Source organism: Nitratiruptor tergarcus DSM 16512 (assembly GCF_027946175.1).
Taxonomy (GTDB): Bacteria; Campylobacterota; Campylobacteria; order Campylobacterales; family Nitratiruptoraceae; genus Nitratiruptor; species Nitratiruptor tergarcus.
In genome coordinates, this window is the sequence record NZ_AP026671.1 from 1,727,117 (window position 1) to 1,784,787 (window position 57,671).

The window sequence follows — 57,671 nt, forward strand, 5'->3', positions numbered from 1 at the left end:
GTGGGGCTGGAGCTACACCGCAAGCTCATGGGGCAAGTGGTGTGCATACACATATGACAAATACTAAGATTACAGATGTGGAAGTGATGGAGAGCCGCTTTCCTGTAATGATAGAAAAGTTTGCTTTAAGAAATGGTAGTGGGGGAGAGGGAAAATATAGGGGAGGAGATGGTGTAGAGCGTATATATCGCTTTTTGGAGCCAGTGGAAGTGAGTCTGCTTACAGAGCGAAGATCCTTTGCACCCTATGGTTTGTATGGGGGCAAAGAGGGAAAAAGGGGAGAGAACTATCTTGTGCGTGATGGAAAAACCTATAATCTTGGCGGTAAAGTCCACTTCTTTGCAAAAGAGGGAGACAAGCTCATAGTAAAAACGCCTGGAGGGGGTGGCTGGGGTACCACACAATAGCCACAAAATCGCCTAAAAATTGCCACTTTCCTTTGTTAGAATTTTTCAAAAGGAGTGGCAATGGATCTACAGTTTCCAAAAGCAATTATCAAACGAGATGGGAGTGTCGAGGAGTTTCGTGCCTATAAGATTGAAGATGCGATAAAAGCTGCTTTTGATAGTGTGCTTACTCCCTATGATCGCAAAGTATTTGAGAGTGTTTTGATTCGCATTAGCTTTGATGAGGTCAAAGCTGTCGAAGAGATACAAGATATCATTGAGTATGAGCTCTTTCGTGCTGGCTATTTTGATGTGATGAAATCTTTCATCACCTATCGCTTCTTGCACAAGATGCAGCGAGAGCAGATCTTGGGACTCACTCCTGATACCACCTATATAAATACTTCTAGTGCCGTTGAGGAGTATATCAATAAAAGCGATTGGCGTATCAATGCCAATGCCAATACGGGCTACTCCAATGCTGGACTTGTGAATAATTTGGCTGGAAAAGTTATAGCAAATTATTGGTTAGATAAAGTCTATAGCCCAGAAGAGGGGGCTGCACATAGAAATGGAGATATTCATATACACGATCTCGATTGCCTCACAGGATATTGTGCTGGATGGAGTCTGAGAGTTTTACTCAATGAGGGCTTCAATGGCGTAAGAGGAAGGGTTGAGAGCAAACCGCCCAACCACTTTCGCACAGCCCTTGGGCAGATGGCAAACTTTTTAGGGATTTTACAGAGTGAGTGGGCTGGTGCGCAAGCCTTTAGCTCCTTTGATACTTACCTAGCTCCCTATGTATTTAAAGATAATTTGAGTTATGAAGAGGTAAAGGAGGCAATTCGTAGTTTTGTTTACAACCTCAATGTGCCTGCACGCTGGGGACAGAGCCCATTTACCAATATCACAATAGACTGGACTGTGCCACAAGATTTGGCTGATCAGATTCCAACCAAAAATGATAGACATCTCTTTGAAGAGGTAGCAAATGATCCAAAAATTGTAAAAAAAGCGATGGAGCGCGGAGTAGCCTCTCCTTTGCAGCTTACTTATAAGCATTTTCAAAAAGAGATGCATCTCATTAATAGAGCCTTTTATGAGGTAATGACTGAAGGGGATAAAACAGGTCAGCCTTTTACTTTTCCAATCCCTACGGTGAATATCACAGAAGACTTTGACTGGTATGGAGAAAATACAGATATTTTGTTTGAAAATACCGCAAAAATTGGGAGCAGTTACTTTCAAAACTTTATTGGTAGCCAATATATCATAGATCCAGAAACTGGAGAAAAGAGAGAAAACCCTGATAGCTATAAACCAAATGCCGTAAGAAGTATGTGTTGCAGGCTGCAGCTTGATCTGCGTGAGCTCCTTCGACGTGGAAACGGACTTTTTGGTAGCGCTGAGATGACAGGAAGTATAGGGGTAGTAACTATCAATATGGCGCGTCTTGGCTATCGCTTTAAAGGAGATAGAGTAGGACTCTTTAAAGAGCTGAAGCGCCTTATGGATATAGCAAAAAGTACACTAGAAAAGAAGAGAGCTTTTATTAATGAGATGTTTGCTAGGGGGCTTTATCCCTACACCAAGCGGTATCTCAAAGATTTTAATAACCATTTCTCTACAATTGGTGTGAATGGTATAAATGAGATGATTCGCAATTTTACAGATGATAAAGAGGATATTACTACTGCTTATGGCATAGAATTTGCCAAAGATGTGCTCGATTTCATGCGCCAAAAATTAAAGAGCTATCAAGAAGAGACTGGCAATCTTTACAATCTCGAAGCAACACCAGCAGAAGGGACAACTTACAGATTTGCCAAAGAGGATAAGAAGCGTTATCCAGATATTTTGCAAGCTGGCTTTGGAGAAAATATCTATTATACAAACTCTTCGCAACTGCCAGTGGGTTTTACCGATGATCCCTTTGAAGCTCTAGAACTGCAAGATGATCTGCAGTGTAAATATACAGGCGGAACGGTGTTGCATCTGTATATGAGTGAAAAGATCAGCAGTGCTGAAGCTGCAAGAAAACTTGTCAAGTCTGTCATAGAAAATTTTCGGTTACCTTATATAACAGTTACACCACTTTTTAGTGTATGTCCAAAACATGGATATTTACAGGGGGAACATGAGTTTTGTCCGCTCTGTGATGAAGAACTTATCCAAGAATATTTAAAGGAGGCAGAAGATGTATAGAGAAGAAATTCTTAAAAAATTAGCACATAAACGCACAAAATGTATGGTCTATACAAGAGTAATGGGATATCATAGACCAGTAGAGAGTTTTAACATAGGCAAAAAGGGAGAGCATAAAGAGCGTACCTATTTTAAAGAGGAGCAATGCAAGGCGATGGTATAAAAATTTATGATCTTACCTCTTTTACACTGCTAGATTTTCCAGATACTCCAGCGGCTATTCTTTGGCTTGCTGGATGTAATATGCGTTGCCCCTACTGTCATAATCCAGACATTGTATATGGAAAGAATGAAAAAGATTTTAATGCAGTAGTCCAGTTTTTAAAAAAAAGAAGAGGTTTGCTTGAAGGAGTGGTTATTAGTGGAGGAGAACCAACAATTCATAAAGATATAGAAACTATTTGCGCTACGATTAAAGATCTTGGATACAAGATCAAACTTGATACCAACGGAAGCCTTCCACAGGTGTTAGAGCAGCTTTTAGCAAAAGATCTGCTAGATTTTATAGCTATCGATTTTAAAGCTCCCAAGAGTAAATTTCTTGCAATTACCAAATCAAAATCTTATGAAAATCTCATTGAGAGTCTCCATCTTCTCAATCGCTATCGTATTCCTTATCAGGTGCGCACTACCGTGCATACAGATCTTTTAGATGAGAGGGATATTGAAGAGATTATAGCGCTTCTTGAACAGATTGGATACACTAAAACCTACTATATACAAAACTTTATAAATTTGGGAAAAACTTTGTTACCACTACCAGAGCAAAAGAGAAAGCTCTTGCAAAACTTTAAAGCAAGCTTTCCTATTGCTTATCGCAATTTTTAGGTGTGAAATGCTCTATCCCCTGCATCACCAAGACCTGGAATAATATATTTTTGCTCATTGAGATATGCATCTATTTGTGCGATATGGATATGGGCATTGGGATGGTTAGCATTTGTATACTCTAGACCCTCTTTGACACCAACTATATGCAAAGTTGTGATAGAAGCTGGTTTTTTTGCTGCGAGGATATCAAGAGCACTTTTGAGTGATCCTCCCGTGGCTACCATAGGATCGACGATGATGATATTTTTGCCCTCAATATCAGGTAAGCGGGTATAGTAGAGTTTTGCTTCAAATGTGGTCTCATCACGTTTCATAGCTAAAAATCCACCCCTTGCATAGGGAAAAAGCTCCAGTAACCCCTCTTGCATAGGAAGAGCTGCGCGTAAAATTGCTACGACAACAATATTTTCTTGCTCTATAAAACTAAACTCTTTTTGCCCAATCCATGTAGGGATGCTCTTTTTGGTAAGAGAGAAACTACACGCTTCCATACAGAGAAGTTGAGCTAAGAGTTTGAGGTTGTGCCGAAACTCTTTTGGAGTGATGCGAATATCTCGAAGTCTATTGACAAGGTCTTTAATGAGAGGGTTTTTTGATTGGGAGATCATGCATAATCCTTTAATCCTAAAATAAGTGTAATTTGATATTCTAGAGCAAAAAGCTCTTTTTGGGTGAGATGAGTAAGAGGTTGTGGTATGATTCTTTTTTTATCAATGGCGCGGATTTGATCGCATAATATGTCAGAATCTTGTTCCAATCTATCTCTTTTTTGTATGCGAAATCGTAATGGATAGGCATTATTGATAAGTTTTGTACTCAGTGGCAGTATAATGATTGTGGGGTGCTCAATCTCATTGAGAAAATCTGTTTGAAAAATGAGTACAGGTCTTAATTTGTCTACTTCATTGCCTCTTTTTGGATTGAGATTGGCAAGATAGATCTCTCCTCGTTTATACATTTTCTAAACCATCATCGATAGTATTTTCTAAATCTTCTATCATATTCGCACTCTCTTTTCTTATATTGAGTGAGGCTTGCTGTATCTGTCTCTTTATGTTTTGTAAAGCAATCTTTTTTTCATACTCTTTTATGGCTCTTCGGATAAGTTCGCTTTTGCTCAGTTTGAGTTTTCGTGAGAGGTTTGTGATCTCTTCAAAAAGCTTTTCATCTGTTTTGAGTGTAATTGTTTTCATAATTACTCCTTTTGGTATTACTATTATAAGTAATACAATATTTTTTTGCAAGTTATGTTGCACTGCTTTGAAAAAAGCTGTGTTATAATTTTTAAAAACCGAAGGAGTCTCTATGGCCCAAGAGTCCCAAAACCAGCAAGATTATAGCTATCAAGAGCCAGAAGTAATTAAAGAGGCTATCTATGTTGGCTCAAAAGCTTTAGAAAAGGCGCCCGAACTTATTGGTGTACCAACAGGAATTGAGGGACTAGATGATCTCTTTTTTACCGTCAAGGAAGTAAAGGGAAAGCTTCAGAAGGTCTCTCTTGGAGGCATTCCCAGATACAGCGTCTTTAACATTACAGGAGTGAGCGATACAGGTAAAAGTCTTATGGTGGAGCAGTTTGCTATTGAGCAGGCGAGGAAAGGGGAGAAAGTTGCCTTCATCACTGTCGAGACACCGGCAAATTTTGTGGCTTCCTCTTTGAAATATCGAGCTTTAGCTATGGGATACAATTTTGATGAATTCCAAGACAATATCATTCTCATTGATGCAGCTTCCAACTACAAACTTCGTGAGTATGTGCCAGATCTCTTGGCAACGCTTGCATATGCCATCAAGGAGTATAAGATAAACTTTACTGTTATTGACTCTGTAACAGGGCTTTTTGAAAACAAGGAGATGATGGCGAGAGCCATTGTACGAAGGGTCTTTAATTTTATGAAAAAGTGGTATCAGACGGCTCTTTTTGTCAGCCAAAAGCGAAGCGGCCATGAGGAGCTCAGTGCTGAGGCTGCGGGGGGATATGCAGTGGGGCATATTGTTGACGGTACGATGGTGTTGGCAAAAGAGCTGATTTCTAGTCAGTATCAAGCAAGAATGTATAAAGCAAAGCTGGGAGATGTGGTGCGACTCTTTCGGATTGATGGATGTCGTATGAGTGGTCACGATACAAAGACCCATTACATGGAGATTAGTGAAACAGGGCTTGTGAAAATTTTAGCTCCAATTGGTGAATAAAAAAAGGAGGCAAAAATGATTATTTTAACCGGAGATACGCTAAATATTGATGAAAAGGGTGTGGAGAGACTTGTTGAGAGAGTTTTTTTCAAAAGCATCGATCTCTTAGGAGGATTGAAAAAATTAGCTGAATTTCGTACACTTACTTGGCTTCCAAGCCTTGCGCGCGCTGCATTTGCAATAGTATTACGCGAAGAATACCTCAAGCCAGAAGATGAGATAGCTGAATATGTGGGGCTGACGAGAAATACTGTAAGAAATATCCTCAGAGCAGATCCTGACCAAGCGATGTATAAGATCCAGCATCTTGATGAATTGAGCGCCCAAGAGAAAAAGGAACTCAAAGTCCATACTGCAGGAGGTGTGGCAAAGCTTGCTTACAGACTTGTCAAAGAGGGGCAAGATTCTCAAACCATTCTTGATTTTTGCCATACGATGGCTGGTGAAGCGCTTCAAGCAGCATCATGTGAATCACCATGGGCATATCTTGTGCTCAAACACACAAAAGGTATTGGTTATCCTATTGTAAGTGATGAGGTATTGGGTGAGCGTCTTAGGGAAATTTCCATTAAAGGTGTAGATGGATCTACAGTAGCAAAAGGACTTGTCTATCCTATCAAAACTCCAGCCCAGCTTCTCAAAGAGATCAAAGAGTATTTGCAAGCCCAAGGCAAATAAGTGATTCCTCTTATCTATAAAAAGATGTGCCCCAACTGCGGGGGCGACATCTGCAGTGAGAGACTTTTCAAAGGGCTAGTTTGTAAAAAGTGCCTGCCCAAGGAGGCGAATCCTTGTGAGGCATTAGAAGAGGGGGACTTTTTACAGATATGCAACCTTCAAAAAGAAGTAAGTGAGTTTGAAAGTTTTTTTGAGCAAAGAAGTGGTTTTTCTCCTAGAGAGCTGCAGCTCATGTGGGCAAAACGGCTCTTTTTGGATATATCCTTTGCGCTTCTAGCCCCCACAGGGGTAGGCAAGACTACATTTGGACTTATAAGTGCCTCTTTTTTGAAAACGCACGGCAAAAAGAGCTACTTAATTTTTCCCACTGCATTGTTGGCCAAGCAGGCTTATGAACGCCTTGCACAAATGGGTGAAGATGCACTACTGTATGACTCTCACGCATCCCAAAAACAAAAGGAGGCTGTAAAGGAGAAGATTCAAGAGGGCGATTTTTCTATTCTCATCACTACCACCTCCTTTTTGTATAAAAACTACTCTATCATCCCTCAGGTTTTTGATTTTGTTTTTGTAGATGATGTGGACTCTATCTTGAAGTCTGCCAAAAATATCGACAAGGTTTTATATCTTTTGGGATTTGATGAAAGTGATATTCAAAAGACTCTCGAATTTATTGACTATAAACGCCGCCTTGTTAGACAAAAAAATATCGATTGGGAGGAGTTTGAGAGTAAAAGAAAAGAGATAGAATCGATTGCAAGAAAACGTAAAGCCACACTCATCGTCTCAAGTGCCACGGCAAATCCAAGGAGCCGACGAGTTTTGCTCTTTCGCGAGCTGTTGGGGTTTGAGGTGAGCAGGCCAAGTATTACGCTACGAAACATCGAAGATATCTATGAAGAGTCAGATGAGCTTTGGAAAAGAAGCATCGAGAGGATCCGAGAATTTGGAAAAGGGGGACTTCTTTTTTTGCCTTCAAACGCCACAAAAGAGGAGCTGCGTAAATTTTTAGCCTTTTTGGAAAAAGAGGGAGTAAAAGCGCAAAGTTATGAAGAGTTTGACGAAGAGGCCTTTCGAGAGGGAGAGATAGATGTAGTGGTAGGGTTTGCGAGCTATCGCAATCCTCTAGCCCGTGGGTTGGATCTGCCAGATGTGGTGCGATACGCCCTTTTTGTAGGGGTTCCAAAGCTAGAATTTAAACTCGATTTGCAAAAGACAAGCTCGCTTTACTTCTTTTTACTTGCACTTGTGCCAGCACTCAAATCTGAGCCTTTTTTCCCACAAGTCTTGAAATATATAGACTATCTTAAACGCACGGCTTTTATTCCAGCACAAAGGCTTACCCCTCAAGCCCAAGAGAAGATTCAACATATCTACGACTGGCTCCAAGAGCTTTTAAATGAGGAGTTTATACAAAAAATCAATAAAAGTCCTGATGTATCATTGGTAAAAGATGATACATTCAAAGTCATCACCGCCGATGTGACGGGCTATATCCAAGCGAGCGGGCGTACAAGTCGCCTTTTTGTAGGAGGGCTTACCAAGGGGCTTAGTTTCGTACTGGTAGATAGCCAAAAAGCGTTTGTAAGTTTGCAAAAGAAGGTGAGATGGTTTAGTGAAGAGATTGTTTTTAAAAGAGCCGGTGAAGTTGATATCAAAGAGATTCTATATCAAATCGATGAGGATCGCAAGAAGGTAAGAGCAGCTTTGGCGGGTGGACTCAAAGAGCAAAAAGATTTTTTCAAAACAGCCCTTGTTATTGTCGAATCTCCGAACAAAGCAAGAACTATCGCAAACTTCTACGGTAAACCACTAGTGAGAGAATCTAAAGGGATCAAGATTTATGAAATCGCCAAAGAGGACAAGATCTTAAATATCACTGCCTCGAAAGGGCACGTTTTTGATCTTAATAAAGAGGAGGGTTTTCATGGCGTTCTTACCAAGCCTGAGTTTGTAGAGATTTTTGAGCCAATAGACACCACAAAAGAGAGCATTATGCAGGCTATAAGGGAGCTTGACATCGAAGTATCGGAGGTTTTTATTGCGACCGACCCCGATACTGAAGGGGAAAAGATAGCATACGATCTTTTTTTAAATAGCCGCCCTTTCAATAGCACTATCAAGCGTACGGAGTTTCATGAGGTGACTAAATGGGCTTTTGATGAAGCTTTACAAGAGGCAAGAGAGGTCAATGAGGATAGAGTAAGAGCCCAGTTAGTCAGACGTGTTGCCGATAGATGGATAGGTTTTGAGATCTCACAATTCTTACAAAAAAAATTTGGCAAAAGAAGCCTCAGTGCCGGGCGGGTGCAAACGGCGGTGTTGGAGTGGATCGTTTTAAGAGAGTATGAGGCAAAAGAGAAGGTCTATGTGGTTACAACCTCTTTTGGAGGGCTTGAAGCAGGATTTGTCTTTGAAAAAGAAGAAGATGCAAAGAGCTTTTATGAAAATCTCCAAAAGATAAAACTGGAGTTTATCCAACAAAATGAAAAAGAGCTTTTTCGCTTGCCTTACTCTACCGATGCAATGCTTTTCGATGCCGCTTCCAGACTTCACTTTTCGCCACAGCGTACCATGCAGCTAGCGCAAGATCTCTTTGAAGCAGGATTTATCACCTATCACCGCACCGATTCTATTCGTGTCAGTCCCGCTGGACTTGCTATTGCCAAAGAGTATATAACAAGTCACTTTGGAGAGGAGTTTTACAAACCAAGTCCTCACAGTAGCCAAGGGGGTGCTCACGAGGCTATTCGGCCCACTAGAGCGATGGATGCCCAAGAACTCGAAGAGTTTATGCGACTGCAAAATCAAAATATCACACAAGTACACTTGAGACTTTATGATCTCATTTTCCGCAACTTCATTGCTTCACAGATGAAAGAGGCAAAAGTATTACAGATCGATGCAATTGCCACTGTTCTTGGGCAGGTGGCAGAGCTTAGCTTTTACAAAAAAATCATAGAGGATGGGAACAATCTCATTTGGCCAGTGGATATTGTAGATATTGAAGAGGGAGAAGTAGAGGCACAAAAGAGTTTGAGCACCAGAAGTAAAGTGCCACGCTACAGCTACGCACAAATCATCAGGATGATGAAAGAGCGAGGTGTGGGTAGACCTTCAACGTATGCTATAACGATCGATAAACTGCAGCAAAGACGCTATATTTTTCAAAAAGGAGGTATACTCTTTGCTACGAAAAAAGGGATAGCAGTCTATGAGGAGATCAAAAAGCATCCAGAACTCTACTACTTCGTCAACGAAAACTACACTAAAGAGCTGGAATCTTTGATGGATGGAGTAGAAGAAGGAAAAATAGAGTTCGTAGAAATTTTACAAGAGCTTTATAAAACCTTGCAAGAGAGTATAGACAAAAAAGAGGAGACAGATAAGAGGAATAAGTAGCTAAGATAGAGTCAAACAACCTCAGTATGGTATAAAGAGAGGGTTATAGAATATAGGCTCTTATAAATAATTACAACTTTGCTTAAGATAATGTATTTTTTTACTCCTGTGCCTGTTAGTTATTACCTTCTCAACTAGCCATTGTAAAAAACTTATATATTATGAAAAATTTAGTTTTAAAGATTTATAATCAAAAAAAAGGAGTAATATGAAGAGTATTTTTGAAGATATCTACTATCTCAAAGAGCGGATCCAAGAACCAGATCTCAAAGAAAAGCTCGAAAATTTAGAGCAGCAGTTTCATCTATTGCGCACCAAAAATGGTCTCAAGCAACTTGTGAAGAAAAAGAAGCTCAAAAAAGCGATAGAGTATATCAAGTATGAAGATGAACTTACAAGACTGCAGATTGAGCTTATTAAGATGCAAAACTGGATATATGAAAATAAAAAGAGGCTTATGATTATATTTGAAGGGCGTGACGCAGCGGGAAAAGGTGGTTCAATCAAACGCTTTACTATGCATCTCAATCCCAGAAAGTATCGTGTTGTTGCACTGCCTGCTCCAACTGAAGTAGAAAAAGGGCAGTTCTATTTTCAGAGATATTTTCAGCATTTGCCAAATCCTGGTGAAATTGCATTTTTTGATCGCAGCTGGTATAACCGTGCTATTGTGGAGCCAGTATATGGGTTTTGTACAAAGGAGCAGTATGAGAAGTTTATGATGGAAGTGCCGGAGATTGAGCATGCGCTGATTGATGATGGGATAATGCTTATAAAATTTTGGTTTTCTATCTCCAAAGAGACGCAAAAAAGACGATTTGAAGAGCGTATGCACAATCCTTTAAAACAGTGGAAACTCAGTCCAGTTGATATGAAAGCGCAAGAGTTATGGGATGAGATAACGCATTATAAAGAGGAGATGTTTAGCCGTACGCACACATCATATAGTCCTTGGATTATAGTCAACTCTAATAACAAAAAACTCGCACGTCTCGAGTCAATTCGCTATGTGCTCTCTCAAATTCCTTATAAAGGAAAAGAAGAAGCAAAAGTCTCTCTCCATCCCGATCCTGATATAGTACAGCGCTACCATAGAAAAAATATTCAGATAGATTGAGATTTTTCTCAATCTATCCTATTGAATATTTTTCAACTTATTTATGGAAAGTTTTATTTACACTATATTCTCTTCCTTGAGACAGTAACTATTTTATTAAAATTTATAATGATATAAGATGTATTGCAATTATATGTTCAATTGTGTAAAGAGACATATTTTCTCAAAAGTCAACAAGATTTTGTTAAGAAAATATTGAAAAATAACTATTAATGAACTAATAAAATTTTAATATAGACTGAGTTAATATAGATCAATAAATATTGAAGGAGGATATTATGCAAAAGCTCCTTAAATCCATAATGTTGGTTGGATTGCTCTTTGTGTCATATCTTTTGGCAGCAGGTAATACAGATCCTATCAGCCAAATAGAGCATGATGTGCTTGCAAACAATGGTGGCAAATATGATATTACAGGCTATTTTGCTTCATATCACTTTAGCAGTGATACAAAATCTAACTGGACATTTACATTTGCAAGCAGATATGGTGGTAAAACCTATCAGCTTTTAGGTGATACAAGTGAAGAGAATATGCAAAGAATGGGAATATTTGGTTGGAAACCGATAAATGTTACTCCAAATCCTCCTCAATATTATATGGTGCAGTATAAGCGTACACCTTTTGGATGGATTTTATTTGATATAGATGAAGAGGGAAATTGCAAAAATGTATATAAGCTTGCGGGTCAAGATCCAGTAACAAAAGGCTTTAGCTATGATGTAGATGGTGATGGACATACTGATAGATTAGATGGCTTGGGTTGTAAAGTTACAGGTGAGAGTGTGCAGTTTTTCTCTGCTCAGCAAAGCTCAAGTTCGCAAAGTTCAAGTTCACAAAGCTCAAGCTCACAAGGTAATATAACTGTAGGGACTGCACAATTGGGAAATTTGGCGGAAGCTGCTGTGACTATCTATAAAATAGAAGATAATGGAAGCTTTACTCCTTTATGGAATGAGACAACAAGTAGTGGAGATACACTCGATGAGATAGGAAAGTTCAATATCCATGCAGATGAGCTTCATGATGAGGAGTACTATCTCTTTAAAGTTGTAGGGGGTAAAGATTGGGATGCAGATGATAATGGTATAAAAGATGCACATTTTACTCTCAATAGAGGAACTATTAGGCTTGTTGCAAAAGGAAAGGATATCAAGGTTGCAGGAAATAATCTCAGAGTCACGCAAGTTTCAGAATTAATCTATGAGAGCGTTGTCAAGCAGATAAAATATAACTTCAATAAAGCAAACTTTCAAACAGTTTTACAAAATTCGATAGTAAAGATTGTACAAGATATAAATCAAGATGGAACTGTAGATATACAAGATATGCTCCAATTCGATCCAGTCAATGACAAAAATAGGCTTACACATATTTATAAATTAAAAGCACAAGATATTATAGATCTTATTCATTTAGGAAGAATACCAGCTCTATTCTTTTCGGCTCAAATCGGCCACTATAATACAGGTGGAGAGTCTCATAATATAGCCCTCTCAAATGATGGAACAAAGGCGTATATAGCAGATGGGAGAGACGGTTTGGTTATCATAGATATCAGCAATCCTCAAACCCCCACTCAAATTGGTTTCTTTGATACAACTGGAATTGCGTGGGATGTTGCTCTCTCAAATGATGGAACAAAAGCGTATGTGGCAAATGGGGCCGGTTTAGCTATTATAGATATCAGAGATCCTCAAAATCCAACTCTTCTTGGCTCCTATTATACAGCAGCAGGTGTTTGGGATGTAGCCGTCTCACAAGATGGAACAAAGGTATATGTGACAGATGGAGATAGAGTTGGTTTGCTTATCATAGATATCAGAGATCCTCAAAATCCAACTCTTCTTGGCTCATGTAATATAGCAAGAATTGCTTTTCAAGTTGTTCTCTCAAAGGATGGAACAAAAGCGTATGTGGCAAATGGGGCTGGTTTAGCTATTATAGATATCAGAGATCCTCAAAATCCAACTCTTCTTGGCTCCTATTATACAGCAGCAGGTGTTTGGAATGTAGCCGTCTCACAAGATGGAACAAAGGCGTATGTGGTAAATGAGGCCGGTTTAGCTATTATAGATATTAACAATCCTCAAAATCCAACTCTTCTTGGCTCTTTTAATACAGCCGGAATTTCCAGGAACGTTGCCCTTTCAAGTGATGGAACAAAAGCATATATGACAGATTCTTCTAATGGTTTAGTTATTATAGATATTGGTAATCCTCAAAATCCTACTTTGATTAGTTCATGTGATACTGCTGGAACAGCTTATGGTGTAGCTCTCTCACAAGATGGAACAAAAGCATATATAGCAGATGGAGAAAATGGGTTAGTTATCGTAGATGTTAGCGAACCGGAAAATTTCATTTCATTTAAAAGCAATGCTTTAATTGGCTCCTATAATTTAGCTGGATATGCTTTGGATATTGTTCTCTCACAAGATGGAACAAAAGCGTATGTAGCAGATGGCTGGCAAGGTTTGGCTATCATAGATGTCAGTAATCCTCAAAATCCAACTCAAATTAGCTCGTCTGGTACAGGGGGATATGCTCATGGTGTTGCTCTCTCAAGCATTAGAAAATATGCATATGTAGCAAATTACACTAAAGGTTTAGCTATTTTAGATATCAGAGATCCTCAAAATCCGACTCTTCTTGGCTTCTACGATACAGCAGGAACTGCATGGGATATTATTCTCTCAAATGATGGAAAAAAAGCATATGTGGCAGATTATTCCAATGGTTTAGTTATCATTGACGTCAATAACCCTCAAAATCCAACTCAAATAGGTCACTATGATACGGATGGATATGCCTATGGCATTACTCTCTCACGAGATGGAACAAAGGCATATGTGGCAGATGGCTGGCATGGTTTAGCTATCATAGATGTTAGCAATCCTCAAACCCCTACTCAGATTAGTTCATGTGATATAGGAAGATCTGCTTATGGTGTTGTTCTCTCACAAGATGAGAAAAAAGCATATGTGGCAGATGGGGATTCGGGTTTAACTATCATAGATATCCAAGTTCCTCAAAATCCAACTATTCTTGGCTCCTACAATTTAGCTGGTACAGGGGGAATTTCCTGGAACGTTGCCCTCTCAAATGATGGAACAAAGGCGTATGTAGCAGATGATAGCAATGGGGTAGTAATTATAGATGTAAGTGATCCTCAAAATCCAACTCTTCTTGGATCTTATGCTACGAATGGAAGAGCTCATAGGATTGTCCTTTCAAAGAATGGAACATATGCTTATGTTGCAGATGAAATTGGTGGTTTGAAAGTAATTGATTTGACTCTTTTTGAATAATATTTTTACGGTGCCATGTAGCACCGTAAAAAGAAATAAAGTTTTAGTAATGTAATCATCTATTTTATGCTACAAATTTTACTCATGTATGTATAGGTAATGTTACAATTATAAAAATATAATCTAAAGGATATCAATGAAAATATTTATAACAGGTATTGGCAGTGGTTTAGGTGAAGCATTGGCAAAACTCTATGTTGAAGCTGGGGAAGAGGTGTATGCCCTGAGCCGCTTTTTGCCCCGCAGTTTGCAAGGATATGAAAATCTCCATTTTGTACAGCTGAACTTACATGCTTTGGAAAAGATAGAGGGAGCAGTTGAAGAATTGCTAGCACAAACAGAGCTTGATTTAGCAATTTTAAATGCCGGAATTTTAGGGGAGCTCAAAGATATGAGTGACACAAGTATCCATGAGATCGAAGAGATTATGAATCTCAATGTATGGGCAAATAAAGTACTGCTTGACTCTTTTAAAAAGCGTACCGTGAAGCAGGTTGTGGCTATCAGTAGTGGTGCAAGTGTAAGTGGAGCAAGGGGATGGAATGCCTATGCACTGAGCAAAGCGGCTCTCAATATGCTTATTCGCCTCTACGCTGCTGAGATGCCAAATACACACCTTACAGCACTTGCTCCTGGTCTTATAGAGACTCCTATGATGGAGCATATTTTACAGCATGCTGATAGGGAGAAATTCCCTGTAGTAAAACGCCTAGCAGAGTCTCAAAGACTTGCACCAGCAGATGCTGCTTTATTGCTAAGTGATAGTTTTGGAAAACTTTTGGAGTTTCCAAGCGGAGAGTTTATTGATATTAGAAACCTTTAATTATATACGTATCTCTTTGATGATTTCAAACTGCCTATGCAGGATATATTCGGCAAGAAAGTTTTCAAATTCTACATCTAAACTGTATTGTATACCCAATCTTTTCGCTTCCTCGTCGAGGTAGCGAATCTCCCCTTCTATTACAATTTTTTTATTCTCTAATGCAAACTGGAGAGTAACGCTGTCCCGTTTATTACATGAAGAAATATTACTACAGATAATACCTGCTCCTCCTATGGAGATATCTTGAATGACCCCACTGCATTGGCATTGAGAAGATGTAATAGTTATAGGAATAGACTCTTTTGGCTGAACACGTACAAATTTTCTTTTTTCCTGTGGGAGCTCTTCAAAGCAAAAAGAGTCTAAGATAACATAGTCAAAATCTTTGATCTCTTTTATTTTAGTTTTTATTGGCTTGTCTATAAGATCTGTTTTTATAAAAAGCTCTTTGTCATGATGAAAAATTTTAAAATTGCATTCTGCTATATCGACAACAATTGTATCTTCTTTTAATAGTCTGATTTTGGCTTTGCAAGATATAGGTACCTGTTTGTAAAAATCGAGTAGAATTATTTGGCTGTTTTGTCTTTTTATTTTTTCTAAAATCGACAAGATTATCTCTTGCTCTTTTTTATCATTTTCATGTTTTAATGAGCGTAACTCTTGCTGTTGCTCTTCAAAAAATTTTGTATATCCTCTTTGAAAAGCAACAATATAATTATCTATGAGTTGAATCATTATAGAGACATCAAGGTGATTATGGTGTTCTTTTTGGAGAATAATGCCAATAAAATCTTGCAAAAGTTTAAGAAGAGATTTTGTAAGAGGTGGAAGGATATTAAATCTATTTTGTGCCAGCATATATGCAAAATTGATAATTTTTTGCTCTCTATCGGATGTACCAGGTGTGAAAAGTATAAGGTAGAGTTTTTCTGCTATGGTGTTGATTGCTCCAGATGAGAGGGGTTTACTATTTTTTGGTGGCTTTTCTAAAATGGAAGAACGGAAAAATTCAAGAAAGTGCTCTTTATATTGTGAAAAAAATGCTTTGTGTTTACTCAAAAAGGAATTCATCGTTTCCATGTTTATTCCTAAATTGTAATTATTAATCAAACTATAGTAATATTACCACAAAAAAGGAGAGGGGGGGATAATGAAAAGCTTTTTGATGTATCTTGGTGCAGTAGCGGTTATTATTGGACTTTTGCAATTTATTCCAACCTATGAAAAATCAAACCCACCAACCGATCCTCAAAAAGAGATACAAGCTCCAAAGGAGGTGATGGCAATTTTTAAACGGAGCTGCTATGATTGTCACTCTAATGAGACAAAATGGCCATGGTATGCCAATGTAGCTCCTATGAGTTGGGCAGTAAGACGCGATGTGATAGAAGGGAGAAAAGCGCTCAATTTTAGCACATGGAATGATTATAGTGATGAAAAAAAACAAGAGCTCAAAAAGCAGATCTTTAGAAGTGTCATCTTAGCTATGCCACTTCCACAATATCTTTGGCTTCATCCTGAAGCAAAACTCTCATCAAAAGATAAAGAGACTATACGCAACTGGGCGAGTGATGGTAAAGGATATATCGACTATGATGTTCGCTAACCGGCTTTTTTGCTGGTTGCGCCATTTTTGTGTAAAAATATCTGCATGAAAGTTATTTGTGTCAGTGTGTTGCGCAAAGACTTGGTAAAGCTCTTACTTAAATGGTAGTTGTTGATGGCGATGGTAAGCTTCTGTGAAGCAATATGGGGATTTTTGGCGATATCGTTGAGAGCGTGGGAAATGCCTTCTCAGTCAAGATAAAATAAGAAAAAAAGACTGACATGAAAAGATTTGATTTTGATAAGGTAGTAAAAGAGCTACTTGAGGTAAAAAAATAAGTGGTAAAGATGGGGGTGTTGGCGTTATTGGTAAAATAGTTGGTTGAGGCTGCTTTGGACGCAGAGGTTGAATCATATAGCCGATTGAAATGAAGGGAAATGGGGTAAAAGTATCCTATCATTATCAATTCCTAGCAAAACAAATGGAAGAATCTCTCCTATTATTTTAAATATCCAGAAACTATCAGAAAAATTATTTACATTACAAATAATATCAAATCAGTACATCGGCAATTTCGTAAACTGACTAAAATGAAAGGAGCTTTTCCAAATGAAAATTTACTTCTAAAACTACTTTCTATGAGAATATTTTGCTTGCAGTGATGTTAAAGGGAGTGAAAGGAAAAATGCACAGAAAAAATGGAAGATGATGATTGGAAACAGGAATCTTACTCTATTAGTTAGCTATATTTGAAGTAAGGATTGAAAAACCCTTGAAATTTAATTATGGTACAATGCTCTACTGACACGGAATTTTGAACAATCTCAGAGAAATAGTTCATTTATTTGTTCAATCTTTGCTCTTAGAACGACGTTACACAGAAGGAATAGCATATGCAACTACGCTATTTTGGAAAAATCACATGGGCCCTACTATTTTCACTTCTCTGTGGTATCTTCTACTATCTTTCAACACCTCATATACAAAAAAGTTTGCTCAATCAACAAAAGGCTATCTTGTTGCCTTATGTTACAAATGCAAAATCGAAACAAAAGTTTATCTTCGATATCTCTTTTTTCTCTCTCAACCCATTACAAAAAATTGATATCATACCAGATGACTGCGTTGAAAATTTCACAATTAATAAAAAATCAATTTTTATCAAAAATATCGAAGGAAAATGTGACTGGAAAAGGGGTTTTTCTCTCGATATAACCAAATACATCCATCCAGGAATAAATCATATACAATTAGTAATAAAAAATAGAAATGGAAAAAGTGGCCTCTATCTCCATTTTCATTCTCCTATCTCCACTGTTTTTCATTTGCTGTTTTCTCTTTCACTCCTTCTACTACTCTTTTTAGTATCGAATAGATTTTTTTCGAAAAAGCTCTCTTTTTTCATTGTTGCAGGCATTGCTTTGTGCATGATATATCTTTCTTATACTCCTTATTATGTGAGAACCTACGATGTCATCACTCATACTGGGCATTTGGACTATATCAAGATGATAGCAGATCATTTCACATTTCCAAATCCGACGAAAGGCTGGGAGTATCATCAGCCACCTCTTTATTACATTCTCGCAGCGATTGTCTACAAAATATCGCTTCTGCTCTATATCAATCCATACATTAGTTTACAATGGCTATCTTTACTCTTTTTTACAATTTTCATCATCTTTTCAATAAGAAGTTTGCAACTTGTTATAAAAAAAGAATTTTTACTATCTCTTTCATCTTTGTTACTCATTTTTTGGCCCTCTGGTATCATCCACTCCATTCGAATAGGAAACGATGTTTTGACATATGCATTGACTGCAATCGGATTTTATTACACTCTTCTTTGGTGGCAGCATAAAAGAGATATAAAACCTGCTCTTCTTTTTTCAGCATTAGCACTCATCACAAAAGCAAGTGGAATAATTCTTTTCATAATTATAGGTGTTTTAATCATCATAGAGGCATTGAAGCAAAAAAACAAGAAATATTTTATCAAAATGGCGGCATTAGCGTTTTTATTCTTTTTAGTCGGATTTGTTATCAATTTTGCAGACAATATATATTATGCATTACAAAGCACCTCTTCTGATTGGCTCGTGAGCAATGTGGTGAACACGTTGAACAAAAAACTCTATGTAGCTAATACTCTAGGAAACTATTTTTATTTCGATATGAAAAAATATCTTCTTTTTCCCTATATAGATGCTTGGCACGATTTGTATGGAAGGCAATATTTTTGGAACTATTTTTTAAAAAGTGCTTTGTTTGCAGAATTTTTCTTCAACGACGCATATCACCAAAATATAGCATATATTCTCTCTTTTTTAAGTCTTATTCTCTATGTAAGTATTTTGATAGGGGTATTTACCATTTATAAAGAGGAGTTGCAAGAAGCAGCTCCTTTTTTACTCTTTTTTATTTTATATATTTTGATTCTTCTTGCCTATCGGATAAAGATTCCGGTTGCTTGTAATACAGATTTTAGATACGTCTATCCCTTACTTATACCCATGGTCTATTTCTATGCAAAATTGTATGAAAAACTTAGATCCACACCATTTATATTATTGCAATATTCCGTTGTTTTGGAAGCCATCCTTTTTTCGTTTCTCTCCTTTCTTTTTTTCATTAAACCAGCATGATCAGCGAGTAAACTCAATTGCTCTTTGCTCCCTGATAAGATTTACTTTTACTTCTCCTGGATATTGCATACTCGCTTCAATATCTTTTGCTAATAGAATAACTTTGTTATCTGTGACAAATCCTGCATTAGCAAGTACGCGCATTTCTCTACCAGTATGGATTGTATAGGCCTTTTTCATAGATGGTTTACTCAAAGCTATATCTTCAATAGCTTGTGCTCTTTTCAAAAAAGCATCCAAAAACACTCTTCTTGCTCCAGGTCTTGCTGCACTGAGTGTATCGGCAGTATATACTGCTGTAGCTTCTGCGATTCATGGCTCTTCATAGCTATGGTGAGCATAGATTGCATTGATAACAACATCTGGTTCTTTATACCATTTACTTGCTACTTGCTATAAGATCTACATGGCTACCACTATATTCATGCGTGAGTACTTTACCTATATCATGCAAAAGTCCAGCTCTTTTAGTTACTACTTCATTGCCACCTATCATTGCGGTAAGATTCCTGTAAAATGAGTAACTTCCAGTGAGTGGCCTAAAGCATTTACCCATAACTGGCCCAAATTTAAGATGATCTATTAATTTAATCAATTCCAGATAGACTTGACACTTGTCCAATACCTAAATCAATAACAATGTTCTCTCCCTTTTCAAGAAGCTGGGATACATCCTAAGACTTTTCGAAGGAGTGTTAGTCATCCAGCGAACAAGGTTTTTTAAAAAGCTTCCAGCAGCGTTACGTAACTGCTGCTCGAGATAGAGCATGCCAAACAGAAAGAGTTCAAGCCTACAAAACGCTTCTATGAAAGCTTGATTTGCTCTATTTCCAAACTCCTGGGATGAATGTATGACATTTGGGGCATCTACCATCTTGCAGATGGTTTACCACTTTTTCACCAAGATATCCGGCGCGCTCAATCACTTTATAGCCACATGCTGGACAGTATGTGGCGGTAAACTCAGGGGCATTGAAGTTACCTACATAGACAAATTTGAGCCCTTCATCTTTTCCTATCTTATAGGCTTTGAGTAGGGTATCTGGAGGAGTTGGATTTGTATCAAGCATCTTATAAGTTGGATAAAAGCCGCTCACATGCCAAGGAATGGCTGTATCGATGGAAGCGATGAAATTAGCAATTTGGCGCATCTCCTCTTCGCTGTCATTTTTGCCGGGGATAAAAAGGGTAGTAATTTCGATCCAAAATCCTTTTTTGTAAGCGTATTTGATAGCTTCCAAAACCGGTTTGAGTCTTGCACCGCACAGCTCTTTATAAAACTCATCTATAAATGCTTTGAGATCAATATTCATCCCATCGATCACATCGGCTAGTTTATCCAATGCTTTGTGGGTTTCGTATCCACTAGTGACATAGATATTTTTAAGCCCCGCTTCTTTAGCTAGTTTTGCTGTATCGTAGGTGTATTCAAACCAGACAATCGGCTCGTTGTAGGTATAAGCGATCGCTTTACACCCATACTGCAAGGCTAGGTCTACTGCCAGTTTTGGAGGTAGATCTTTTCCAAAAATTTTATGCTCATGCTCTTGCGGAAATTGGCTGATCTCAAAATTTTGACAAAAGCTGCAGCTAAGATTACACCCAACTGTTCCAAAGCTAAAGACTTGAGAGCCAGGTAAGAAGTGGTACATGGGCTTCTTTTCTACAGGATCAACATTCATCGCTGCTGCTTTTCCATAAACGAGCAGTTTTAACTCCCCGTTTTCAACCTTTCGTACACCGCATATTCCATATTCACCCTCATCGAGCTTGCATGCATGAGCACACGCTTCACACATGATTTTACCACTGGGTAGTTTTTTACTCAGCCACGCTTTTGCGCTCATTGCCACACTCCTGCTATGACTTTACCACATTTTGGACATTTGCCATCTATGAGATGATTTTTTACCTGCTCGCCAAGATATCCAGCCCGCTCAATTACTTTAAATCCACATTTTGGGCAGTATGTTGATTCTCTATCAGCATCGGGATAATTACCGATATAGATATACTTCAGACCTTCAGCTTTTCCAATTTCGTATGCTCTTTTAAGCGTTTCATAAGGAGTGACAGGGCGATCGAGCATTCTGTAATCTGGATGAAAACGACTTATATGCCATGGCATATCTTTGCTCAAATTTGCTTGGAATCTAGCGATATCTCTCAACTCCTCATCACTATCGTTGATACCAGGGATGATAAGTGTAGTTGTCTCAATCCAGATACCTTTTGAGTGAGCATATTCTATAGCTTGTAGTACTGGTTTAAGACGTGCACAGCTGATTTTTTGATAGCTTTCATCTTTGAAAAACTTGATATCGATATTCATTCCATCCAAAAAGGGTGAAAGTTCATCTATCGCTTTTCTTGTCTCAAAGCCACTTGTTACGTAGACATTTTTGAGTCCTGCTTCATGGGCTAGTTTGGCTGTATCGTAAGTATATTCAAAATATACAATTGGCTCATTATAGGTATAAGCCACAGATTTACATCCATACTCTTTGGCAAGCTTTACGATAGTCTCCGGCATCATTTCTTGACCAAAAACTTTGTAGCCGTTGGTTTGAGGATATTGACTAATCTCCCAGTTTTGGCAAAACTGGCAGCAAAAGTTGCACCCAACCGTTCCGATGCTAAAGATAGTAGAACCTGGCAAAAAGTGAAACATCGGCTTTTTTTCGATTGGATCGATATGGGCTGCAGCTGCTAATCCATATACAGTAGATTTGAGTTTTCCATTTTCATTGACACGTACGCCACATTTGCCAAACTCTCCGGGCTCTAATTTACAAGCATGGGCACACGCTTGGCACAAAACTTTACCATTTTTAAGCTCTTTGGAGAGCCATGCATCTGCTACCATTGTTTCTCTCCTTATTTTTTTTCATAATAGCATATTTTTAAGCAGATACAAGGAACAAAAGTAGCAAAAATTAAGGCTCAATTTTTTTGTTGCACAAACGATATTCTCGACCAACTCGTGCAACGAGATCAAGTTCAAAGTTGTAGTTTGGATCAAAATAGTTATCAGCAATATAGTATTTCTTGATCTCTACTATCAAAGGAATGGTTTTGCTTCCACTCAGGTCTACTACTTGATTGAGTTCACAAAAAAAAGCGCTTGGGCTATCAGTTATGATAGGAGGAAAATCTTCTACTATTCTTTTTGTTGCAATACCAAAAGCTTCTGCTTCGCTCACCTCTTCTGGGAGGCTCTCACTTGAGGCGTGCATTTGTGTAATTTGATCTGGAGTTACTGAGCAGATAGTACATTTTTTGGTTTGTAAAATATTTTTGAGGGTATCCTTTTGTGTTCCATCTTTTTTGTGTCCTATTGAGACGATAAGAGTAGGAGGGTTAGAAGATAGTGCCATAAAATAACTAAATGGAGCGATATTGAGTGTTTTGCCTTCAGTTACTATCCATGCAATTGGGCGAGGAATTATGGAGCGACTCATGATTTTATATCGATATTTGAGCTCTAATGGTGAAAAGTCGATTATCATATGATCCTCTCAATCTCTTCTTTTGTATTTTCAAGTATCATGCAAGTTTCTAAGAGTATTGCATAGTGTCTGTTGCTTGGTGTAAGGAATCTTTTGGCCTCTTCATAACTGTTCCAAAGCTCCTCCACATCATCAAACTCGCCCATTTTCAAAGCTTGCAAAGATTTAGCAGCACTTAAAAAACCTTCGATAATTGGAGTGCTTTCATCTTCGCACTCTTCAATTATGCTTTGTGCTAGTTCAATTGCCTCTTTAAAGTTTTTTTCGTTGATGGTATCCATATAGTAAAACATATATCGCTCAAGATGTGCCATTATTACCTCCTTATGGTGCTATAAGTCCTTTTTCATAGCAGGCTTTATCAAATTCACATACAATATTAGGATCGTATACCAATAGTTTCTCATCTTTTTTCTTATAATTTACTTTAGAGAGGAAATGTTTTATACAATTGATACGTGCTACTTTTTTATCATCTGCTTTGACGACATACCATGGAGCAAAGGCAAAGTGTGTACGTGCAAATATCTCATCGCGGGCAAGGGAATACTCTTTCCAAAGCTTTTGTGCCTGCATATCAATGGGGCTGAGCTTCCACTGCTTGAGGGGATCTTTTTTACGCTCCTCAAGACGCCTCTTTTGCTCCTCTTTGGTGATATCAAGATAGTACTTGGTAAATATCATCCCATCGTGCACAAGAAGATGCTCGAAGTTTGGAACCTCTTGCATAAAGCGCTCATACTCCTCTTTTGTACAAAATCCCATTACCTTTTCTACGCCGGCTCTATTGTACCAGCTACGATTGAAAAAGACCATCTCACCACCATGAGGAAGATGAGGGACATAGCGCTGAAAATACCAGCTCTTTTTATCAATATCACTAGGTTTTCCAAGAGCTACTACACGGGTTTCTCTGGGACTGAGGTGCTCAACAAAACGTTTAATAGTTCCATCTTTTCCAGCAGCATCCCTTCCTTCAAAGATTGTGCAGACTTTCAAGTCATTTTCTATAACTTCTCGTTGGAATTTTACCAGTTCTATTTGAAGATAGTAGAGCTCTTTTTTGTACTCTTTTTTGTCCATGATAATCCTTTAAAAACGATATGTTGCACCAATTGTAAAATCAGCACTGCCGTAAAAAGGGGCAAGATTTTCAGTAAAAAATATTTTTGTATGTTTATTGAGACTGTATGCTACATTCACTACATTTGACCAAGAGTCGAGTGAAATGTGGCGTGATTTGAAAGCTGAAGAGATGGTACGCCACTCAAAAAGCCAGTTTTTGTATGCATATCCTACATAACCACTCACTAACCATTTACGAGAAGTTCCATATTCAAAGAGGTGGATTTTTCCTAGTCGCATACAAGAGATATTCCATAGCCAATTATTCTTTTGTAGTGCTAATCCCACCATATAATCAGCTTTTGCGGATCCAAATCCATCCTTTTTCTTTGCAAGGGGAATTTTCCATCCGCCAAAAATGGCACTTTTTGCACCGAAAGGATGGAATGCGAGGGAGTGTTTATACTCTATTTGCAGATTGGATAGCGAAGTAAAAGAGTTATCCTTGCGAAATTGCGAGCCAATATGGTAGTGAACTTCATTTTCTCCATAGAGATTATGTACAGCTCCATTGAGTAGACCAGTAGCATCATGAAACCAATCGAGTGCTCCATCCATAAATCCACCATAAACACGGTGTATTCCTCCTATAATGCGTAAGGAGGAGTTATTGCTTAGAGGAACTCTCACTACTCCTTGGAGTGTTGCTATCTCAAAATCGAGGAGATAGATATCTTCACTTTCATAGTTGTTTGCTTCATACCAACCAAGCGTTACCATTTTAGTATGAGAAGTATCTGTAGCAAATGGAGCGTAAAAAGCAAGGCGCAAAGGATGCTCTATGGTGGTAAAGAGAGGCTCAAATGCGAAAAGCGGAAGTGTAAAGAGAAATACCAAAAATTTTTTCATTTAAATGTTCCATTACTGTTTGAATAATTATAGCAATAAAATTTCTACTTTTTCATGCGAAGTTTTTTGCGCAAAATTCTTCTTCGAATTTTTTGATAGCGTCTGTTTTCTAGCTCCACTTCAGCTTTTTCTATCTCCTCACCTATTTTTACTTCAAGTATCTCACTCTTTTTCATTGCTAAAATTTGCGATGGAAAGACACTTCTGTGTCCTGTAACCAAAAAGCTAATCACTGCACTGAGTGCTGCATAGTGTGCAATTTCAAGTCCAAAGAGCTCTACTGCCATGATGGTAGCTGCAATTGGAGCATTTGTAGCACCACTTAAGACACTCACAAAACCTAGTGCAGCAAAGAGAGTAATATGCTGGTAATCAAACCATGCGCCAAAAGCATGTCCACTTGTTGCTCCTATGTAAAATATCGGAGTAATAACACCTCCACTGCCCCCACCACTAAGAGTGAGAGAGGTGGTGAAGGCTTTAAGTAAAAAGGCATACCATGGCAAATCTTTAGCAAAATAGGGATCGGGATTGAGAGTATCTTTGATAGTATCCATACCAAGACCAAGATACTGTGTGCCAAAGAGAAGTCCAATAAGTACTAAGAGTGAGCCTATGATAAATGTTTTGAGGTAGATATTAAGAGGTATCTTTTTGATAGTTTTGTGCATAAAGTTCATAGAAGTAACCACAATATCGCTTACAAGACCAAAGAAGAGTCCTGCACCTACTACTTTGAGTATGAGTGGGATATCAAGAGCTATGCTTTGGTAGTAGTGCATATCAAAATAGGTATACTCAATACCAAGAAACTGCGCTGTAGTAAAAGCAGCAAATCCGGCAATAAAAGAGGGAAGGAGTACATCATATAAAATGACGCCTATGATGAGAACCTCCACACCAAAAATAGCCCCTGCAATGGGGGTGCCAAAAACTGAAGCAAAGCCGGCACTAATACCACATATTACTATTTTTTTACGATCTACATCATTAAAGCGCAAAAGATCACTGAGTCCCGAAGCACTTGCAGCACCTATTTGACCAGCTGGTCCCTCTTTTCCCACAGAGCCACCTGCAAAAATTGTCAAAACTGTTGCGATAAGTTTGATAGGGACTACTTTGAGATCAATTTTTCCATGCTTTTTGTGTACTGCTTCGATCACCTTTTCTGTGCCGTGACCTTCAGCAGAAGGGGCAAAGGTGCGAATCATCCATACAACAAGCATTAAAACAAATGGAAGAGTATAGTAGTAAGGAAAGGGAAGACTACTTTGGTGGTGCTCTGCAAATTGAATAATTTTGAGAAAGAGTGTAACAATTGAGCCAATAATTATCCCCACTATTGTTGAGAGAATCATCCATTTTGTAACAGAAAGCAAAATTGCAGTTTGCTCTGTGAGATGTTTTTTTATCATAGTAGCTCCTCAAGCTTTTTAAAACCTTTTCCAAAACTCTTTTGAAAAGAGCACAATAAATGTATAAAACTCTAACCTCCCAATAATCATAAAGATTGCTAAGAGGATCTTTTCAAAACTACTAAAAAATGCAAAATTGTCTGCAGGTCCTACATGCCCAAATCCAGGCCCAATATTGCCAATACAGGCAATTGCTGCAGAGATGGATGTTAAAAAATCGTATCCTCGTGCAAAGAGAAAGAGTGCAAGTAAGAGATTTGTAACAGCATAGATGAAGAAAAATCCATGTACGCTTCCAAGAATTTTACCGCTGATGCGATTGCCATCGATAAATACATCTACAATTGCATTGGGATGGAGATTTTGTTTGATTTGCGCAAAGAGATTTTTAAAAAGTATAACATAACGAATAATTTTTACGCCTCCTGCGGTACTGCCAGCATTGGCACCTATGTACATAGGAATAAAGATGATTGCCACTGCAACAGGTGACCATAAAGAGTAGTCGGTAGAGGCAAATCCTGTTGTAGTGAGAATTGAGCTTATGGTAAAAAAGGCGTGTGTCATTGCGTGAAAGAGAGTATCTTTTCCAATAGTGCAATGTACCCATGTTAGAGTCAAAGAGAGGAGCATAAAAACAATAAAATACCACTTTACCTCTTCGCTTCTGTAACCGCTAAAATCTCTATGAAAGAGCCGCAAATGCGCAATGAAGTTTATGCCGCTAATAAACATAAAAAATGTAGTTACCCAAAGAATGAAATAGTTGTTTTTCCAGTGGCCTAAGCTATCGTTCATGGTAGAAAAGCCACCAGTAGAGATAGTAGAAAAAGCGTGGTTGATTGCATCAAAACCGTTCATTCCTCCAAAATAGAGTAAAAGAGCATTAAGGAATGTCAAAAGAAGATATATGCCCCAAAGTCTTATAGCAGTATCTTTGATTTTTGGAGTAAGTTTTTCTATGCTAATGCCTGTAGATTCAGATTTAAATAGAGTAAGCGAACCTGATGGATTGAGCAGTGTCAAGAGCCCCACACTTAAAACGATGATACCCATCCCGCCTAACCAGTGTGTGAGAGAGCGGATCATGAGCGTAGTGTGAGAGAGGCTCTCAATATCGGTGTATATTGTAGCTCCCGTGGTGGTAAAGCCACTAATAGCTTCAAAAAAAGCTTCACCTGGAGTAACATTGGATGTGAGATAAAGAGCACCTCCTCCAGCAACTCCTAAGAGGATCCAGATGAGATTAACTGCAAATATGGCCTCTTTGATACTCATTTTAAAATGGTGGTTGTAAAGCGTCGCATAGATTAAAAAATTCCCTAATATAAACAGGAGATAGAAGATGAGAAAATTTTTGATGTTTTCATGGTAGAGAAAGCCCGTTAGGAGAGGAATGATGAAAAAAAGCCCTAATCCCAGTCCCACAGCGCTAATAAATTTAGCGATATTTTTTAGAGATTGTAGATCCACTTTTTGACTCTTTCCTCCTGATAGGTTTTTGCAAAAACGACGATGAGATCATTTTTATGAAGTGTGATTTTTTGTTTGAATGGATAGATAATTCCATCACGAATATAGTAGCTGATGGTATCGTCGAGTTTGAGAGGTTTGAGGGAGGTGCCAATCAGCAAAGAGTCTTCAAAGATTTTTCGCATAAAAATAGTACCTCTTCCTCCACAGTAGTGCTTTTCTGTAATAACATTGCTTGAGCCAATTTTTTCCAAAATTGCATAGTATGCACTCGCTTTTGGTCCTCGTACTGCAATGATTCCAAGTTTATGCATGAGGTTGTAAAATTCTAGATTGTTATTGATTGCTACAGTTTTTCGTACCTCATACTCCTTGGCTTCAAGACACTCAATGATGTTTTCTTCATCTTCGCTACTTGTCGCGATAACCATATCTGCTAGGCGGATATTCTCTTCTTCGTAAATTTTATGCTCAATATATTTGGAGTTGATAACGGTGGCGCGATTTTGCAAAAGCTCGGAAGCTCGTATGCAAAGAGCAGGGTCACTTTCAACAATTTTTATGTTTACATTTTTTTCTAAAAAAGCCTTTGCTATCTCAATTCCCAAAAGATTTGCTCCAAAAATAGCAATATTTTTGATAGATTTAGGATCGCTTTTATTGATTTTTTTGCAAACCTCTTTTATTTGCTCTCCATCACCAAAAAGATAGAGGAGATTATTATCTTCTAATGGGTAGGATTGGGTGGGGATGAAAAACTTTTTATCTTTTTCAATTCCTACTACTTTGATATTTTGTGACTCTATCTCTTGTGTGGAAGTAAGGAGTGGTTCATTGACGCGCACAGAGATGAGTTTGAAAGAGGTAAAGATAAAATCTTTAATATTGTTCGCTTTAGGAAAGTCTAAAAGGAGTTTTATTGATTGGGCTGCGAGAGAAAAGGGAAAGACAGCTTCATCTATTCCGAGTTTTTTTGCAATGGAGCTTTTAGCAAAATAGGGGTTGCGTAAGCGAATAATCTTTTTAGTTACATTAATCTCATCATCAGCTATGAGAGTGGAGAGAATATTGGCTTCATCATTATCTGTTACAGCTATAAAAATATCATACGTTCCATTAAGTACTTTGAATGTATCGGGATCTTCTATGTTGCCCACAATAGGAAGTATGTCGATCGATTCTTGCAGTCTTGCAAGAGCCTCTTTGTTCTTATCAATTATGATAACGTTGTGTTTAATAGAGAGTGTTTGTGCGAGGCGAAAGCCAACTCTTCCAGCTCCTGCTATGATAATATTCACAAAGCCTCCTGCTTTTAAAAAGCTATTTTCTCTTTTTGAAAAATATTAAAAATGCCTACACTTTGCTCTTTACCTGTGAGTACATAGTAGAGCTCATAGTAATTATTGATGATATATTCAAAATCGCTGCGAGCCTCTTCATCACAAGCGATTAAGAGTGAAGCTCCACATCTGATGCTCAGTGAATCAGAAGGCATTAAAACAGTCTCTCTTTCATGCTCATTTTCATAGTGATACATCAAAAAAACAATTTTATTTTTTTTACGGTAATCTTTGCGGGATCTGCGCAAGATTTCAAGGGTAATATCTCTTCCATTTTCTAACTCTTTACAAAGAGCATATGCGGTTTCATGTGTTAGTTGAATCTCAAAAACATCAGGGTTTTTGCCAATTGTGGAGCTCAGTTTTCCTACTACATTCATTGCCCAGACATTATCTTTTTGGTATATCATGCGTATAAATCTATTAGCCATCGGTTTGGCAATGAAGTTATAGGTATATTTTGCTAAGACCTTCTCTAAAATGTAGATTTTATCGATACGTGCTGATTTAAAAACGCTAATATCTTCAAGTGTGTTTTCACGAGCTATTGTGTAGATAGAGGGATTGAGTTTTTTGGCAGTGGAGAGGATAGTGAGATTTATCATATCATCTTTTGTACCAGCAATAATACAGCTAGCCTCTTTGATACCTGCTTTAATGAGTGTCTTGATATCTTCTGCATCACCATAAATGGCACTCTGCTTTCTCTTTTTATATTCACTCGATTTAATATCAATAAAGACATATTCGATTTTTGCTCGCTCTAGCGCTGAAGCGAGAGCTTTACCCATACGTCCAGCACCACAGATGATATATTTTCCTTTTGGAAGGAATTCACGCTTGCGTATGCGCAAAATATGGCCAAATATCCACATCTCTAAAAGCCAGATATAAGGTGCTGCAATGGCAAAATAGAATCTATTGGAGATGATTTTAAAAGGATCTTCAATGTGACGAATACCAATATTGCGCAGATGCTCAGTATTATCTTTGGTAGTTGATTTGACGATGATGTTGATTTTTTTGTTGAGTAGTTTACACATGAGTGCGATTTTTGCATTTTTTACATCATCTTCAAAAAGTACCACAACTGCTTGGCAATTTTTATGATGAATTCCAGCAAGTTTGAGTGTGTCGGGCTTTGTTGTATCAGCACTGATTGCAGGAACTTCGGGAATGAAGCCTTCCAGTTCAATTTCTTCTACTTTGCTTTCATCTTTATCCACTACGACTATTCTTATACCTTCTAGACTGAGGCGCTTAATGATCTCTTTTGTAACATTGTTATAGCCTAATATAATGATAAATGGCTCAGTGAGTTTTTGAACTTTGTTGCGAAAGCGTGCGATTGCAAGTTCACGAGCAAGTTTTTTATCTTGAATAAGTGCGATTATATTACCAATACCATAAAACCAGCCAATGACTGTGAGATAGATACAAAAACTTACCCATAGACGCTGTGGATAGGTAAAGGTATAGGGTGCTTCTCCAAAGCCAATGGTAGTTGCCATATAGCTTACAAAGTAAAAGGCATCAAAAAAATTCATATAATAGGGCTTACCCTGATCATCTACACCAGGGATGAGAGTCATGCCTAAAATAGAGATTGAAAAAGTGATAATAATTACAAGAAGAGGGATCCTCATCCGGTGGATGATGATCCATGCGCTATTGCTTTCCATAATTACCTTTTAGATTTGAGCGTGTCGCCTACAAAGAGTAAGACTGAGACAATATTTGCTAAAAGTGCACCACCACTCATAGAGACAATAGCTACACTTGCTTCAAGATTCATTTGCCCTAAGCCATATATTGCAAGTGCCCAGACACTTGCTGCCCCTATGAGCTGAATATCGGCAACGAGGCTTGTAGCAAGGAGTACTGATCCTAGTTGTGTTTTATCTCCTAGTTTGAGAATCGTAGCGATGAGGTTTACAACTATTGCGGCAAAGAGTTCATATTTGCTATGATATTCTAAATTTGATGGATCGCCATAGAAGAAGCCAAAGTTTGTTGTCATTGCAAGAATAAAGAAAAATCCACTAATAACTTTTTGAATATTCATGATACTCCTTTGATAATAGTGTAGATTTTTCTTACTTATATTTTAATTAATTGGAGATATATGAAAAGAAGTGCTGGTATTCTTCCTTATAGGATAAAAAATGGAGTTGTAGAGGTGTACCTTGGTCACTTTGGAGGACCTTTTTGGAAAAATAAAGAGCGCTCTTGGGGAATTATTAAAGGTGAGGTAAATCCAGGAGAGAGTGATTTGGATGCAGCGAAGAGAGAATTTTTTGAAGAGACGGGAAAAGAGATTGCAGGAGAGTTTATAGATTTGGGTGAAGCAAAAACCTCAAATAAAATCTTGCATATTTTTGCCGTGCAAAAAGATCTTGATACACATATAAGATCCAATCTGGTTACAATGGAGTATAAGGGAAGAGTATTGAAATTTCCCGAAATTGATCAAGCTACATGGATGGATATAGAAGAAGCAAAGAAAAAAATTGTCAAATCTCAAGAGATCTTCTTGCAAAGACTCCTTACTACTGTAAGTGCTTAGATGGCTTTCCTAGATAAAAACCTTGTCCATATTGGATATTGAGGCGTGAGACGGTTTGCAGTATCTTTTCGTTTTCTATAAATTCTGCAACAACTTTTATATTAATTGCTTGTGCAAATGAGGTTATTGATTTAACCATAAGATATGAGACTTTTGATTTTTCAATCTCTTTAATGAGTGTTCCATCGATTTTGAGAATATCTATAGGAAGATATTTGAAAATTTCAAAATTGGAATAGCCACTTCCAAAATCATCAATTGCAATTTTGATTCCATACTCTTTAAGTTTTTGTAGTCTCTTTTTAAGGTCTTCATGCTCCTCATATGTTGGGAGAGCCTCATTTTCGAGAAGTTCAATGACTAAAAAATTTGCAAGCTCTCGATTTTTTTCAATCTCTTGCAATATCATCTCATACACAACATTGTCTGTGATGTCAGAAAAATTGAGGTTAATGCTCAGTGGTACTTTATAAGTTTGAATAGTATCGAACGTTTGGCGTAGTACCTCTTTTGTCAAAGAGTTGTAAAGTGTTGTATAAGCGATATTTTCTAAAAATGCTCCAGGATAGATCACATTTCCTTCTCTATCTTTGAGTCTTACAAGTACTTCGTAGCGCACTGGCTGCATAGAGTTTATATCGTATATAGGTTGGAGTTCTATAAAGAGCCGTCTATTATCTATGGCATCTTTTATGATATCAACCTCTCTTGTAGTTTTTGTTTTAGTAAGAGTGTAATCGGTGTTATAGCAGATTTTGTTTCTTCCTGTCCTTTTGGCTTCATACAAAAACTCATCAGCTTTTTTAATTGCATCCTTAATTGACTTGAACTTTTCAGGATGCAAAATTATACCTATAGAGACAGTAACCTTTAAAGAGTGTTCTTCGTAGATAAAGGCGGTAGTATAAAATGTTGTACGGATTCTTTCGGCTATTTGGATAATGTTTTCTTCTTTGCCATTTCTTTTGATAAAAATGATAAACTCTTCACCCCCATAGCGAAAAATGAGATCATGGTTGCGCAAAATTGAGTGGAGTGTTTTGTAAACATTTTTTAGTACAAAATCTCCTGCTTTATGGCCATAATTGTCATTTATCTTTTTGAAATGATCAATATCGAGCATTAAAATTGCATACTCTTGAGGATTGATTTCATAGAGAAATTTATGGAGATAGTTTCTATTGTAGGCTCCTGTGAGCGGATCAGTCAATGCGCTTTTTTTTGTATGTAAATAGAGCCATCCTTGATAAGCTAAAAGAGCTAAAAGAAGAAATATTGCAAAAAAGAGATATGCAAAAACCTTTTTGAGAGGCGAGATGATAGTAGAGATGGTTGAAGGAAGTTCATTTGTAAAATCTATAGCGATGATTCCTTGTACGCTTCCATGCAAAACAATTGGATATAAGTAAGTGATATAGAGTATATCCGAATCTTGATGTGAAAAATAGAGAGCTTGTTTGCTCTTATATGCTCTATTCCATATTTTGCTATTTACATCGAGTTTTTGATTAAATTCCCCTTTATCTTCCAAACTGCCATCGAGCAGATACCTAAAATGTCCATGTTTGTCTCTGTAGAGGATATAGACGAATTTATGAGGAGGAGCAGTTGTGAGTTCAAGTGCATCTTGGAGATAGTCTCTTAGTTGTGGATTGCTCTTGAGTTCAGTGTAGAGATTCTCTTTGCAATATTTTTTGATAAATCTTTCTATATGGTGTGCTACGGCATCTACATGTGATAAAAACATTCTGTTGAGATTATTTTGGAGACGATTTTCTACTTCATAAGTGGAGATATAGAGTATGCTTATCATAACTCCTATAACGACAATTATTCCAATAAGCAGTTTATTAAGTGTTTTCATCACTCTATACCCTCATCAATATATTTTTGAAATGATGGTGGTAGGGTAAGACGATATCGTGTGAGATTATTTTTGAAAAAGAGAATATTAGGTCTTCCTTTTTGCCAAAAAAATCCACCAATCGCCCAGTTTCTATACTTTTTAAGCAGAGGATAATTGCGAACAAAGAGGATCTTTTTTCGCAAATTTGGCGAATGGAGTGGAAGAGGTTTTTTAAGAAAGATTATATCTGCCTTTTCCGGTTTTGTAGTATACAATACATTTTGGATGGCAGTAAAAAGTTCTTTGTCACTATCACTCCAGACCAAAACGATATGTTTATGAGGGAAGAGAGAGTGAATGATTGTTTTGTATATCTCTCTTTCAATATCTTGTGTATTTGCAAATAGAGAAAAAGTGAAAAAGAAAAAAATACTAAGCCGCTTCAAAATGTGTACTCCATGTTCAATAAAATTTTTCTATCTGTAGTAGGATAGGCAGTATTGATTTTTCTATAGGCTTGCTTAAAACCTTTGCCAAAAAGATTCTCTCCTCGTAAACCAATGGAGAGATCGTTATTAATGCGATATTTTATCGCTACTGTATAATCTAATGAATCGGTTACAGATGTTCCAAAGTATGTATAAGAGTTTTTATAGAGCAATTCATTATAGATATCAATATTATCAAAGCTGTTGAAAGCTTGGAGGTTGATGTGTATATCTGGAGAAAACTTTTTTTGTGAGTTGCGCCCTTTGATAATGTAGAGAGTCACTCTATTTTTCGGATCAAATTGATACTGTGCTTTTGCTTCGATGAAATCAAAGTAAATTTTGTTTGGAATATTGTAGTAGCCTTTTTGCGGTGAATAAGAAGTCATATTTTTTGCATTACGCGTGCCGTATTTAAGGCCAAAAGAAAAATTCTCTTTTTTATAGAGGGCACCAATAATAAAAAGATTGATGCAAGAGGGTTTAAGGTGCGGATTGGTAACAAGTGGTATATTATTGTCAGAGTAGAGAGAAAAGAATTGTGGTTCTAACATAGTTTTTGTGTAGAACGTTTTGAATTCCCACTCTTTGCTCTTTTTGATAAATCCTGCACGTACCATCATATTAGTATGAGATGGAATCTCTTTTTGATATTCATACCAGTCGTTTTTGGCTGAAAGAATAAAAAGTGTCTCTTTATCGATAGAGTAACTCTCTTCAAGATAAAGTGTGGCAAGACCAAGCCTATTTGTAGCATATGTGTGAATAGTATCGTATGTTCCTCGTTCTTTATACTTTTTGATTTTATAAAATCCTCCAAGTAAAAGCGAGTGTTTACCCTCATCTATATGTTTTTTGAAATTCAAAGAGAGAATATCGTCAGTAAATCTTCTATAATAGATATCTACAATTCCTTGTGAAGTATAAACACCATTGGCATCTTTATAGAGTCTCTTATAATCGAGCCTATCAAATGCAAAGCTCCAAGATATACCATAGATATTTTTATCTAATTTTAAATAGGTGTGTCTTGCATCTAATCCGCCGCCAAGAGGCTTTTTGCTACGCCCATATCCCAAAAAAGGATCTCTATGTGGCTCATAATGGGAAAACTCTACTTGCAGATCATTTTTTTTGAAATTGAGATAAACCATTTTGTCATCTCCATCACGAGAGAGGAGATAGTTGCCGTTGTGATAATGTTTTGTTTTAAAGGATGTCCCATGAATGTATCCAAACAAAGAGCTTTTGTTATCAAAAAGCTCTGCTATATAGCTGTCAAATCCTTTTGAGCCCCTTGAGTCAGCAATCAAACGAATCTTTTTCCCAAGTTCTCTTTGGGCTAGTTTGGTATAGACTTTGATGATAATAAGTCCGGTTTCGTCACCAAATTCGATAGAAGAAGATCCTTTATATACCTCTATGTGATCTACATATTCCAAAGGCATCTGTCCCCAAATGAGTAATGCACTTCCAAAAGATGCACTTGTAACATCATGATCATTGATATAGAGTCTTGCTATATTGATAGGAGAAAATTTTGTAGATACAGCAGAGAAGAGATTAAGATTATTTGGTGTGAGTGTGTAGTTGATACCAGGAACAGTTTGAAGTATATCTTTGAGAGTGTAGCTTTGCATCTTTTGGAGATCCTCGCGGGTAAAGACGTAAACAAAACCGGCTGAATCTCTTTTCGTTATTTTTGAGAGTTCAGAAGCTTCTTTATATTTTTGGAGTAAAAGATCTATATTTGCTCCATACAGATATGCAAGAAAAAAAGATAGAAAAGCTACTCCTCTCATATTGATTCCTTAGAAGTTTTTCTCTATTATCGATTAATGGTATGAATTTTTTAAGGTTTAAGAAAACTGATAATGAAGAGGTTTTGCCCTTTTTGGTGGTGGTAATGGAGTGTAAATCCATGCATTTTTAAAATATTGCTTACAAGATAGAGTCCCAGTCCAAAGCCACTTTTTTTGCCCTCTTTGCTAAATGGCTCTAAAAAATAGGAAAGATCTTTTGAAAGAGCTGGGGCGTTGTTGATAATGGTAAGGGAATCTTGGTCAACAATGATTTTTGCTTTGTGATCAGTGGAGTACTTAATAGCGTTATCGATGAGGTTTTTGACTGCTATGGAGAGGAGTTTATAGTCTGCTTTAATAGTGGGATCACTTTTTATTTGAATCTCAATATCCTTTTTATCAAACATACCGATATTAATTGCTTCTTGCACAATATCAGAGAGTTTGATGGGTTCAAGATTTGGTTTGATTTTTGCATTGACCGCTTCAATGGCTGCAAGCTCATTAATGAGAGAGTTGAGCTTTTCAAAAATATGGATGAGGCGCTGCTTTTGTTTGGGGTCTTCCACCATTTCAGCTTGGATTCTGCCTTTTGTCACAGGGGTTTTGAGCTCATGCATGATGTTGCGCAACAAAAGCTTGCGAGAGTTTTGAATATTTTTGAGTGAATCTGCTGCATTTTGCAGAGCATTTGCCACTTCGTTAATCTCTTTAAACCCTTTAATATTGAGATTGAGTTCTAGATTGCCTGCAGAGAACTTCTCTATCTCTTTGGTGATCTTTTTGAGGGGGCGAAGCTTGATGAGAATGAGAATATATATTAGCAGCAAAAAGCCCATCATAATGACAAAAATAGTGGTGTAGATTAGTCTTAGATGTTCAATACCCCGAGAGATATCTTTGAGTAAAAGCGTATTGCCATAACTTTGGATCCAGATATAGTAAGTGCTGTTCTTTTTGAGGATAATAATTTCTCCTATAGGATAGCGGGTTCGTTTGATGATTTGAGAGGTTTTAAGTATGGTGAGAATCTCTTTTGGATGTGTGATGGGTAAGAGATCGAGTTTTTGCAAATCATCAATGAGACTATTGGGATTTTGGATGGTGCCCAACTGCCAAATGAGAGATTTTGAGATAAAGTCAAACCGCTTTTGCATCTGATTTTTATCATTTGCTTTGATATATTTCAAAGAGAGCATATAGGATGCTCCAATACCTATGAAGGCAAGGAGAAATATGAGGGTAATCCAAAGAAAAATTGAGGTTTTTTTCATGGAACGAATTTATAGCCCACGCCTCTTACTGAGATAATGTAGCGGGGATTTTTGGGATCTTCCCCAAGTTTGTGGCGTATACGGCTAATGATCACATCGATAGTCTTTTCAGAGGCATTTTCGCTTAAGTTTTCACAGGTATAGAGAAGCTCTTCTCGCTCAATTGGCTGATTTGGATGCTCTATGAGATAGGCGAGTACTTCAAATTCTGCTGGAGTGAGTTGGAGAGGTTTATTTTTAAAATGGATTTCACGTCTATTTTTATAGATTTTAAGATCTGGCTCTTTGGGTGGTTTGCTGCGTCGTCTCGTAATTGCTTTGAGTCTCGCTTCTAGCTCTTTTGGATCGTAAGGTTTTGGCAAATAGTCATCTGCCCCAAGTTCTAAGCCTATAACTTTGTCGCTAAGATCACTGCGTGCACTGCTTATGATAATGGGCAGATCGCTAAATTCACGAATCTTTTTGAGAATCTCTAAACCATCCATGCCAGGGAGTGTCAAATCCAAAATCAAAGCATCATAATCTTTTGCTATCCGCAGCGCTGAGAGGGCAATAAATGGATCTTCATAATTTTCTACATCTATGCCATATTTTTTGAGATATTCACTCAATATCTCAGCTAATTCGATATCATCTTCTATCATTGCTACTTTCATATAGCGCCTTTTTATCCCCACAGCGGGGGAAAGATTTATTTGAGTACCAAAATAAGTGGTATCCCTTGACGTTTAATATAAACTCGTATTGGAGTTTTATATTTTTTTAGTGCTTTTTTTAGATCTTCTACGTTTGTAATCTCTACATCTTCAATACCAATTATAACATCACCAGGTTTTATTCCAGCTTTTTCTGCTGCACTGTCTGGTTTGACATTGGTAACGAAGACTCCCTTAACATTTTCAGGAATATTGTACATGCGGCGAAGATTGTCATCAAGAGTTTGTACTTCAAGTCCTTTGAGACTCTGAGTAGCTTCAGTCTCGCCTCCTGGACGTTTACCTAGTTTTACTTTTGCAGTATGTACGTTTTTATTGCGCTCATATTTGATGGCGATCTCTTTTCCTGGAGGGTAAGATCCTATGATAGTTTTAAGCTCATTAGCATCTTCAATCTTTTTACCCTCAACTTCGATTATCAAATCTCCTCTTTTAAGCCCAGCTTTGTCTGCTGCACTATCTTTTGTTACATCTACGATGACCGCTCCATATTTATGTTTATACACATCTTTAAGATCACCTTTGAGATCTTCAATTATCACACCAAGGTATCCACGCTCGATTTTTCCTTTCTCTACAAGCTTTTTGACAACCTCTTTCATCATGTTGGATGGAATTGCAAAACCTATACCATTATTGCCGCCGCTTCTAGTAATGATGGCACTGTTGATACCGATAAGTGCACCTCTACTATCAACTAAAGCTCCTCCACTGTTACCAGGATTAATCGCAGCATCAGTCTGAATGAAGTTTTCGTAAGTGTTGATACCAACATTATTTCTGTTTGTTGCACTTATGATTCCTTGAGTGATAGTCTCACCAATACCAAAAGGGTTACCAATAGCAAAAACGAGATCACCTGGTTTTATTTTTGAAGAGTCCGCGATTTTAATAGCTTTGAGACCTTTTTTGTCTATTTTAATGACAGCTAAATCTGTAAGAGCGTCTTTTCCTATAACTTTTGCTTTGTACTCTTTATCATCTCCAGGGAGTGTGACAGTGATTTCATCAGCATTTTTAATGACGTGGTTGTTTGTGACAATATAGCCATCATTACTTATAATTACACCACTTCCCAAGCTTCTTTCTACTCTGTTTCTTGGGAGACGATCGCGAAACATAGGGCCAAAAAACTGCTTGAAAAAAGGATCGTTAAAAAATGGCATATTTTGCATATTTGGCATTTTGATCTTTTTTTTGGTAGAGATATTGACAACACTTTCCTTTGCATCCTTGATAGCATCATAAAAAGAGAGTACAGTATTTGTTCCGCTATTTGGCATAACACGTGTAAACTCTTTTGGTGCTTCATTGAAATTGATTGTAGCTGCACTGAGCATAAGCGCAGCGATTGTGGAAATCACAACTGCTTTTTTCATTTTTGTTTCCTCCTAGAATTTTTTCACTATAATGATACGCAAAAAAAGAGTCCAAAAATTAATAAAAAATTAATAGAAGGTTAATCATGAAAGAGATTTTACAAGAGGCAGGAGAGATTCTGCGCTATGGATATGAACATAATAAAAAGATATATAAAAAAGGGAGAGTGGATCTTGTAACAGAGTATGATCTCAAAATAGAGCAGTTTTTAAAAGAGCGACTCTCTAAACAGTATCCAGATTTTGTTATTGTTGGTGAAGAGAGTTTTGGTGGGGTTTTGCCAAAAAAAGCGATTTTTATCGATCCTATAGATGGAACTACAAATTTTGTCCACCATATTGCATATACATGTATTAGTGTAGGAGTTTGGGAAGATGGCGAGCCTTTGGAAGGAGCTATTTATAATCCTATTTTGGATGAGATGTTTTATGCTAAAAGAGGTGAAGGGGCATATCTCAATGATGAAGTGATCTCATGCAATAATACAGAAAATCTTATAGATGCACTACTGGCAACTGGTTTTCCTTATACAAAAACTGAGAAGGGAGCCGATTTTTATTTTGTCATTGAAACTATGAAAAATCTTCTTCCTTATACCCGCGATATCAGAAGGCTAGGAAGTGCAGCTATCGATCTTGCTTATGTTGCATGTGGAAGATTTGCAGGATTTTATGAAGTCAATCTCAAACCTTGGGATGTAGCAGCTGGAATTTTACTCGTAAAAGAAGCAGGAGGTAAAGTGACAAACCATCTAGGAAAGCCTTACAAATTTGGTGATATTATCGTAGCTAGCAATGGCATACTCCATGAAGCATTACTAACCAAAATGGGAAGATGGTAGTAATGCTTCTCAAGAAGTTTTAGAGTAAAACTTTTGCTGGTGTTTTGATGATGAGATAGGAGACAACTTCTTTCACACCAGCTGTATGGAGGGCAATATCAATGGCTTTAAGAGCACTTTTTTTTGAATAGAGTTTGCCAAAGAGCTCTACTACGCCATCCTTGACTGTCACTAAAATTGTAGAACTTGGTATATCTTTTTGTGTGAGAAATTTGTAATTGATTTGCGTTTTTATTAAAAGATCATTGCGCTTTTTCACTTGTGCACTATTTTTTACATCTTTGTAAAAAAGCTGCCAACTATCTTTCTCTTCAGGAATTGCATTTTGTTCGTTTTCTGAGAGCTCTTTGAGAGTTTGGGTCGATTTTTCCATCATGAGCAAAAAGTTTTGTAACGCTTTTTGTAGTTCATCATCTTGTGGTTCTTGTGCAAAGAGATTCATTGCCAATGCTATTATGGCTAAACTACTTTTTAATCGCATGAATTGACTCCTGGATTTTTTCTTTAGCTATTTCAAATGCACGTTTGCCCATTTTTTTGGCTTCATCAGCACTGATTTTAATGGATGGTGCCTCTTTGAGAAGCTCATTGAAACTCTTTTTCAAGCCTTTGACTGCTTTTTGTGCTTCAGTGAGCAGTTTATCGTAAATTGGTTGTTCGGCAATTTGCAGGATTTTCTCTTTAATACCAGGCTCACTCTTTTGTGCTACCTCTTCGATACTTTTATAAAAGATCTCATCAATGTGAGGGAGATTTTGAATAATGGTTTCATAATTTTCAATAATGAGCGATCTTGCCTCATCTGGCGTAAACTCCACTGTTTCGTTAAATTTTGCAAGGCTTTTATGGATGCCTTGTTTGGTACCATAAATTGCACCTTTTATGATCTCATCAGCGTGATTGATACTTGCTTCAGCGATATTTGCAGCAACTTGAATGATGGTTGTACTAGTATTTTTGATATGGGTTGGATCTACATTGATATTTATCGTTTCAAATGCAAGATCTTTTGTAATTTCTGTGATTGTCTCTTCTATATTTTCACCATTTTCCAAGGCATTGAGGATAGCACTCTCCACAGTTTCTGCTAAGATACCTAAAAACTCCAATGAGTGGAGTTTGCATTCATGCAAAGTACGCAGAGCCTCTTGGCGCTCATTTTCTGGAAGGTTTTCTATTTGGGATTCTATATCTTCAAAAAGAAGAGCTAAATCGCTACGGAGTTCTTGTTTTTGTGCTTCAACTTCTGCTCTGAGTCTGTCGATTTGAAAAAGAAGCTCTTTGATTTTTTGGATTCTTGGTTTTTTAACCTCTTCGATCCGTTTGATAAGATGTTTTTTAAAGTTGCTCATAGTCCAACCTTTTGTAAAGTTGGACTATTATAACAAATTATCGTCTATGAGAGCTGCGACCTCTTCGGTTGCCCCGGTAGCTTCTGCTATTTCGTCCGCCACCTCTTTGTGGTCGTGAGAGCTCTCTTTTTGCTTGCTCAAGCATCTTTTCGATCTCTTTGAGACTTTTCCCTATCTTTTCATTTCCACTTACAGCATCATTTTTGATAACCATAGAAGCTAGTTTGAGTGCAGCTGTAGAGATATCTAGTTGAGATTCAAGAAGTTCTACAAGCTCTATCGCTTCTTTCGATACTTCCTGAGAGAGGATTGCATCAAGTATCGATTTTTGCTTTTCGTTTTTTACTTCCGCAGAGGTTGGAATCTCTTTATTGATAAGAGAGCTTCCCACCTCTTTTTGGATGCGTAGGAGCTGCTTAAATTCATGAGGAGTTACTAAACTAATAGCTATTCCCTCTCTACCAGCTCGTCCGGTTCGTCCAATTCTATGGACATAGCTTTCAGGGTCAAAAGGGATATGGTAGTTAAAAACATGGCTTACATCACTGATGTCTAGTCCTCTTGCCGCTACGTCTGTGGCGATTAAAATTTCTATATTTCCTCTTTTGAAGGCTTTGATAGTCTCTTCTCGCTGGCGCTGCTGCATATCTCCGTGCAGTCCTTTTGCGCTGTAACCTTGTGCTTCAAGGAATTGTGCAAGGCGATCTACTTCTATCTTCATACGGCAAAAGATGATTGACTTTGTTGGGTTTTTATAATCGAGTAAACGAATAAGTGCTTCATCTCTTTCATGCTCATCTACAACATAGTAAAACTGTTTGATATTTACATTTGTAATATCTTTTTTGGTAATAGAGATAAACTCTGGTGAATGGAGAATCTGCTGTGCTAATTCTTTAATAGCCTGTGGCATTGTGGCGCTAAAAAGCAGGGTTTGTCTGTTGGTTGGAAGATAGTTAAAAATAGCTTTAATATCATCCAAAAAGCCCATATCAAGCATCTCATCTGCTTCATCAAGCACGACAAATTTTGGATTGAGTTCAATTTTACCGCTTTTAAGTAGATCTAAAAGTCTTCCTGGTGTTGCTACCACAACAGCTGCATTGGCGATGTGGTTAATCTGTCTAGAATAGGAGCTTCCTCCATACACAGTTGCTGTTTTGATACCAAGATATTTTCCAAGGCGAAAAATCTCATCACTTACTTGGGTTGCAAGCTCACGTGTAGGAACAATAACAAGGGCTTCTGCTTCGCCGTCAAGCTCAAGCATATTTAAAATTGGAAGTGCAAACGCTGCAGTTTTACCAGTACCTGTGTGGGCTTGTCCCACCATATCTTTGCCTGCTAATACAACAGGAATTGCCTCTTTTTGGATAGGGCTAGGCTCTTTAAAACCAGCTTGCTCTATCGCTTTCATTATTGGGGATTTTAGATTAAAATCTTGAAAAGTCATTATGCCTCTTTAAAAAATATTAACCTTCAATGAGCGAATCACAGACGATTCAATCAAAGGTCACTTCTAAGTTTTTTGTGGAGTGTAGAGGTGATAAGGGGATCGAATCGTAAATAGTCGCCTCTTAAAGGCTTGAGGCGTATTGTAGCTGTTTATGCTTAAAATTAACTTAATGTTTATTGTGATAATAAACAAAGATTAATTAAAAGAGAGTTTTGAACAAAGCTTATTCAAAGCTGCTAATTGATTGCTGACTAAACTGGCTCTTTTAAATTTCTTAAACTCTTTCAAAGAGTCTTCAAATTTAATTGCGAATATTAGTGTACTCTATTATCTAGTATGATAAAAATCATCAAAAAATAAAAAAATACAAAAAAATAAAATCTACTATTTTAAAATAAAGATATTGATAATTATTATTAGTATAATATCCGCTCCAAAAAAATACTTTAAAGGAAGCATCAATGAAAAAAACATTAACAATAATGGCATTATTGACTATTGCTGTTTTTGCAAATACCGGAAGTCAAGATGACAAAATAAATGAGGACATGCAAATTACGGCTGTTGAAATCGAACAGGTTAATCCTTACTGGTTTGAGGAAGAAGATAGTGCAAGACACCAAATAAAAAAAGAGGTTTTATTAAAAACAGTTCCTTATTCTTCATAATTTTTTAGCCACTGAAAAGTGGCTTTTTTTGTACTTCTTAATATAAAGCCCTCTAATGATTTATCTTTTAAGGGTTGATAGAGTCAAAACCGTAGTAGTTAACAACAATTAGTATAAAAGGAACACCTTTGATTGAAAAAATCTTCACATTTGTGAGGAAAGATAAGTACTTCCATTACAATCATCACAAATAAACATCAACTCTTTTAATCCTCTATTGATTAAATCTTGAAAAATATCCCTCCAGGTTGCCTTGTTTTCAAAAATTTAAAGAAATACCACACTAGACTGGACTATCAGGGAAAATACAAGAACAAAAATAAAAGTTATTATTCAATATGGATATCCGCCCGATATGGGAAAGTTAGCTACCCAAACAGTTTTAAAGCAAGCCGAAGCATTGGCAAATGAGTTGGTTGAGACAATTTAGATAAAGTTATGGCATTTATTCTACTTCTAAAAGGTCTTTCTACCATGGTCATAAACTTAAATGTAACTTAAGTAGCACTTTTTTCGATTTCTTTTTGGTATGATAAAAATAGTTCATGTAAAAGGAGGAGCCATGAAAGAGCTTAAAGATTTTGATCAAAAAGTACAGATTGAATATCCAACGATTTGGCGATACAAAGTAATAGGTGAAAATGCCAGAAAAACAAGAGAAGCGATTGAGAGTGTGACAAATCGCCCTACAACTATCACATTTTCAAAGCAGAGTAATCGTGGCAAATACCAAAGTTTCAATGCTGATATTATGGTACACTCTGAAGAGGAACGTGAAAAAATTTATCAAGACCTCAAAAAACATGAAGATATCAAGATGGTGCTATGATGAAAAGAGCTATTGTACTACTTTTGCTTTTTTTAGTTGGCGGTGTTGCTGCGCCAAATGGTACTGAGATAATTATAGAGTTTACAAAGAGCGCTAAAGTCATGCCAGATACTTATAGTTTCGGTTTGCATATATTTATGAAAGATCCAAAAGAGAAGGTAATCTTAAATACTCTAGGCGCAGTGGATAAAACGATTCGCAATCTTAAAATCTCTTATGAGGGTGGGCGATATGAGTTGCATCAAAACTGCTTTTGGCAAAAAGAGAAAAGGATTTGTGAAGGGTATAAAGGATCTGTCTCTTATCGATTTTTTCTCAAAAATCCTCAAAAGCAAAATGAGATCTTTGAAGCAATAGAAAATCTGAAAAAAAGAATGCAAGAGAGTTTTCATTACAGCGTAGTTTATCCGCATTGGCAAATTTCACAAAGCAAGCAAAACCAAGTGATACAAAAACTCCAGCTAGGAGTTATCGATAAAGCAAAAGTGTTTGGCAAACAAGCGGGCAAAAGGCTTGCAAAGCAGTGTGATATTAAAAGCATCGATTATATCACAAGACTCTATCCGGTGGTAAAAAGCATGGCTGCTAAGGCTTCCGTACAAGCACCCCAGCCAGCTAAAGAAGAGCAAAGTATGAGTGTGCGAGCAAAAGTGCGATTTATTTGCGATTAGCGTACAAAGTCGCCACTTTTGCCCCCACTTTTTCGCTCAAGTTGAATGTTTTTAATCACCATTCCTTTATCGATGGCTTTGAGCATATCGTAGATCGTTAAAAGACCGATACTTACTCCAGTCAATGCTTCCATCTCCACGCCGGTTCTGCCTTTTAGCTTGCAAGTGACAATAAGTTTAAAGCCAGGAAGATTTGGAAGCTCCTCTACATCACAATTAATAGATGTAAGAAGCAGTGGATGGCACATAGGGATAAGATCTGGAGTCCTTTTGGCACCCATTATTGCAGCGATTACTGCTGTATGAAGGACTGCTCCCTTTTTGGTCGTTTCATTTTTTACCGCTTCAAAAGCTTCAGGAGTTACTTCGATGATACCACTTGCAACGGCGATGCGCTCAGTCTCTTCTTTGACTCCTACATCTACCATTTTAGGGCGTTTTTTCTCGTCTAAATGTGTTAAATCAGATTTCATAATCCACTACCTTCGTCTCAGTTCCTATCTCTTTGAGCCATGCGACTATCTTATTTTGGTGATAGGGATGGATGCGATAGGTTTCAAGATCCTCTTTGGTTGCAAACGTAGTAACAAGAGCAAGATCGTAGCTTCTTGGGCTTCTGCTAAAGTCAATTCCCACTTCTATATCTTGTAGCACTTCGATGTGATCCTTCATACTGAGTAGTTTTTCTTTTGCTTTTTGTGCTAAACTAAAATCATGAAACTTCATAAAGACAATATGTCGAACCATGTTAATCCTTTAGGAGAGATTATGAAAAAACTTTTGCTTATTCTACCACTTTTGCTCTTTGGCGCTGATAAGTCTTGTACCAAGTGCAATCTCAACAAATCACAGATGAAATGTGAGTATTACCTTATTCACAAAGGGGATACAAGTAAATCCCAAGAGTGCGCTTTTTATGCAGACTATTTGCATAAGACAAAAGTCTATGGTAAAGCGAGTTGGTACTATCTTTTAGCACTGCAACCAAAAAAAGCGATTGCAGCAGCCAAAGAGGCGGTAAAGATGGGAGAGAATTATGCTTATGAGTATATGGGTGATGCCTATTTAATTTTGGGCGATGAAGATGCTGCGAAGAGAAGTTATCAGAAACTGAAACAAAATGGAGGAAATACCAAGTTTTTTACAAGTCAAAATTTTAAGATTTTAAGCAGACTCTATAAAAGCTTTGATGCTAAAAAAGCGGAAAAGTTAGCGCAGTAGTGGTGACCCGTGTTGGATTCGAACCAACGGCCCACTCCTTAAAAGGGAGTTGCTCTACCAGCTGAGCTAACGGGTCAAGAACCGAAATTATAGCAAAACTTTTTTGAGTTGCAAAGCCTTTTGGAAATCTTGTGGGTAGTTGAGATTTAAAAATCTCTCATCTTCTTTAAATTCTACAAATTGTGTATCTGCCTCTTTTAAAATGGCATTGAGTTTATAGTTTTGCTTCTTTATAGTCTCTTCGATTTTTGGTGCAATCGACTTTCGATAGATTCCAATAAGTGGATGGGGAAAGTCTGTTTGTGCAATAATAGCATCTTTATGAGGGTGCTTTTTTGCCTCAGTTATAAGTTTTTCTATGACAGTTTGATTGATAAATGGCGTATCTACACTCAGTGCAAAAAATTCATAGACTTTTTCAAAAATATCCAAAAATGCAGGAGTAGGGGCATACACTTTGCTGCTGTCGAGAATAAGAGGGGCTTTGAAGTCAAATTTATCACTTTTTGATGAGATATAGACTTTCTCAAACATAAGGGATAGCCTCTCATATTGATACTGGATAAGTGGTTTATCACCAAATAGAAGAAGAGATTTATCTTTTCCCATTCGTGAACTTTTACCACCAGCAAAGATTATACAAGGAATCGAGAATTTTTTCATGCAAAAATTATAGCGTAAGCAAGTGAAGTTAAGTTAAAGAGACTGGTCGGAGTGGCGGGATTTGAACCCGCGACCTCTACCACCCCAAGGTAGCACGCTAACCAGGCTGCGCCACACCCCGAAATTGTATGCGAATTATAAAGCGATTCTTTTTTTTAGTCAAGATTTTGTATAAGTCCAATACATATGGCACTCATAATGATTTTCAAGAAGGTATTGTACCGGAGATTTAAAATTAAGAGAAGAGTGTGGTATTTTGGTATTGTAATCGATGAGCCATTTTGCTAATTTTTTATTGAATTCATCCAAATCTGTAAAGAGTAAATCTTCATAGTATTGAATAAATTGTTCTTGAATTGTTCTATTGAATCTTTCATTGTGTGCATTCATTTTAGGGCTCCTTGGATATGTCCAGTAGTGTGTAAAGCCTTTTTGTTCAAGCAGAGCATCAAACTCTTTTTTAAATTCACTGCCATTATCTGAAAGAATTGCAAGTTTACGTTTTTGTTTGATGGAAGTTATTCCATCAATTAAAGCTTCAAGAGCATATGCAGTATGTCTTGCTCTTTTGGATGGAATCGCCACTGCGAATGCAATACGTGTGAGTGGGTCAATCATAGTAAGGATATATCGTTTTATACCGTTTGATACTATTTGGATGGTATCGACTGCCCACAGTTCAAATGGTTTGGATTTGAGGTTTTTTGGTTTTCTGTTTTTTTGTGTCTTCTTTTTTGGTTTCACTTTTCCTTTTGTATCGATGCGGTAGGGAAAAAGTCTCATTGTATCTGGTGCTTTTGCGATTATTCTTCCTATTGTGGATTCCGAGGGAGTTTTAAGTTCTTTTTCTTCACAAAAAGGTTTAAGCAGGTGGTAGAGTTTTGCTTTGCCGATGTTGGGATACTCTTTTCTTAATCTTTTTATCTCATTAATAACTTCTCTTGGTACTTTTGACTCTCTTACTCTTTTTGGTCTTCGTGATTTTGGATTTAAGGCTTTTATATCGCCATCTGCATCATTTAAACTCTTTTTCCATCGAAAGAGTGTTCTTCTGCTTACTCCAAAAGCTTCAGTTGTTGCTGCTAGTCCATATTTTTCCCAAAACTCCAATATCTTTTTTCTTCTTTTTGCCTCTTCGCTTATCATAAGCGAATTGTAGTATATCCTCTCTAATCTTTTATATCCTTTGAGCCCTGGCAACGTGTATTTGATTTGCACTCCTCACTCTCCCTCTCGGAGTGCCATATGTGTTTGAACTTATGCAGATTTTGTGTACAATGGCAAAAAAGGAGGAAGGGTGCAATTAGATTTTTTGACTATCTTTATCCATGCAACTATAGCTTTGATTACTATTTTAAATCCAGTGGCTGCTGCAAGTATCATGGTAACACTTGTTTCTCCACTTACCCCAACAACAGTAAAACCCATAGCTGTAAAAACGACATTAACTGTCTTAATAGCTTCAATGATTACACTTTTTAGTGGTGAAGCGATATTTAATTTTTTTGGCATAAATGTGAATTCTATCAAAGTTATTGGCGGTATTATTTTGATGCTTATTGCTATAAATATGGCTTATGGAGAGATGGCGAAAAACCGCCATTCACCAGAAGAGAAAGAAGAGGCACAAGATAAAGAGGATATCTCCGTGGTACCTCTTGGTATCCCCATACTTTTTGGCCCCGGTGTTATTGCTACAATTATTGTATTGCAACACTCTATAGCAGTCAGTTATCCCATATATATAGCATATATTCTTTTAGTAGTAGCCTTACTTATTTCATCATTGATGGTTTATGCTACGTTGCGCTATGCTATTGCAATTACAAAGTGGCTCGGTGTGACAGGTATAAAGATTTTGACAAGAATAATGGGGCTTATAGTCGGTGCTATTGCAGTGCAGTTTATCATTGATGGTATAAAAGCATTATGGTAATTTTAAAGCCTTAACTCTCTTCATAGAGTTTGAGTATTGTAAGTGGCTCAAAAGAGATTGCTTTCAAAGCAGGATAGATACTGGCAATTATGCCAATAATTATAGAGAGAGTTATTGCAATTATGAGTGTTTGGAGAGGAATATACAAAGGCCAGTGTGCAAAATATTCGATGAAACCTAGTAAAATGAGAGCAACAAATGCGCCAAAAATTGCCCCTGCACTGCTAAGCAGCAAAGATTCAGTGAAAAACTGCAAAAAGAGATCCCTTTTTCTTGCTCCTACAACCCTTTTTATCGCAATTTCGATAACTCTTTCATATACTGAGAGCGCCATAATAGCTATTATCCCAAGTACGCCAACACTATAAGCAATTGCTGCGACAAGAATGCTCAAAATCGAAAAGAGCTTTTCCATCTTGGCTGATGTTCCACTTGCTGCTTCATACTCCATAACGGTAAAATCCTCTTTGCCATGGCGTTTTTTGAGAAGATCTTTAATCTGTTGAATGAGGGTTTTGTTGAGACTACTTTTTTGTGAGAGGACAAAGATCCCATCAAGCCAGTCACTTTTTGTCAAGAGTCTTTGCATAAGTTTGATGGGAATATAGATCGTACTATCATAATCTTCCATGCCAACATTTCCTCTTGGGGCAAGGACACCCGTGATGCGAAAAGGGATGTTTGCAATGAGCAAGTCCTCTCCCAAAGGACAGGGGGTATTGAAAAAATCCTCTTTTGTTTGGGAACCAATAATTGCTGTTTTTTGCATCATTGCACTATCCAAAAAGGTACCTCCACATGTAAAAGAGAAGTCTATCAATCTAAAGAAAGCCGAATCAACCCCCATAATAGTTCGCGGTTCGCTTCTTTTTGGTGTGATAACGCTTAGTATCGCATTTTTGAGCACTGCTGTACCTTCAATACCGGCAATCTTTTGCTCTATTGCTTTGGCATCAGCGACTGTGAGGGTCTGAACGTTTCCCATTGTAACGCTTTTATGGCTAAATACAATGAGCTCTCCTGGTGCTACGACAATGATCCTGCTTCCAAAAGCTCCAAGATCTTGCAAAGTTTTTTGGCGCATCGCCCCACTAATACCACTCATAAGCACGAGGGAGAGTACGCCAAGAGCGATCCCTGCGATAGCTATAAAAGCTCTTTTTTTGTTTTGTGCGAGATATTGCCAAAACTCCTGCCAGTAGAGCCACTTCATAACTTTTGCCTTAGTGCTTTAAGTGGATCCATAGAAGCTGCCTCTTTAGCAGGGGTAAGAGCAGCCAAAAAGGAGACGCCCAAAGAAAAAATAAGTGCTATCACAAAAGCTTTTATTGGATAGCTTTGGGGAATTTGTAAAAGTGGAAGGATAAAATGTACACTTAAAAAACCAACCAATGTACCAACAACTGCTCCTATTAAAGCAATAGTTGATGCTTCAAGAATTATGCCCCGTAAAATCATCTTTTTTGTAGCACCAAGTGCACGCCTGAGCCCTATTTCCCAAGCGCGAGTGCGGTTGTTGATGAGAAATATATTAGAAAGCACAAAACCGCTAACAAAGAGAGCTGTAAAAGAGGCAATCCCTAAAAAGAGTGTGAAGGAGGTGCTAAGCATTGAGAAAAAATGCATAATTTTTTGTGGAGTTATTAAAAAATAGTCATCACTTTTGAGAGTTTGATTGAGAACTGTTTTGATATCTTTAATGACTCTTTTATAATCTGTGTTGGGTGCCACTTTTGCTACCATTGCAAAAATTTTGTGGTATTCATGCTGGATAAATTTGCGATATGTAGAGACTGGCATCATGATTCTCTCATCCATACTGTTGCCTCGGGGGCTTTTTCCTCTGCGTTTATAGACTCCGATGACACGGAAAGGTATTTTGCCAATGAGGAGCGTTTTGCCGACGGGATTTTGCCCGTGAAAAAACTCATCTACAATATCAAGACCTACCACAACCACTTTTGCAAAATGTTCATTATCACTTGGCAAAAAAAATCTTCCCCATAGAGGCTCATAGCCAAAGTGGGGTAGTGTGCCAACTGTAAATCCCTCAACTAAGAGACTTTTCCCATAGCCTCCTCGTTTTACATCGAGGCGTTTTACATAGAAGTAGTCCAAAGAGCTGATGCCCTCTATTTTTTTGATGAGGTTGTAGTGCTTCATTGTGAGCTTCATTGGAACATGGCGGAAAGAGACGCGACTACCAAAACTTGAGCGTATCAAGATTGTATCACTTCCTAGCATATTGATAATTCTTTTTGCTTTGAGCTGGCTTCCTTCGATGGTAGCTACAATAAATACAAGTGAGGCTATACCTAAAATGATGCCAAATAGGGCAAAGAGTGTACGACCTTTGTAAAAAAAGAGGAATGAAAAAAGATCACGAAGATACAATGCGCCCATCTTGTATCCGTACCACTTTTTTGGCATATTGTGCCATCGCTGGATCGTGTGTGACCAAGACGATTGTTTTGCCCTCACTGTTGAGCTGCTGTAAAATCTCCATCACATTTTTTGCATTTTGGCTATCAAGCTGGCCAGTAGGCTCATCGGCTAAAATTACTTTTGGATCGTTGATAAGAGCTCTTGCAATTGCTACACGCTGCTTTTGGCCACCGGAGAGTTGGTCTGGGTAGTACTCCATTCTCTGTGTAAGTTGCAGTTTTTCAAGTAAAGTTTTAGCTTTAGATTGTGTAGGGGGATGGGTGGTATAGAGTGTGGGGATTAAGACATTGTCTAAAACATTGAGATAGGGAATGAGATAGAAAGCTTGAAAGATAAAGCCAAACATTGTGTTACGTAAATGGGAGAGCTCATCATCACTGAGCTTGGCTACATTTTTGCCATCTATCAAATATGTACCACCACTTGCTTTATCCAAGCATCCAAGGATATAGAGCAGTGTAGATTTTCCGCTTCCGCTGCTCCCCATAATGGCAAGAAAATCTCCCTCATTGATAGTAATATTTATATCGTGCAGAACTGTTGTTGTAAGATCTCCTATTTGAAAGGTTTTTGTGATATTTTTACACTCAATGAGCATGCTTTTGCTCCACTAAGACAATATCTCCCTCTTGGAGGCCATGGAGAATCTGTGTGTAGTGTTCATCAGCTATGCCTGTTTGCACCTCCTTTTCTGTTATCTTGTTGCCTTTTTTATGATAGACAAAAAAGTGCCCATTTTTAAACTTTACAGCTGCATTGGGGAGTCTTAGGACGTTTTTATGAACTTGAATGATAATTTTATTGTGGGTGGTCATTTCAGGACGGAGTAGATGAGAGTTTTCAAAATCTTTCATGACAGCGATATAGTATACCACACTATTTTGGATCTCTGGTTGCGGATAGATTTGAACAATTTTTCCATGAAACTTGTTTTGAGGAAGAGCATCAACGTTGAAAATCACTTGCATACCTCTTTTTATTTTTGCAATTGCAGTTTCATCAATATAGATGCGGTTTTCTATTTTTTTTGGATCCAAAATTTTGGCAAATTGCGGTGCATTGAGGCCAGCTACTACTGTTTCACCTTTTTGCGTTGAGATATAAGTAATAATACCATCAAATGGTGCTTTGATAGTTGCATATTCGAGGCGGATCTTTGCTTGATTGAGTTTTGCTCGGGCAATCGCTTTGTCATATTTGAAACTTTTTTGCAATTTTTCTAAAGAGAGTTGTGCTTCTTGCAGATTCTCTTTGGCTTGTAAAAGAGTTAGCTTTGCCTTTTGCACTGCTTTTTGTTTGATAGTGGCTTCTGTACAGATGGTGCGATACTCTTTTTGGCTGGTTGCATGTTTTTGCAAAAGCTTCTTTTTATTTTTACAAAGCCATTGTGCTGTGGCAGCATCAGCTTGTGCAGCCTCAAGGTTGAGTGCGGCTTTTTGTTCTTCAATTGCGGCTTTTTTGACACTTTTTTTAAGCTTTTCTATCTCTAAAGGATAGGTTTTTTGAATTTTTGTAAGCTCTTTTTGCGTAATTTTAAGAGATTGCTGAAGCTCTGCATCATCTATTTTTGCGATGATAGTACCTTTTTTTACAAAATCTCCTACTTTGATTGGCTCATCTACTACCATTCCGCTTACTCTCGCTCCAATTTTTACCTCTGCTCCAATAGATGGTTTGATGACTCCTGTTGCTTCGACACTCTCAATAATATCTCCTCGTGTAACCTGTACCGTGGTAAAATGGCTAAACTCTTTTTTGGGTTTTTTCCAAAAATAGAGGACTCCTCCCATTATAATAAAGAGCGCTAAAAGAGATGTAATAAACTTTTTCATATCTAGATCCATATATAAAAATTTAGCACTTACATTATAACTCATCTGGGCAAAGAGGAAGTTCTCCATCATAGCAAATGTGTAAGTTTGGATCTATACGAATAAAAAAGCCTCTGAAGTCAACTCCTTGCGCGAGGGCTTGTGTAAAAATGGCTTTGAATGTGGGATCTCTTGTGGGATGAGGTTTGAAGCAGTCGCATTGTCTCACAGCCATGATGAGGATATAGGCATCAAATCCTTGCTCTTTTGCTTGGATGAGATCTTGAATATGTTTAACACCTCTTGATGTGGGAGCATTGGGGAAAAGGCAGATATTTTCTTGCACGAGACTACACCCTTTTAGCTCAATGTAAGCGTTGTCTGCTTTGAAATCGAGCCTACTCTTTTGGAATGTAACTTCTGCTTGAAGCGTTTTTGGAATAAATCCCAACACCCCTTGTTCAATTGCTTTTTGGGCAATAGGGCGGTGGAGTTTTGTGTTGATAAGTACCCATCCCTCCTCCATTTTGGCAGCTATCAAGGTGTAGTCTGTTTTGAGACCTGGGCGATTTTTGAGAAGAAGGAGTTCTCTATTTGGCGTGAGGATCTCTTCTAGTCTTCCTGTATCTGCTATATGAACTTTTTTGATTTGGTTATGAACTAAAGCGGTAGCTAAGAAGCGGTTTTCTCGTTTTAAGAGCGAGCCAGTTGTCAGCTCGCCTAAGCTTTTAAGATCAAAAAGAATCACAGCTCTCTGGGGTCTGCAATCTTTCCTGCTACTGCACTTGCAGCTGCAACTGCAGAGTTTGCCAGATAAATTTCACTTGTACGTGCACCCATACGCCCAATGAAGTTTCTGTTTGTAGTGCTTACACACCTTTCATTATCAGCCAAAATCCCCATATATCCGCCTAGACATGCACCACATGTTGGGTTGCTGACTACCGCTCCAGCATCAATGAGGATATCAATATAGCCTTGTTTTTCTGCTTCTTTTAAAATCTTTTGGGTTGCAGGTGTGACTATCATACGCGTATGGCGCGCAACTTTACGCCCCTTTAAAATCTCAGCAGCGATTGCGATATCGCTAAGGCGTCCGTTGGTACAGCTTCCTATAAATACTTGATCAACTTTGAGATCCATCTTTGCTGCTTCACTGATAGGGCGGCCATTGCTTGGAAGGTGTGGAAAAGCAATGACAGGTTCAAGACTATTTACATCAATCTCAATTACCTGCTCATACTCTGCATCCTCATCGCTATAGTGGATTTTTGGCTCACGTGCAAGATCTTTATCAGCCAAAAAGGCTTTTGTTATCTCATCGACGGCAATGATTCCATTTTTTGCTCCAGCTTCGATTGCCATATTGCAAAGACTAAAGCGCCCATCCATATCGAGATTTTCTATTGTATCTCCTGTAAACTCAAGTGCTTTATAGAGCGCTCCATCTACGCCGATTCTACGAATAAGCTCTAAAATGAGATCTTTTCCATACACATACTCGTCAAGTTTTCCAGTATAAACTACTTTAATTGATGGTGGGACTTTAAACCAGTTTTTGCCTGTGATCATTCCGTATGCGAGGTCTGTGCTTCCCATGCCTGTAGCAAATGCTCCAAGAGCTCCATGTGTACATGTGTGAGAATCTGCGCCAATAATCACATCCCCTGGAACCACAAGCCCCTTTTCAGGAAGTAAAGCGTGCTCAATTCCCATATCTTTTTCGTCAAAGAAGTGCTTGAGGTTGTGCTCATAAGCAAATTCACGGCTGATTTTTGCCTGATTGGCACTGGCGATATCTTTTGCAGGGATAAAGTGATCAAGCACAATTGCAAAGTTATCTGGTTTTGCTAATTTTTTAGCACCACTTTCACGAAAAGCTTTGATAGAGATAGGTGTAGTGATATCGTTACCTATGATCATATCAAGTTCACACTCAACTATCTCTCCCGCTTTTACTTCACGCCCCACATGCTCACTAAAGATTTTTTCTGTTATAGTTTGACCCATTATGCGCCTTTAAAAGAGTTTTTGCTATTTTATCAAAAAAGAATGAGGAACTCATGAAATACAAAGAGTTACGAGCTATTGTCGAGTATTTGCAGCAATTTCGCCATTTAAACGATATTGCAAGAGTGGATGACAATGTTTTGCGAGCTGTTTTTGACAAAAAAGAGATCTTTTTTGATCTGAATCGCAGCAAAAATCTCATCTATATGCGTGATGATTTTGTCAAGACCAAATTTTATAATGCTCCATTTGATAAGGTGCTTGCAAAGAGGTGCAAAAAGAGCAGTATTGAAAAAATTGAGTTAGACAATGATGACAAGATCATACGAATCTATTGTAAAAAAAGGGGTTCGTATAAAGAAGAGTCAGCTATTTTGCAGCTTGAATTTACCGGCCGCCATGCAAATGTAATTATTTTGGATGAGAAGGGACATGTTTTAGAAGCCCTTCACCACGATTTTCATAGAGACATCCGTCCAGGTAAGCCTCTCTATCCTCTCACACCTCCTAAAAAGCTTGATAAGAGTGAATTTAATATTTTTGATATTGAAGAGTATCTATACAATATCTACAACCAAGAACTAGAAAAACGGCTCAATATCTTAAAGAGTGCAAAGTTGCTTCAAATTAATAAGCAAAAAGACAAACTGCAAAAACTTCTTGATTCTTTGGAAAGAGAAGAAGAACTTTTAGCACAAGCAGATGCGGAAGAGCAAAAAGGGCAGATTGTTTTGGCAAATCTTCATCAGATAAAGCCCTATCAAGAGGAGTTTGAAGGGGAGGATTTTGAAGGAAATCCTATAAAGTTTACTCTTCCCGCTGAGGCAAAAACGCCAGCAATGATGAGTGATATATTTTTTAAAAGGGCTAAGAAGCTACGCCAAAAAGCTGCCAATATTCATATACAGCGTGAGAACTTACAAGAAAAGATAGCATTTTTGGATAAAAAGGCAAATCTTGTACGCAATGCCAAAAGAGTAGAAGATATAGAGCTGCTCTTTAGCAAAAGCGCAAAAAAAGAGGCTAAAAAAGATAAAAACTATGAGCGCTACAATATTGCTGGATACGATGTCTATATTGGCAAAAACAAAAGAGGCAATGTGGAGCTATTAAAAAAAGCAAAAGCGAGCGATATATGGCTCCATCTCAAAGATCTTCCCTCAGCCCATGTAATTATTGCTACAAACAAGCAAAATGTTCCACAAGATGTGCTCGAGCAGGCTGCGAAGCTTTGTGCGAGTTTTAGTGTAGAGCATCCAGGTTCATATAAAGTCGACTATACCCAGCGTCGCAATGTCAAACCAAAAGAGGGTGCGAATGTAGAGTATGTAAAGTATAAGACTTTAAGTGTTAGAATATGATAAAGGAGTTTTGATGAGTGAGCTTGCAAAACGCCTCATAACCGGGGCACTGCTTATTGGTATTGTAGCGCTCGTAGCGTGGATTGATAGTTTTGGACTAACTTGGCTCTTCTTTGGTGTTATCTATCTCTTTTCTTTTTATGAAGCGTTGAAGCTCTTTGGTATGAGTGAGAGAAATAGCCTCTACTTTTGGGCGCTGCTGGTGTGGATTGTAGCAGCCATCTACCCAAATCCAGATGATCTCTTTTTCCTCATAGCGCTTCTTTTTGCTGCTTTTGAAGCCTATACGCAGGAGCGTGATTGGCAAAAGTTTTTGCCATTTCTCTATCCCACTGCCTCATTTTTGTTTTTGCTAGCGCTCTATCACGATTTTGGGATGGATGCTCTCATATGGCTAGTGATTGTAGTAGCCCTTACTGATATTGGTGCTTATTTTACTGGACGTGCAATTGGAAAGCATCCCTTTTGTAAGACTTCACCCAAAAAGACGTGGGAAGGGGTTATTGGTGGTGTGATAATTGCTACGATTGCTGGAAGTTACTATGCGCTCATTTTAGTAGATCTTCCCTATGGAATTGTAATTTCACTACTTACAGCAGTTGCAGCAGTCTTTGGGGATCTTTTTGAGAGCTATCTCAAACGCCTAGCAGGAGTAAAAGATAGCGGCAATATATTACCGGGACATGGTGGGATACTCGATAGAGTGGATGGATATCTCTTTGCAGCTGTTGCGATGGTAATACTTTTAAGAGGGCTTTTATGAAAATAGCTCTTCTTGGCTCAACTGGCTCAATTGGTACCAACACGCTTGAGGTATGCAGACGCTATGGGATTGAAGTTGAGGTGTTGGTTGCAGGGAATAATATCGATCTGCTTGCAAAGCAGATAGAAGAGTTTCGACCGCGTATTGTGGTAAGTGCAAAGAGAGCTAATTTTGATGCTCCTGTGGTACTCCATGGGCAGGAGGGGATCTTGCAAGCGCTTACGATGTGTGAGAGTGAGCTTGTTGTCAATGCGCTTGTTGGCTTTTTGGGACTACGCCCAACACTCAAAGCGATTGAGCTTGGCAAAAGGGTTGCACTTGCGAATAAAGAGAGTCTTGTAGTTGCGGGAAAGTTTATTGATGTATCAAAGCTACGCCCCATCGATAGTGAGCACTTTGGTCTTTGGTATCTTTTGCAAAGTGCTCGCCAACCAAAAAGGCTCATTCTCACTGCAAGCGGGGGAGCCTTGAGGGATTGGGAGATCGAAAGAATTGCTCATGCTTCTTTGCAAGATGTACTTAATCATCCCAACTGGTCTATGGGAACAAAGATTACTATTGATAGTGCTACAATGGTGAATAAACTCTTTGAAGTTTTAGAAGCCTACTGGCTTTTTGAGACAAAGCATATAGATGCTGTGATTGAGCCAAGCTCTTTGGTGCATGGGATTGTGGAGTTTATGGATGGAAGCACTACTATGCATGCAAGCAAAAC

The 57,671-nt window shown here is 37.8% G+C and carries 56 protein-coding genes, 2 tRNA genes and 3 pseudogenes (2 of these 61 running past the window's edge); 24 read left to right on the top strand and 37 right to left on the bottom strand.

Annotated elements, in window-relative coordinates:
* The 4 genes in view from NITER_RS09135 to NITER_RS09150 are tightly spaced (at most 60 nt apart) and all read left to right on the top strand, a layout consistent with a single transcriptional unit that may run on beyond the window.
* Positions 1–407, top strand: partial view of a hydantoinase B/oxoprolinase family protein gene (locus tag NITER_RS09135; RefSeq protein WP_084274850.1) — the 3' portion only. The gene continues 2,971 nt to the left of window position 1, outside the view; the window shows 407 of its 3,378 coding nt (coding positions 2,972–3,378); its start codon lies off the left edge, out of view; it ends in the stop codon at positions 405–407.
* A 60-nt stretch (positions 408–467) separates the two neighbouring features.
* Complete coding sequence (locus tag NITER_RS09140) at positions 468–2,594, top strand: ribonucleoside triphosphate reductase (protein ID WP_084274849.1); 2,127 nt, start codon at positions 468–470, stop codon at positions 2,592–2,594.
* The gene (gene nrdD, locus NITER_RS09145; RefSeq protein ID WP_143779614.1) at positions 2,587–2,757 is read left to right on the top strand and encodes an anaerobic ribonucleoside-triphosphate reductase; all 171 of its coding nucleotides are present in this window, start codon (positions 2,587–2,589) and stop codon (positions 2,755–2,757) included. The genes NITER_RS09140 and nrdD overlap by 8 nt, the downstream gene beginning before the upstream one ends.
* Positions 2,739–3,422 (top strand): anaerobic ribonucleoside-triphosphate reductase activating protein, encoded by a 684-nt coding sequence (locus tag NITER_RS09150; protein ID WP_084274848.1) that lies wholly within the window; start codon positions 2,739–2,741, stop codon positions 3,420–3,422. The genes nrdD and NITER_RS09150 overlap by 19 nt, the downstream gene beginning before the upstream one ends.
* On the opposite strand, the gene upp is transcribed toward NITER_RS09150, so the two are convergent.
* Genes upp through NITER_RS09165 form a run of 3 tightly spaced genes read right to left on the bottom strand, consistent with a single transcriptional unit; the run spans position 3,419 to position 4,618 of the window.
* Positions 3,419–4,033 carry a uracil phosphoribosyltransferase gene (gene upp / locus NITER_RS09155; protein WP_084274847.1) on the bottom strand — a complete coding sequence of 205 codons (615 nt, stop codon included), beginning with the start codon at positions 4,031–4,033 and terminating at the stop codon, positions 3,419–3,421. The genes NITER_RS09150 and upp overlap by 4 nt on opposite strands.
* Positions 4,030–4,383, bottom strand: coding sequence for a type II toxin-antitoxin system PemK/MazF family toxin (locus NITER_RS09160; RefSeq protein WP_084274846.1), 354 nt, complete (start codon positions 4,381–4,383; stop codon positions 4,030–4,032). The genes upp and NITER_RS09160 overlap by 4 nt, the downstream gene beginning before the upstream one ends.
* Positions 4,376–4,618: a ribbon-helix-helix domain-containing protein gene (locus tag NITER_RS09165; RefSeq protein WP_084274845.1), complete on the bottom strand. Its 243-nt coding sequence runs from the start codon at positions 4,616–4,618 to the stop codon at positions 4,376–4,378. Before NITER_RS09165 ends, NITER_RS09160 begins: the two co-directional genes overlap by 8 nt.
* Positions 4,619–4,730: 112 nt before the next feature.
* On the opposite strand from NITER_RS09165, the gene NITER_RS09170 reads away from it, so the two are divergent.
* From NITER_RS09170 to NITER_RS09195, 6 genes are all read left to right on the top strand, one after another.
* On the top strand, positions 4,731–5,618 hold the full coding sequence (locus tag NITER_RS09170) for a KaiC domain-containing protein (protein ID WP_084274844.1): 888 nt from the start codon (positions 4,731–4,733) through the stop codon (positions 5,616–5,618).
* A gap of 15 nt (positions 5,619–5,633) precedes the next feature.
* A complete protein-coding gene (locus NITER_RS09175; protein WP_084274843.1) occupies positions 5,634–6,296 on the top strand; it encodes a bacterio-opsin activator in 663 nt (220 codons plus the stop codon).
* The gene (gene rgy, locus NITER_RS09180) at positions 6,297–9,698 is read left to right on the top strand and encodes a reverse gyrase (protein WP_084274842.1); all 3,402 of its coding nucleotides are present in this window, start codon (positions 6,297–6,299) and stop codon (positions 9,696–9,698) included. It abuts the gene before it with no gap.
* A gap of 208 nt (positions 9,699–9,906) precedes the next feature.
* A complete protein-coding gene (gene ppk2 / locus NITER_RS09185; RefSeq protein ID WP_084274841.1) occupies positions 9,907–10,815 on the top strand; it encodes a polyphosphate kinase 2 in 909 nt (302 codons plus the stop codon).
* Between the two features lie 278 nt (positions 10,816–11,093).
* Complete coding sequence (locus tag NITER_RS09190) at positions 11,094–14,126, top strand: LVIVD repeat-containing protein (protein ID WP_084274840.1); 3,033 nt, start codon at positions 11,094–11,096, stop codon at positions 14,124–14,126.
* A gap of 136 nt (positions 14,127–14,262) precedes the next feature.
* Positions 14,263–14,949 carry an SDR family NAD(P)-dependent oxidoreductase gene (locus NITER_RS09195; RefSeq protein WP_084274839.1) on the top strand — a complete coding sequence of 229 codons (687 nt, stop codon included), beginning with the start codon at positions 14,263–14,265 and terminating at the stop codon, positions 14,947–14,949.
* Here NITER_RS09195 and NITER_RS09200 read toward each other — a convergent pair whose 3' ends face one another.
* Complete coding sequence (locus tag NITER_RS09200; protein ID WP_084274838.1) at positions 14,950–16,035, bottom strand: PilZ domain-containing protein; 1,086 nt, start codon at positions 16,033–16,035, stop codon at positions 14,950–14,952.
* Positions 16,036–16,105: 70 nt separating this feature from the next.
* Between NITER_RS09200 and NITER_RS09205 the strand changes: the two genes are divergently transcribed.
* The 3 genes and pseudogenes from NITER_RS09205 to NITER_RS09215 all read left to right on the top strand — a co-directional run bounded on the left by NITER_RS09205 (position 16,106) and on the right by NITER_RS09215 (position 19,146).
* Entirely contained in the window at positions 16,106–16,561 is a 456-nt protein-coding gene (locus NITER_RS09205) for a heme-binding domain-containing protein (protein WP_084274837.1), read from the top strand.
* A 369-nt stretch (positions 16,562–16,930) separates the two neighbouring features.
* Positions 16,931–17,306: pseudogene (locus tag NITER_RS09210) on the top strand (transposase); the annotation flags it as partial.
* A gap of 88 nt (positions 17,307–17,394) precedes the next feature.
* Positions 17,395–19,146, top strand: coding sequence for a hypothetical protein (locus NITER_RS09215; protein WP_084274836.1), 1,752 nt, complete (start codon positions 17,395–17,397; stop codon positions 19,144–19,146).
* On the opposite strand, the pseudogene NITER_RS10265 reads toward NITER_RS09215, so the two are convergent.
* From NITER_RS10265 to NITER_RS09280, 12 genes and pseudogenes are all read right to left on the bottom strand, one after another.
* Positions 19,147–19,814, bottom strand: a pseudogene (locus NITER_RS10265) (HD domain-containing protein); the annotation flags it as partial.
* 156 nt (positions 19,815–19,970) lie between these two features.
* On the bottom strand, positions 19,971–20,993 hold the full coding sequence (amrS, locus tag NITER_RS09230) for an AmmeMemoRadiSam system radical SAM enzyme (RefSeq protein WP_084274835.1): 1,023 nt from the start codon (positions 20,991–20,993) through the stop codon (positions 19,971–19,973).
* Positions 20,990–22,012 (bottom strand): AmmeMemoRadiSam system radical SAM enzyme, encoded by a 1,023-nt coding sequence (gene amrS, locus NITER_RS09235; protein WP_084274834.1) that lies wholly within the window; start codon positions 22,010–22,012, stop codon positions 20,990–20,992. The genes amrS (NITER_RS09230) and amrS (NITER_RS09235) overlap by 4 nt, the downstream gene beginning before the upstream one ends.
* A gap of 70 nt (positions 22,013–22,082) precedes the next feature.
* A complete protein-coding gene (locus NITER_RS09240) occupies positions 22,083–22,655 on the bottom strand; it encodes a flavin reductase family protein (protein ID WP_084274833.1) in 573 nt (190 codons plus the stop codon).
* A complete protein-coding gene (locus NITER_RS09245; protein ID WP_084274832.1) occupies positions 22,652–22,969 on the bottom strand; it encodes a hypothetical protein in 318 nt (105 codons plus the stop codon). Before NITER_RS09245 ends, NITER_RS09240 begins: the two co-directional genes overlap by 4 nt.
* Positions 22,970–22,979: 10 nt before the next feature.
* Positions 22,980–23,738, bottom strand: coding sequence for a polyphosphate kinase 2 (ppk2, locus tag NITER_RS09250; protein ID WP_084274831.1), 759 nt, complete (start codon positions 23,736–23,738; stop codon positions 22,980–22,982).
* 9 nt (positions 23,739–23,747) lie between these two features.
* The gene (locus NITER_RS09255) at positions 23,748–24,629 is read right to left on the bottom strand and encodes a DUF3187 family protein (RefSeq protein ID WP_084274830.1); all 882 of its coding nucleotides are present in this window, start codon (positions 24,627–24,629) and stop codon (positions 23,748–23,750) included.
* Between the two features lie 44 nt (positions 24,630–24,673).
* Positions 24,674–26,044, bottom strand: a complete 1,371-nt coding sequence (locus tag NITER_RS09260; protein WP_197685270.1) for a chloride channel protein — start codon at positions 26,042–26,044, stop codon at positions 24,674–24,676.
* 18 nt (positions 26,045–26,062) lie between these two features.
* Positions 26,063–27,517 (bottom strand): TrkH family potassium uptake protein, encoded by a 1,455-nt coding sequence (locus NITER_RS09265; RefSeq protein WP_084274829.1) that lies wholly within the window; start codon positions 27,515–27,517, stop codon positions 26,063–26,065.
* Entirely contained in the window at positions 27,499–28,815 is a 1,317-nt protein-coding gene (locus NITER_RS09270; protein WP_084274828.1) for an NAD-binding protein, read from the bottom strand. Before NITER_RS09270 ends, NITER_RS09265 begins: the two co-directional genes overlap by 19 nt.
* A 14-nt stretch (positions 28,816–28,829) precedes the next feature.
* A complete protein-coding gene (locus NITER_RS09275; protein WP_084274827.1) occupies positions 28,830–30,539 on the bottom strand; it encodes a potassium channel family protein in 1,710 nt (569 codons plus the stop codon).
* 2 nt (positions 30,540–30,541) lie between these two features.
* Entirely contained in the window at positions 30,542–30,922 is a 381-nt protein-coding gene (locus NITER_RS09280) for a DUF6394 family protein (protein ID WP_084274826.1), read from the bottom strand.
* 60 nt (positions 30,923–30,982) lie between these two features.
* Between NITER_RS09280 and NITER_RS09285 the strand changes: the two genes are divergently transcribed.
* Complete coding sequence (locus NITER_RS09285; protein WP_084274825.1) at positions 30,983–31,423, top strand: NUDIX hydrolase; 441 nt, start codon at positions 30,983–30,985, stop codon at positions 31,421–31,423.
* On the opposite strand, the gene NITER_RS09290 is transcribed toward NITER_RS09285, so the two are convergent.
* Genes NITER_RS09290 through NITER_RS09315 form a run of 6 tightly spaced genes read right to left on the bottom strand, consistent with a single transcriptional unit; the run spans position 31,407 to position 38,928 of the window.
* A complete protein-coding gene (locus NITER_RS09290) occupies positions 31,407–33,287 on the bottom strand; it encodes a putative bifunctional diguanylate cyclase/phosphodiesterase (protein WP_084274824.1) in 1,881 nt (626 codons plus the stop codon). The genes NITER_RS09285 and NITER_RS09290 overlap by 17 nt on opposite strands.
* On the bottom strand, positions 33,287–33,715 hold the full coding sequence (locus tag NITER_RS09295; protein ID WP_084274823.1) for a hypothetical protein: 429 nt from the start codon (positions 33,713–33,715) through the stop codon (positions 33,287–33,289). Before NITER_RS09295 ends, NITER_RS09290 begins: the two co-directional genes overlap by 1 nt.
* Positions 33,712–35,559: a TonB-dependent receptor plug domain-containing protein gene (locus NITER_RS09300; protein ID WP_084274822.1), complete on the bottom strand. Its 1,848-nt coding sequence runs from the start codon at positions 35,557–35,559 to the stop codon at positions 33,712–33,714. Before NITER_RS09300 ends, NITER_RS09295 begins: the two co-directional genes overlap by 4 nt.
* A 50-nt stretch (positions 35,560–35,609) precedes the next feature.
* Positions 35,610–36,833 (bottom strand): ArsS family sensor histidine kinase, encoded by a 1,224-nt coding sequence (locus NITER_RS09305; protein WP_084274821.1) that lies wholly within the window; start codon positions 36,831–36,833, stop codon positions 35,610–35,612.
* Positions 36,830–37,489 carry a response regulator transcription factor gene (locus NITER_RS09310; RefSeq protein WP_084274820.1) on the bottom strand — a complete coding sequence of 220 codons (660 nt, stop codon included), beginning with the start codon at positions 37,487–37,489 and terminating at the stop codon, positions 36,830–36,832. Before NITER_RS09310 ends, NITER_RS09305 begins: the two co-directional genes overlap by 4 nt.
* A gap of 35 nt (positions 37,490–37,524) precedes the next feature.
* Positions 37,525–38,928, bottom strand: a complete 1,404-nt coding sequence (locus NITER_RS09315) for a DegQ family serine endoprotease (protein WP_084274819.1) — start codon at positions 38,926–38,928, stop codon at positions 37,525–37,527.
* Between the two features lie 86 nt (positions 38,929–39,014).
* Between NITER_RS09315 and NITER_RS09320 the strand changes: the two genes are divergently transcribed.
* Positions 39,015–39,770: an inositol monophosphatase family protein gene (locus NITER_RS09320; protein WP_197685269.1), complete on the top strand. Its 756-nt coding sequence runs from the start codon at positions 39,015–39,017 to the stop codon at positions 39,768–39,770.
* A 19-nt stretch (positions 39,771–39,789) separates the two neighbouring features.
* On the opposite strand, the gene NITER_RS09325 is transcribed toward NITER_RS09320, so the two are convergent.
* The 3 genes from NITER_RS09325 to NITER_RS09335 are packed head-to-tail and all read right to left on the bottom strand — an operon-like array spanning position 39,790 to position 42,575.
* Positions 39,790–40,251, bottom strand: a complete 462-nt coding sequence (locus NITER_RS09325; protein WP_084274817.1) for a BON domain-containing protein — start codon at positions 40,249–40,251, stop codon at positions 39,790–39,792.
* Positions 40,235–41,122 (bottom strand): hypothetical protein, encoded by an 888-nt coding sequence (locus NITER_RS09330; RefSeq protein ID WP_084274816.1) that lies wholly within the window; start codon positions 41,120–41,122, stop codon positions 40,235–40,237. Before NITER_RS09330 ends, NITER_RS09325 begins: the two co-directional genes overlap by 17 nt.
* A gap of 37 nt (positions 41,123–41,159) precedes the next feature.
* A complete protein-coding gene (locus NITER_RS09335) occupies positions 41,160–42,575 on the bottom strand; it encodes a DEAD/DEAH box helicase (RefSeq protein WP_084274815.1) in 1,416 nt (471 codons plus the stop codon).
* Positions 42,576–43,039: 464 nt separating this feature from the next.
* Between NITER_RS09335 and NITER_RS09340 the strand changes: the two genes are divergently transcribed.
* From NITER_RS09340 to NITER_RS09355, 4 genes and pseudogenes are all read left to right on the top strand, one after another.
* Positions 43,040–43,246, top strand: coding sequence for a hypothetical protein (locus tag NITER_RS09340; RefSeq protein WP_084274814.1), 207 nt, complete (start codon positions 43,040–43,042; stop codon positions 43,244–43,246).
* A gap of 274 nt (positions 43,247–43,520) precedes the next feature.
* Positions 43,521–43,676: pseudogene (locus NITER_RS09345) on the top strand (type I restriction enzyme endonuclease domain-containing protein); the annotation flags it as partial.
* A 132-nt stretch (positions 43,677–43,808) separates the two neighbouring features.
* Positions 43,809–44,075 carry an HP0495 family protein gene (locus NITER_RS09350; protein WP_159445291.1) on the top strand — a complete coding sequence of 89 codons (267 nt, stop codon included), beginning with the start codon at positions 43,809–43,811 and terminating at the stop codon, positions 44,073–44,075.
* Positions 44,075–44,746: a hypothetical protein gene (locus tag NITER_RS09355; protein WP_084274812.1), complete on the top strand. Its 672-nt coding sequence runs from the start codon at positions 44,075–44,077 to the stop codon at positions 44,744–44,746. The genes NITER_RS09350 and NITER_RS09355 overlap by 1 nt, the downstream gene beginning before the upstream one ends.
* On the opposite strand, the gene moaC is transcribed toward NITER_RS09355, so the two are convergent.
* Together moaC and NITER_RS09365 are read right to left on the bottom strand one after the other, a co-directional pair.
* Positions 44,743–45,219: a cyclic pyranopterin monophosphate synthase MoaC gene (gene moaC, locus NITER_RS09360; RefSeq protein ID WP_084274811.1), complete on the bottom strand. Its 477-nt coding sequence runs from the start codon at positions 45,217–45,219 to the stop codon at positions 44,743–44,745. The genes NITER_RS09355 and moaC overlap by 4 nt on opposite strands.
* On the bottom strand, positions 45,209–45,493 hold the full coding sequence (locus tag NITER_RS09365) for a Dabb family protein (RefSeq protein WP_084274810.1): 285 nt from the start codon (positions 45,491–45,493) through the stop codon (positions 45,209–45,211). The genes moaC and NITER_RS09365 overlap by 11 nt, the downstream gene beginning before the upstream one ends.
* Before the next feature lie 21 nt (positions 45,494–45,514).
* Between NITER_RS09365 and NITER_RS09370 the strand changes: the two genes are divergently transcribed.
* Positions 45,515–45,967 carry a hypothetical protein gene (locus NITER_RS09370; protein ID WP_084274809.1) on the top strand — a complete coding sequence of 151 codons (453 nt, stop codon included), beginning with the start codon at positions 45,515–45,517 and terminating at the stop codon, positions 45,965–45,967.
* Here the strand turns inward: NITER_RS09370 and NITER_RS09375 are convergent.
* From NITER_RS09375 to NITER_RS09390, 4 genes are all read right to left on the bottom strand, one after another.
* Positions 45,968–46,043, bottom strand: a tRNA-Lys gene (locus NITER_RS09375).
* Between the two features lie 11 nt (positions 46,044–46,054).
* Positions 46,055–46,630, bottom strand: a complete 576-nt coding sequence (gene mobA / locus NITER_RS09380) for a molybdenum cofactor guanylyltransferase MobA (RefSeq protein WP_084274808.1) — start codon at positions 46,628–46,630, stop codon at positions 46,055–46,057.
* 43 nt (positions 46,631–46,673) lie between these two features.
* A tRNA-Pro gene (locus NITER_RS09385) sits at positions 46,674–46,751 on the bottom strand.
* A 38-nt stretch (positions 46,752–46,789) separates the two neighbouring features.
* Complete coding sequence (locus NITER_RS09390; protein WP_281847706.1) at positions 46,790–47,848, bottom strand: integrase core domain-containing protein; 1,059 nt, start codon at positions 47,846–47,848, stop codon at positions 46,790–46,792.
* A gap of 79 nt (positions 47,849–47,927) precedes the next feature.
* Between NITER_RS09390 and NITER_RS09395 the strand changes: the two genes are divergently transcribed.
* The gene (locus NITER_RS09395; RefSeq protein WP_084274807.1) at positions 47,928–48,566 is read left to right on the top strand and encodes a MarC family protein; all 639 of its coding nucleotides are present in this window, start codon (positions 47,928–47,930) and stop codon (positions 48,564–48,566) included.
* A 10-nt stretch (positions 48,567–48,576) separates the two neighbouring features.
* Here the strand turns inward: NITER_RS09395 and NITER_RS09400 are convergent, their stop codons facing one another.
* The 6 genes from NITER_RS09400 to leuC are packed head-to-tail and all read right to left on the bottom strand — an operon-like array spanning position 48,577 to position 54,832.
* Positions 48,577–49,779, bottom strand: a complete 1,203-nt coding sequence (locus tag NITER_RS09400) for an ABC transporter permease (RefSeq protein ID WP_084274806.1) — start codon at positions 49,777–49,779, stop codon at positions 48,577–48,579.
* A complete protein-coding gene (locus NITER_RS09405) occupies positions 49,776–50,969 on the bottom strand; it encodes an ABC transporter permease (protein WP_159445290.1) in 1,194 nt (397 codons plus the stop codon). Before NITER_RS09405 ends, NITER_RS09400 begins: the two co-directional genes overlap by 4 nt.
* A complete protein-coding gene (locus NITER_RS09410) occupies positions 50,947–51,609 on the bottom strand; it encodes an ABC transporter ATP-binding protein (protein WP_084274804.1) in 663 nt (220 codons plus the stop codon). The genes NITER_RS09405 and NITER_RS09410 overlap by 23 nt, the downstream gene beginning before the upstream one ends.
* The gene (locus tag NITER_RS09415) at positions 51,599–52,843 is read right to left on the bottom strand and encodes an efflux RND transporter periplasmic adaptor subunit (RefSeq protein WP_159445289.1); all 1,245 of its coding nucleotides are present in this window, start codon (positions 52,841–52,843) and stop codon (positions 51,599–51,601) included. The genes NITER_RS09410 and NITER_RS09415 overlap by 11 nt, the downstream gene beginning before the upstream one ends.
* A gap of 34 nt (positions 52,844–52,877) precedes the next feature.
* Complete coding sequence (sfsA, locus tag NITER_RS09420) at positions 52,878–53,570, bottom strand: DNA/RNA nuclease SfsA (protein ID WP_084274802.1); 693 nt, start codon at positions 53,568–53,570, stop codon at positions 52,878–52,880.
* Positions 53,567–54,832 (bottom strand): 3-isopropylmalate dehydratase large subunit, encoded by a 1,266-nt coding sequence (gene leuC, locus NITER_RS09425; protein ID WP_084274801.1) that lies wholly within the window; start codon positions 54,830–54,832, stop codon positions 53,567–53,569. The genes sfsA and leuC overlap by 4 nt, the downstream gene beginning before the upstream one ends.
* 53 nt (positions 54,833–54,885) lie before the next feature.
* On the opposite strand from leuC, the gene NITER_RS09430 reads away from it, so the two are divergent.
* The 3 genes in view from NITER_RS09430 to dxr are tightly spaced (at most 13 nt apart) and all read left to right on the top strand, a layout consistent with a single transcriptional unit that may run on beyond the window.
* Positions 54,886–56,193, top strand: a complete 1,308-nt coding sequence (locus NITER_RS09430; RefSeq protein WP_084274800.1) for an NFACT RNA binding domain-containing protein — start codon at positions 54,886–54,888, stop codon at positions 56,191–56,193.
* A 13-nt stretch (positions 56,194–56,206) separates the two neighbouring features.
* Positions 56,207–56,956: a phosphatidate cytidylyltransferase gene (locus NITER_RS09435; RefSeq protein WP_084274799.1), complete on the top strand. Its 750-nt coding sequence runs from the start codon at positions 56,207–56,209 to the stop codon at positions 56,954–56,956.
* A gap of 2 nt (positions 56,957–56,958) precedes the next feature.
* Positions 56,959–57,671 carry the 5' portion of a 1-deoxy-D-xylulose-5-phosphate reductoisomerase gene (gene dxr, locus NITER_RS09440; protein ID WP_084276549.1) on the top strand. 346 nt of this gene lie beyond the right edge of the window, so only the first 713 of its 1,059 coding nucleotides appear in the window; it begins with the start codon at positions 56,959–56,961; its stop codon lies off the right edge, out of view.

Excerpts from the sequence above, each read along its gene's own strand:
- NITER_RS09140 (WP_084274849.1), top strand. The coding sequence starts at position 468 with ATGGATCTACAGTTTCCAAAAGCAATTATCAAACGAGATGGGAGTGTC.
- nrdD (WP_143779614.1), top strand. The coding sequence starts at position 2,587 with ATGTATAGAGAAGAAATTCTTAAAAAATTAGCACATAAACGCACAAAA.
- NITER_RS09150 (WP_084274848.1), top strand. The coding sequence starts at position 2,739 with ATGCAAGGCGATGGTATAAAAATTTATGATCTTACCTCTTTTACACTG.
- upp (WP_084274847.1), bottom strand. The coding sequence starts at position 4,033 with ATGATCTCCCAATCAAAAAACCCTCTCATTAAAGACCTTGTCAATAGA.
- NITER_RS09160 (WP_084274846.1), bottom strand. The coding sequence starts at position 4,383 with ATGTATAAACGAGGAGAGATCTATCTTGCCAATCTCAATCCAAAAAGA.
- NITER_RS09165 (WP_084274845.1), bottom strand. The coding sequence starts at position 4,618 with ATGAAAACAATTACACTCAAAACAGATGAAAAGCTTTTTGAAGAGATC.
- NITER_RS09170 (WP_084274844.1), top strand. The coding sequence starts at position 4,731 with ATGGCCCAAGAGTCCCAAAACCAGCAAGATTATAGCTATCAAGAGCCA.
- NITER_RS09175 (WP_084274843.1), top strand. The coding sequence starts at position 5,634 with ATGATTATTTTAACCGGAGATACGCTAAATATTGATGAAAAGGGTGTG.
- ppk2 (WP_084274841.1), top strand. The coding sequence starts at position 9,907 with ATGAAGAGTATTTTTGAAGATATCTACTATCTCAAAGAGCGGATCCAA.
- NITER_RS09190 (WP_084274840.1), top strand. The coding sequence starts at position 11,094 with ATGCAAAAGCTCCTTAAATCCATAATGTTGGTTGGATTGCTCTTTGTG.
- NITER_RS09195 (WP_084274839.1), top strand. The coding sequence starts at position 14,263 with ATGAAAATATTTATAACAGGTATTGGCAGTGGTTTAGGTGAAGCATTG.
- NITER_RS09200 (WP_084274838.1), bottom strand. The coding sequence starts at position 16,035 with ATGGAAACGATGAATTCCTTTTTGAGTAAACACAAAGCATTTTTTTCA.
- NITER_RS09205 (WP_084274837.1), top strand. The coding sequence starts at position 16,106 with ATGAAAAGCTTTTTGATGTATCTTGGTGCAGTAGCGGTTATTATTGGA.
- NITER_RS09215 (WP_084274836.1), top strand. The coding sequence starts at position 17,395 with ATGCAACTACGCTATTTTGGAAAAATCACATGGGCCCTACTATTTTCA.
- amrS (WP_084274835.1), bottom strand. The coding sequence starts at position 20,993 with ATGAGCGCAAAAGCGTGGCTGAGTAAAAAACTACCCAGTGGTAAAATC.
- amrS (WP_084274834.1), bottom strand. The coding sequence starts at position 22,012 with ATGGTAGCAGATGCATGGCTCTCCAAAGAGCTTAAAAATGGTAAAGTT.
- NITER_RS09240 (WP_084274833.1), bottom strand. The coding sequence starts at position 22,655 with ATGATAATCGACTTTTCACCATTAGAGCTCAAATATCGATATAAAATC.
- NITER_RS09245 (WP_084274832.1), bottom strand. The coding sequence starts at position 22,969 with ATGGCACATCTTGAGCGATATATGTTTTACTATATGGATACCATCAAC.
- ppk2 (WP_084274831.1), bottom strand. The coding sequence starts at position 23,738 with ATGGACAAAAAAGAGTACAAAAAAGAGCTCTACTATCTTCAAATAGAA.
- NITER_RS09255 (WP_084274830.1), bottom strand. The coding sequence starts at position 24,629 with ATGAAAAAATTTTTGGTATTTCTCTTTACACTTCCGCTTTTCGCATTT.
- NITER_RS09260 (WP_197685270.1), bottom strand. The coding sequence starts at position 26,044 with ATGATAAAAAAACATCTCACAGAGCAAACTGCAATTTTGCTTTCTGTT.
- NITER_RS09275 (WP_084274827.1), bottom strand. The coding sequence starts at position 30,539 with ATGGAAAGCAATAGCGCATGGATCATCATCCACCGGATGAGGATCCCT.
- NITER_RS09280 (WP_084274826.1), bottom strand. The coding sequence starts at position 30,922 with ATGAATATTCAAAAAGTTATTAGTGGATTTTTCTTTATTCTTGCAATG.
- NITER_RS09285 (WP_084274825.1), top strand. The coding sequence starts at position 30,983 with ATGAAAAGAAGTGCTGGTATTCTTCCTTATAGGATAAAAAATGGAGTT.
- NITER_RS09290 (WP_084274824.1), bottom strand. The coding sequence starts at position 33,287 with ATGAAAACACTTAATAAACTGCTTATTGGAATAATTGTCGTTATAGGA.
- NITER_RS09300 (WP_084274822.1), bottom strand. The coding sequence starts at position 35,559 with ATGAGAGGAGTAGCTTTTCTATCTTTTTTTCTTGCATATCTGTATGGA.
- NITER_RS09305 (WP_084274821.1), bottom strand. The coding sequence starts at position 36,833 with ATGAAAAAAACCTCAATTTTTCTTTGGATTACCCTCATATTTCTCCTT.
- NITER_RS09310 (WP_084274820.1), bottom strand. The coding sequence starts at position 37,489 with ATGAAAGTAGCAATGATAGAAGATGATATCGAATTAGCTGAGATATTG.
- NITER_RS09315 (WP_084274819.1), bottom strand. The coding sequence starts at position 38,928 with ATGAAAAAAGCAGTTGTGATTTCCACAATCGCTGCGCTTATGCTCAGT.
- NITER_RS09320 (WP_197685269.1), top strand. The coding sequence starts at position 39,015 with ATGAAAGAGATTTTACAAGAGGCAGGAGAGATTCTGCGCTATGGATAT.
- NITER_RS09325 (WP_084274817.1), bottom strand. The coding sequence starts at position 40,251 with ATGCGATTAAAAAGTAGTTTAGCCATAATAGCATTGGCAATGAATCTC.
- NITER_RS09330 (WP_084274816.1), bottom strand. The coding sequence starts at position 41,122 with ATGAGCAACTTTAAAAAACATCTTATCAAACGGATCGAAGAGGTTAAA.
- NITER_RS09335 (WP_084274815.1), bottom strand. The coding sequence starts at position 42,575 with ATGACTTTTCAAGATTTTAATCTAAAATCCCCAATAATGAAAGCGATA.
- NITER_RS09340 (WP_084274814.1), top strand. The coding sequence starts at position 43,040 with ATGAAAAAAACATTAACAATAATGGCATTATTGACTATTGCTGTTTTT.
- NITER_RS09350 (WP_159445291.1), top strand. The coding sequence starts at position 43,809 with ATGAAAGAGCTTAAAGATTTTGATCAAAAAGTACAGATTGAATATCCA.
- NITER_RS09355 (WP_084274812.1), top strand. The coding sequence starts at position 44,075 with ATGAAAAGAGCTATTGTACTACTTTTGCTTTTTTTAGTTGGCGGTGTT.
- moaC (WP_084274811.1), bottom strand. The coding sequence starts at position 45,219 with ATGAAATCTGATTTAACACATTTAGACGAGAAAAAACGCCCTAAAATG.
- NITER_RS09365 (WP_084274810.1), bottom strand. The coding sequence starts at position 45,493 with ATGGTTCGACATATTGTCTTTATGAAGTTTCATGATTTTAGTTTAGCA.
- NITER_RS09370 (WP_084274809.1), top strand. The coding sequence starts at position 45,515 with ATGAAAAAACTTTTGCTTATTCTACCACTTTTGCTCTTTGGCGCTGAT.
- mobA (WP_084274808.1), bottom strand. The coding sequence starts at position 46,630 with ATGAAAAAATTCTCGATTCCTTGTATAATCTTTGCTGGTGGTAAAAGT.
- NITER_RS09400 (WP_084274806.1), bottom strand. The coding sequence starts at position 49,779 with ATGAAGTGGCTCTACTGGCAGGAGTTTTGGCAATATCTCGCACAAAAC.
- NITER_RS09405 (WP_159445290.1), bottom strand. The coding sequence starts at position 50,969 with ATGGGCGCATTGTATCTTCGTGATCTTTTTTCATTCCTCTTTTTTTAC.
- NITER_RS09410 (WP_084274804.1), bottom strand. The coding sequence starts at position 51,609 with ATGCTCATTGAGTGTAAAAATATCACAAAAACCTTTCAAATAGGAGAT.
- NITER_RS09415 (WP_159445289.1), bottom strand. The coding sequence starts at position 52,843 with ATGAAAAAGTTTATTACATCTCTTTTAGCGCTCTTTATTATAATGGGA.
- leuC (WP_084274801.1), bottom strand. The coding sequence starts at position 54,832 with ATGGGTCAAACTATAACAGAAAAAATCTTTAGTGAGCATGTGGGGCGT.
- NITER_RS09430 (WP_084274800.1), top strand. The coding sequence starts at position 54,886 with ATGAAATACAAAGAGTTACGAGCTATTGTCGAGTATTTGCAGCAATTT.
- NITER_RS09435 (WP_084274799.1), top strand. The coding sequence starts at position 56,207 with ATGAGTGAGCTTGCAAAACGCCTCATAACCGGGGCACTGCTTATTGGT.